This is a genomic window from Citrobacter sp. RHB35-C21 (genome assembly GCF_013816515.1).
In the GTDB taxonomy this organism is placed as follows: Bacteria; Pseudomonadota; Gammaproteobacteria; order Enterobacterales; family Enterobacteriaceae; genus Citrobacter; species Citrobacter braakii.
This window is the reverse complement of sequence record NZ_CP057147.1, coordinates 4,425,499-4,483,169: the sequence shown is the minus strand read 5'-3', so window position 1 is coordinate 4,483,169 and position 57,671 is coordinate 4,425,499. Positions and strand designations below refer to the sequence as shown.

Genomic DNA, 57,671 nt, shown 5'->3' with positions numbered 1-57,671 from the left:
TCAGCTGGAAATGCATCTCTACAACGGTCGTGAACGCGGCTGGTGTTTGACCCAGAAGCTGGCGCTGCGGGATGCGCAGGGCCAGGTCATCGGCATGGCGGGGATTTCACACGATCTGCAGGAAGCGCAGGCGCGTCATCCGGCGTGGCAGCGGCTGGCGATCGTCGACGATCATATCCGCAATCATTATCACCGTCCCATCGCGATGGAAGAGCTAACTGCCCTGAGCGGCATGTCGGTGGCGCAAATTGAACGCTACTGTAAGCGTATTTTTCATCTCACGCCGCGCCAGATGATCCACAAAGTTCGTCTGGAAAAAGCCACCGAACTACTGGCGGGCAATACGCCGATTACTGATATTGCGTTGCAGTGCGGTTATACCGATCACAGCGCGTTTAGCCGCCAGTTTAAGGCGATGACGGGCTCTACGCCGCGTGATTTTCGCATTACGCTTGCCGGGTAAGACACACTCACTGTGCTAATTTCGTCATCAAAGAGGAAGAAAACTACCAAGCAGTCGGTCGCCTGAAACGTCAATCTGTCAGTGAATATTCACCATTCATTCACTTTAAATTAACAAATTGACGACAAGGAACCGAATATGAGCAAGAAAGCCATTCACTGGAGCGGTGTATTCCCGGCAGTCAGCACCCAGTTTCGTAGCGATTATTCCCTGGATCTGGATGCCACCCACACGGTGATGAAAAACCTGGTCAAGGATGGTGTTTCTGGCCTGGTGGTGTGCGGCAGCGTGGGGGAGAACACCTCTCTGACCACGCAGGAAAAGCTGCAGATCATCGAGGTAGCGAAAGATGCTGCGGGCGGTCAGATCCCGGTCATTGCGGGGGTGGCTGAATTCACCACCGCGTTTGCACAGAAGATGGCGAAAGAGGCAGAGCGCGTGGGCGTCGACGGTATTATGGTGATGCCTGCGCTGGTGTATTCCTCAAAACCGCATGAAACAGCGGCCCACTTCCGCAGTGTGGCTACGGCTACCGACCTGCCTATCATGGTGTACAACAACCCGCCGATTTACAAAAACGACGTGACGCCGGACATCCTGGCGACGCTGGCCGACTGCGACAACATTGTTTGCTTCAAAGACTCCTCCGGCGATACCCGCCGTTTTATCGACTTGCGCAACTCCGTTGGCGACCGCTTTGTGCTATTCGCTGGGCTGGATGATGTGGTGGTCGAGAGCATTGCCGTTGGGGCGGAAGGCTGGATCTCCGGAATGTCGAACGCCTTCCCGCGTGAAGGGGAGACGTTGTTCCGCCTGGCGAAACAACAGCGTTATGAGGAAGCGATGGCGCTTTACCGCTGGTTTATGCCGTTGCTGCATCTGGATGCGCGCCCGGATCTGGTGCAGTGCATCAAGCTCTGTGAAGAATTGCTGGGGCGTGGAAGCGCCATTACCCGTCCACCGCGTCTGGCGCTGGAAGGGGATACCCGTGCGCAAGTGGTGGCGATTGTTGAGAAGGCGCTGGCGACCCGTCCACAGCTGCCGGATGTCGGCCTTTAAGTAAAGGAGTGATGATGACGCTACCTCTCTCTGTTTCGGGTCAGCAGTTTATCGCCGGACGCCGCGTGGCAAGCGGTGAGGTGACGCTGCCAAGCCTGCGTGCCGCTGACGGCAAGCTGACCGGATACCATTTTTACCCGGCCTCTCGTGAGGAGGCCGCCGCCGCGGCGGAGGCGGCTGACCAGGCGTTTCCTGTCTATTCACAGACTGCGCCGGACGTGCGTGCTCGCTTTCTCGACACCCTTGCCGACGAGTTGGATCTGCTCGGTGAGGATTTTTTCGCCATAGCCCACCAGGAAACGGCGCTGCCGCTGGCGCGGTTACAGGGAGAGCGTACTCGTACCAGTAATCAGCTGCGCATGTTTGCCGGGGTGCTACGTCGGGGGGATGCCTTTGGCGTTCGTATTGATACCGCACTCCCTGACCGCCAGCCGCTGCCGCGCCCGGACCTGCGCCAATATCTGACCGCGCTTGGCCCGGTGGCGGTGTTCGGGGCCAGCAATTTTCCTCTGGCCTTTTCTACGGCAGGGGGCGATACCGCATCCGCGCTGGCGGCGGGTTGTCCGGTGGTGGTGAAAGCCCATCCCGGGCATATGGCGACGGCGGAATTGACTGCCCAGGCGATGGTGCGTGCGGTCGCGGCATCTGGCTTGCCTGCGGGCGTTTTTAACATGATTTTCGGTACCGATATTGGCGCGGATCTGGTTCGCCATCCGGCGATTCAGGCGGTGGGTTTTACCGGCTCGCTGCGTGGCGGTAAGGCGCTCTGGCAGCTGGCGCAGCAGCGTCCGCAGCCGATCCCCGTCTTTGCGGAAATGTCGGCTATTAACCCGCTGATTATTCTGCCGCAGGCCGTCGCCACGCGGGCAGAAACGCTGGCTAACGAGCTGGTGTCCTCTTTCACCTTGGGATGTGGGCAGTTTTGTACCAAGCCGGGGCTGATCCTTGTCTTACGCGGCGAGGGTATGTCCCGCTTCACGCAGTCATTGAAGGACGCGGTTGACCAGGCACCGGCACAGATCATGCTGAATGCCCCTACGCTTGCCCATTATGAAGATGGTGTCAGCGCGCTTGAGGCACATCCGCATATTCAGCGTCTGGCAGGATCTGATGAATCGGTCATCGGCCGTGCGCAGGCCCGGTTGTATCAGGCTCCGGCTTCACTGCTGCTGGCACAGGATCCACTGCTGCAGCAGGAGGTGTTTGGCCCGCTGGCAGTGTTGGTCGAGGTGGCCGATGAGGCGGAGTTGCAATCCATTTTGCGCGTGATTCCGGGCCAGCTGACGGCAACCGTGCACGCCGAATCTGATGATGGGCCGCTGGCGCAGCGCCTGCTGCCAGCCCTCACTGAAAAAGCGGGACGTGTTTTGTTTAACGGTTATCCGACCGGCGTTGAGGTCTGTGATGCCATGGTGCACGGCGGTCCGTGGCCTGCCACCACCGATGCTCGCGGTACTTCGGTAGGGACGCAATCCATCGACCGTTTTTTACGCCCGGTATGCCTGCAAAATGTGCCTGCCGCGCTGCTTCCGCCTGCTGTCCAGGATGACAACCCTCTGAACCTGCTGCGCCTGATTAACGGGCAGTGGACCCGGGAAGCCATTTCCCCCTCTGTTGACTGAAGGGCATGACCATGACGATTCACTCTACGCACCAAACACAGGCCCGCGTTGCTGAGGTGGGTAAATTTAAAAAGCAGCTAACGCTAACCGACCTGACGTTTATTGGGCTTGGGGCTATCTTCGGTTCCGGCTGGCTGTTTGCCGCAAGCCATGTGGCATCGATTGCCGGACCTGCGGGCATTGCCTCGTGGGTCATTGGCGGGATTGCCGTTCTGCTGCTGGGGATTGTCTATTGTGAGCTGGGTGCGGCACTGCCTCGTGCCGGGGGGATTATCCGCTATCCGGTCTTTTCCCACGGTGAGTTGATGGGGTATCTGCTTGGATTTATTACACTGATTGCGTTTTCAAGCCTCATCTCCATAGAGATTGTTGCCGCGCGGCAGTATGCGGCAGCATGGTTCCCGATGCTGACTCAAACTGGCTCAAGCGACCCAACGCTGCTGGGATGGATAGTGCAGTTTTTGCTGCTGTGTTTGTTCTTCGGGCTGAATTACTACAGCGTAAAAACATTTGCCCGCTCCAATAACATCATCAGTATTCTGAAGTTTTTGGTGCCGTTGGCGGTCGTTGTGACGCTATTTACTTTTTTCAAACCTGAGAACCTGCACGTTCAGGGAATTGCACCCTTTGGTATGTCGGGCGTTGAGGCTGCGATTAGCGCCGGTGGGATCATCTTCGCCTACCTGGGGTTGACGCCAATTATTTCGGTGGCGAGTGAAGTAAAGAATCCACAGCGTACCATCCCGGTGGCGCTGATTTTATCCGTGGTGCTGTCGACGATTATTTACGTGCTGTTGCAGTTGGCATTTCTTGGCAGTATTCCGACCGATATGCTGGGTGGCGGCTGGGCGGAGATCAGCAAGCAATTTTCGCTGCCGTACCGAGATATCGCCATTACGCTCGGTATGGGCTGGCTGGCGTTTATGGTGGTGTGCGACGCGATTGTCTCCCCAAGTGGTACCGGCAATATCTACATGAACGCCACGCCGCGCGTGATTTATGGCTGGGCCAAAGCAGGTACCTTCTTTAAGACGTTTACCCACATCGATAAAGAGTCTGGCATTCCCCGTCCGGCGCTGTGGCTGACCTTTGCATTGTCTATCTTCTGGACATTGCCGTTCCCGTCATGGGAACAGCTGATAAGTGTGGTGTCGGCGGCGCTGGTATTGAGCTACGCCATTGCCCCGGTCACGGCGGCGGGGCTACGCCGTAATGCACCGGATTTGCCACGTCCATTCCGCGTGCGAGCCTTCGGGATTATCGGTCCGGTGTCGTTTGTGATTTCGGCGCTGATTGTATTCTGGTCTGGCTGGGGCACGCTGTCATGGCTGCTGGGGCTGCAGATTGTGATGTTTGTCGTCTATGTACTTTGCAAATCAAAAGTGCCGGTGCATACCGTGAGTCTGGCACAGCAGGTGAAGTCGTCTCTGTGGCTTATCGCCTTCTACGCACTGATTATGCTCTTCTCCTGGCTGGGCAGTTTTGGGGGCTCAGGGGTGATTGGTCATCCGTGGGATACGGTGGTGGTGGCGGCGATGTCGCTGGGAATTTACTACTGGGGCGAGCGAACCTGTCTGCCGCAGGCTAACTTTACCGGTGATGAAGAAGAGTAAAGGAGTCGGTCATGGAGATGGTAAACCTCTCGTTAACAGAGGCTTATGCGCTGGCATATAAGGTGCTGCGCGGGAATGGATTCAGTGAAGCGCATGCCGTGGTGGTCGCGACAAACGTGACCCACGGTGAGCGTGATGGCTGTGCCTCGCATGGTTTGTGGCGGTTGCTGGGGATTGTGGAGACGCGACGTAAAGGAAAGGTGTCACCTGACGCTGAGCCGGTTATCACCGATACCGCGCCGGCCATTGTGAAGGTGGATGCTGGTGGGGCATTTTCCCTGCTGGCATTCGAGCGCGCACTTCCACTGCTGATAGAAAAGGCGCGCCACAGCGGTATTGCAGCCCTGGCGATTAACCGCTGTGTGCACTTTTCGGCGCTGTTTGCCGACGTTGAGCCGCTCACCGAGGCGGGGCTGGTGGCGTTGGCGACGACGCCCAGCCATGCGTGGGTTGCTCCCGCAGGCGGGACGCAGCCGCTTTTTGGCACTAACCCGATAGCATTTGGCTGGCCGCGTGAAGAAAAAAAACCGTTTATCTTTGATATGGCCACCAGTGCGGCGGCACGGGGTGAGATCCAGCTCCATCAACGGGCAGGAAAAGCGGTGCCGGAAGGGTGGGGGATTGACGGTGACGGTCAGGCCACCACCGACGCGCAGGCGATCCTCGACGGTGCGATGTTGACGTTTGGCGGGCATAAAGGGTCGGCACTGGCGGCGATGGTGGAACTGCTTGCCGGACCGCTCATCGGCGATATGACCAGCGCGGAATCGCTGGCGTGGGATAAGGGGGCTGGCGGGTTGCCCTATGGTGGCGAGCTGATTCTGGCCCTGGACCCGGCCCGCTTTCTGGGACGGGAGGCTCCGCAGCATTTGGCTCGTGCCGAGAGACTCTTTGCCGATATGCAGCGGCAAGGGGCGCGTTTGCCAGGCGAGCGTCGCTATCATTCCCGTATGCGTACAACTCGTGACGGTGTAGAAATAGCCCATTCGCTGTTCAAGGATATATCCGCGTTAGTGAAATAATTATCGCGAGAACAGGAGGGATGATGTCCCTCCTGTTATACGTGTATTGAAACGCTTTTCTTTTCCATACCGAATTTTGCGCGTAATGTCACCCAACCGTGAGCAATGTACAGAGGAAGATCGCGTATGGTGACTGATAACGAGGTATTGTAATCGCTGCGTGCACACTAGTTCCTGTCAGTCTACCTGTATTCCCATTACTGGGAAGCGATTTGCATTGGTTAACCACAGATAGGCTGGGTTTGACATGATTAGTCCTTATCTATATTTATATGGGAAGGGAAAAAACATGATGAAAATCCAAATAAACGTTCCAATAATTTTTATGGGCCAAGGTTCAAGAAAAGCAAAACAAGCTAAAACCCCTGCGATCAGTAATGGTCCGGCTAATAGTTCAAGTATTCCACCCAACAGGCGTATCATTGTTGGTAAAAACCTATTGGCTATAAAGGCGATAACATAAGCACTTCCACCAGTGATAATAGCGGCAAGTAATTTATTTTGCCATGAATCGAACTCAAATAAATAAATTAAACATACAGTAACTACATAGCCACTAACAACTATATTTATTATCGGAATAGTAAACTTATTCATATCACTATGCCTCGGTAGTTTTATTTACATTATTGTTATGAATATTTTCCTTACCAGATATAGCACTCAATCACTACATTATGTCTGCCTGGTACATTACTACTAACGGCATGATATTTATTTTATCTGAAAATAGACTTTATGCGGTAGTCATCTTTATTCTTCGTGATTCCCCAGGAGTACGATAAGCAAGCAAATCATTGAGGGAAGAAGGGGTACTGATGGATACAGTAGAGGAACTTAACGGAACATACTTTTATAAAGGGGTCTGCAACATTTCTGCAAGTGAGCTATTTTTCTGGATTTTCCTCGATAAGATTGATGAACAATTTGGGGGAATTAAAGATGTGGTAACAATGTCATGTATCATTCTTGGGTTACCATTGTTGAAAACACGGGGTAAGCCATATGGGGCAACACAAGGTACATCAATTGCCTCCAAATATTCTCGTGAGTTTCTTAACGTAAGATTGCCCGTCAGGCTTCCTACCATCACCAATGCCAGCATCAGATATTTAAAACCAATGATGACTAACAATCTGGGGGCATTCGTTGGACGAACAATTCCTGTGATTGGTTGGGCATTACTCGCAAGTGATGTCGCCCAAATTGTCTATAAAACGGTGAATACCTACAACACCATTGCCAGAGAGGAAGATCGCGTATGGTGACGGATAACGAGGTATTAGAATTTTTTCGGGGAGAGTTATCTCTCGCGGTAACGTTTACTTTCAAGCCTATCCCGATTGAACTTGATACGCCGCTGCAAGGTTACGCTGAATGGGATGAATTACCGTATGCCATTGATGATTTTGGAGAGAAATATAACGTTGATGTTTCTGTGATTGATTTCGAGGCCTATTACCCGTGGGAAAGAGAATCGGTCTATCGAAAATGGTTTACCAAAGAACCCATCAAGCAAGTGTCAAAACCGCTTACTGTGCGTATGTTCGCAGAATCAGCCAGAGCAGGCCGCTGGTTATATGATTGATTACAAGGAGGGTTGAAAATGGCTGTACCCGTTCATTTATTTTTAAAAGACGATGGTGGCGCGATGATTCGTGGAGGCTCGGATGTCCAGGGACGTGAAGGCAGTATTGAGTTACGTGGTTTAACACATAACCTTAGCATTCCAACCGATGGTGCCACTGGAAAGCTAACCGGCACACGCCAACATGGCCCATTTCTTTTTGACAAAGAGATCGATTCCTCCAGCCCATACCTTTACAAAGCAGTTGCGACAGGTAGACACTTCAAAGTGCGGAACTTAAGTTCTATCACATAAACGACGCAGGCCAGGAAGTGGAATACTTTAATACCCTGCTTGAAGGTGTAAAAGTTGTATCAGTGACACCAATCGTGCATGACACACGTACGGTAACGGGAACCGGATATTTGGAAAGCGTACAACTGCGCTATGAAAAAATCACCTGGTGTATTGTAGATGGCAATATTCAATATACCGACGCCTGGAACGAACGCACTACGGCATAAAGCAAAAGTGGCGTAATACCCCAAAAAAGGCGCCCTTCGGCGCCTTAATTACCATCACACTCTCACCCCTTCACCGCTTTCCCCGCAATCACCCCGATAAACTCCAGCACCTGCTTTTGCTTACGCGCGGAGAGCTTTTCCACGGCGCGCAGGGATTTCATCAGTTCTGACTCTTCGGGTTCGGGCGTGCGGGCGGTTAACACAATGCAGCCTTGCATTACGCGCACATCGACGCGGGTGCCGGTGTCGAATCCGGCGGCTTTAAGCCACTGGCCCTTCATCACGATGGACGGAAACTGGACATACTTCACCGGCAAACGGCTGTAATCAGGATAACCGCTCGCATAACCCACCTTCAGGCAACGGTTATCTGCGACGTACACTTCTGGATCAAATGAAACTGCAATACAATGCGTATCAGTCATGATGGCTATTCTCGTGAAATAGTTACTGTGATTAGCGATGCGGAGGTGTTGGCGCACCTTCGCATCGCGCTAATAAAACCCCTGTAAATTACCCCAGTAATTGGCGGGAAGTCCAGATGTAAATAAGATGAAATAAGCGCGATTAGCACGCTTTCGGAATAAATAGAAATCCTCTCTATCCCAATAAACATAGTATTATTCACCGTATAAATTCATTCCTGTCCCATCCTCCTGATACCTGCCATTTCCAGAAAATAACGCCCATCTGTATCAGGCCAAAAATGCGATCTAACTCACTGAATCAAATATCAAACTCTGAAACAACACCGTTTTGTACACTTTGCTTTACACTTTTAGTGATGTAAATCACAAATATAAACCCGTGAAGTGATCCGACTCTCACAAAATGGGGTGTACTCATTCAGCAATACAGTATGAGCACAGCCTGGAAAGTTAAGTTTTCAGTATTTCCCCTCTCCACGGGGGCACCATCGCAAATGGCAAATCAACACGCAAAAAAAAACTTGTTGAATATGAACGGGTAAAAAAATGACGTGTGATTTGCATCACCTACATTTACAGCTTTTTAAATTATTGCCAGTGATTAATGTTGACCAGGCTATTTCCATAATCAATTAAATCTTGCATAGTGCCTCCACATTATTTCTCCCCCTGACTCAGGAGGTGAATAGTTATATTTCATCAGACTTTATTGATGAACCAGGTATGCTTTACTTCACATTAATACGTACATGACCACTGTTACTGGAGAAACAAAATGAATTATCCGGCAGAACCCTTCCGTATTAAAAGCGTTGAAACTGTATCTATGATCCCGCGTGATGAACGCCTTAAGAAAATGCAGGAAGCGGGATACAATACTTTCCTGTTAAATTCGAAAGATATTTATATTGACCTGCTGACAGACAGTGGCACCAACGCAATGAGTGACAAGCAGTGGGCCGGAATGATGATGGGTGATGAAGCCTACGCGGGCAGCGAAAACTTCTATCATCTGGAAAGAACCGTGCAGGAACTGTTTGGCTTTAAACATATTGTTCCTACTCACCAGGGGCGCGGCGCAGAAAACCTGTTATCGCAGCTGGCAATTAAACCGGGGCAATATGTTGCCGGGAATATGTATTTCACTACTACCCGTTATCACCAGGAAAAAAATGGTGCGGTGTTTGTCGATATCGTTCGTGACGAAGCGCACGATGCCGGTCTGAATATTGCTTTTAAAGGTGATATCGATCTTAAAAAATTACAAAAGCTGATTGATGAAAAAGGCGCCGAGAATATTGCCTATATTTGCCTGGCAGTCACGGTTAACCTCGCAGGCGGGCAGCCGGTCTCCATGGCTAACATGCGCGCGGTGCGTGAACTGACTGCAGCACACGGCATTAAAGTGTTCTACGACGCAACCCGCTGCGTAGAAAACGCCTACTTCATCAAAGAGCAAGAGCAGGGCTTTGAGAACAAGAGCATCGCAGAGATCGTGCATGAGATGTTCAGCTACGCCGACGGTTGTACCATGAGTGGTAAAAAAGACTGTCTGGTGAACATCGGCGGCTTCCTGTGCATGAACGATGACGAAATGTTCTCTTCTGCCAAAGAGTTAGTCGTTGTCTACGAAGGCATGCCATCTTACGGCGGCCTGGCCGGACGCGACATGGAAGCCATGGCGATTGGTCTGCGCGAAGCCATGCAGTATGAGTACATCGAGCACCGCGTGAAGCAGGTTCGCTATCTGGGCGACAAGCTGAAAGCCGCGGGTGTACCGATTGTTGAACCGGTGGGCGGTCACGCGGTATTCCTTGATGCGCGTCGCTTCTGCGAGCATCTGACGCAGGACGAGTTCCCGGCGCAAAGCCTGGCTGCCAGTATCTATGTGGAAACCGGCGTACGTAGTATGGAGCGCGGAATTATCTCTGCGGGCCGTAATAACGTGACCGGTGAACACCACAGGCCGAAACTGGAAACCGTGCGTCTGACTATTCCACGCCGCGTTTATACTTACGCGCATATGGATGTAGTGGCTGACGGTATTATTAAACTTTACCAGCACAAAGAAGATATTCGCGGGCTGAAGTTTATTTACGAGCCGAAGCAGCTCCGTTTCTTTACTGCACGCTTTGACTATATCTAAATAATAATTATGGCCCCATCTCAGGATGGGGCTTTTTTGTATTTCTTTTCCATGAACAGGAAGCCTTTGCGGTGCCCGTTACCGTGACATAACTACAAAAGTAAACCCTGACTCCGACATTTTTATTATCCGCATGATGTACAAATGACAGCTGTAATTATAACGAATAGTCTACAGGAACATTTATCATGGATATTAATGCCATTGAGCGACAGAGTAGTACCCCCGGACTGATTAGCGGAACCATGTTGGTTATCGCGACCGTAGTGGGTGGAGGGATGTTTTCCCTGCCGATTGCGATGGCTGGCGTATGGTTCCCCGGTGCGTCAGTTATTCTTCTGTTTATCGCCATCATGATGTTATTAACCGGTCTGATGCTGGTCGAAGTTAATCTGCATTATGGCGCCGGTGCCAGTTTTAATACCTTTACTCAGGATTTATTAGGCCGAAAGTGGAATATTGTGGTCGGTATCGCTTTCGGCTTTGTGCTGTATATTCTGACCTATGCCTATATCTCTGGTTCGTCGGCGGTGATGGCGCAAACCGTGTTCAAATACAGCGGCGTGCGCTTTCCGGCGAATATCTCGGTGGTGATCGTCAGTATGCTGGTCGGGGCGATTGCCTGGTACAGCTCCTTGTTGGTTGGACGTATTACTACCGTGTTGATTATCGGTAAGTTTATTGCGTTCTTTGCCACCTTCTCTGGCCTGGTGGGGCATATCGAAGTGGCGAAACTTGTCGACAGCGTGGCGGTGGCGCTGCCCAATTCGCAGTACCTGCCGTATATCCTGATGACGCTGCCGTTCTGCATTATCTCGTTTGGTTTTCACGGTAACGTGCCGAGCCTGGTTAAGCTGTATGGCACGAGCGGGATCTCAAATATTACGCGTTCGATTATCATCGGCACGCTGTTTGCCCTGCTGCTGTATATTTTCTGGCTGGGCGTCACGATGGGCAACATCAGCCGTTCCTCATTCCCACCTATTATCGCCAAAGGCGGCAATATCGATGTGTTTGTCGAGGCCATCAGCGGGCTGTTCACCAGCCGTTATATGGATCTGATCCTGACCTTCTTCGGCAACTTCGCGGTAGCCAGTTCCCTGCTGGCGGCGACGCTTGGCCTGTTCGATTACATCGCCGACCTGTTTCACTTCCCGGATGACGGCATGGGTCGCCTGAAAACCGCGCTGGTGACCTACTTCCCGCCAGCCGCCGTGTGCTTCTTCTTCCCGAACGGGTTTGTCCACGCCATTGGTTACGCCGGTCTGGCCTTTACCATCTGGAGCGTGATCCTGCCGCCGTTCCTGGTGAAAGCGGCGCGGAAACGTTTTCCGACCGCCAGCTATACCGCGCCGTGTAATAACACCGTGCTCAATCTGGTCATTGTCTGTGGGGCGGTTGTCTATCTGACGGTTGTTCTGGACGTATTTGGTCTGCTGCCAACGTTTCGCTAGACGGAGTCAAAATGAAAAACGTGTTGTCTGTTCAGTCGTCAGTCGTTTATGGCTATGCCGGAAATAAAGCCGCCGTGTTGCCGATGCAGCTCTCGGGGATCGATGTCTGGCCGTTTTACACCGTACAGTTTTCCAACCACACCCAGTACGGGATGTGGCAGGGCATGGCGATGCCGCACGGCGAGCTGAGCGCCATCATCAGCGGGCTGGATGACCTGCAAAAACTGGCGCAATGCGATGCCGTGCTGTCCGGGTATCTCGGGGACAAACGCCATTGCGAAGAGGTGAAGCTCGCGGTCACCACCATTCGCCAGCGTAATCCCCAGGCGCTCTATTTTTGCGATCCGGTGATGGGCGACCCGCAAAAAGGCTGCATCGTCGCGCAGGGCGTGGAGTCCTTTTTTGTCGATGACGCCATTCAACTGGCCGATGTGATGGGGCCGAATCTCTATGAGCTGGGCGTGCTGACGGGCAGACAACTACGTAGTTTTGACGAGGTGGTGGAAGCGGCGCAGCAGCTGGTGGCGTGGGGTGTGAAGAAGGTGCTGGTGAAACATCTCGGCGACTGCTCGCGCGACAAACAGGCGTTTGAAATGCTGCTGGTGACGGCGGAACAGACGTTACACATCGCCCGGCCGCTGTATACCTTTGCCAAAATGCCGGTGGGCGTTGGGGATCTGATTTGCAGCGTGATGCTGGCTTCACTGCTCAACGGTTATGAGGACAAGCAGGCGCTGGAGCGGACCACCAGTGTCGTCGATGCGGTGATGCGGCTGACGAAAGAGCACGACTCGTATGAACTGCGGCTGATAGACGCGCGTCACCAGATAATGGAGCCGCAAATTCGCTATCTGGCAACGGTGCTGTAGCGCCGCAAGGAGGCTCTATGTTTCTGACACTGCTACGATTTCAGCATCCGCTGATCTACCGTTTTGCATGGCTTCGTCTGTGGGTCAGGGTGTTAAGAGCGTGCGGGCTGCGTAAGTGAAAGGGGAGAACATTTTTCTCTGCTGCCGGATGCGGCGCTTGCGCCTTATCCGGCCTACAAATGAGCGTGAAACGTAGGCCCGATAAGCGAAGCGCCATCAGGCATTAGCGCCAGGCATTACACGCGGAAGTAGCGTGGTGGGATCAACGCGGAAAAGGCGTCGAACTTCTTCACCATCTTTTTCCAGAACAACATAACAACAATCCTCGATTTGAAACATCGGCGCTATTTTAGTCAGCGCCGACAAATCGTAAAGCCAGTCGCTTCGTTTCGATCCTGAAGCGGTGTAAACCTTTTTGGTCACCGCGTCGTCAAATACGGTTGCCGTAAATTTGACGGGGTTGACAAGGGATTACGCCATAAACCAGTAATAAAAGAGACCGACTTTCAGGCCGAGGATCACAATGTAGGCGCAGCAGTATTTCATGGTGCCAGACATTATCTGGTTGGCCTGTCCGTCCATTTTGGTGGCTGAAACCGCAATGGCGATACTCTGCGGCGAAATCATTTTCCCCCCCGTTGCACCAGAAGTATTCGCCGCCGCGAGCCAGTTGGGATCGATATGCAGTTTACTGGCGGCAATGGTTTGCAGTTTGCCGAACAAAATATTCGAGTTGGTATCGCTGCCGGTAACAAACGTGCCCAGCGCGCCAATCACCGGGGCGAGGAAGACGTAGGAACTGCCGGTCAGATCGACAATCGACTGGGCCAGCGTGGAGATAATCCCGCTGAGATCCATCACCGTGGCCAGCGCGACAATCGCCATAATCGCCACAATGGAATTTTTAAGCTGGAAAATGGTTTTGATAAATACTTCCAGCATCCCGCGTGCGGACGCTCCCTGAATAAAACCGCCGATAAGGGTCGCAAAGATGATCAGCATCCCCGGCGTGGTCACCCATTCAACTTTCAGTGCCAGCGTGTTGCCGTCGGCGAGCGTGAAATGCAGCACCGAGGCCAGTTGGGACGCCGCGCCTTTGATCGTCGGGAACAGCGGTGAGCACAGCAGGATAAAAACAAAAATAAACAGATAGATAGAGCCTACGCGGAACAACACTTTTGCCGAGCGCGGCGTGGTTTCGCGGGTATGGCTGACCTCAATGCGCCACTCGGGATCGGTTTTCCCTTTGCGCAGGCGGCTGACCATCGCCACGGCAAACAGGCTGACCAGGCTACCGGCAAAGGCGGGCAATTCCGCGCCAAGATGAATGGCGACAAAATATTGCGGAACCAGCGTGGTGATGCCGCAAATCAGCGTGATCAGAAATACGCCACGAATGGCTTTCAGGCCGCCGCCAATAATGCAGACAATGACAAACGGCAGCAGGATATTAAACAGCGCGAGCTGCAGAATAATGGTTCCGCCTAAGGTATACACCGGCAGATTAACCTGTTCCGCCAGAATAGAAACCGGGATCCCGACCGCGCCGAACGCGGTGGGAACGGTATTCGCCACGAGAGAAGCGATCGCCGCCTTCAGCGGGTTGAATCCCAGCGCAATAAGAATGCCGATCGGAATGGCGACCGCAGTGCCATAACCTGCCGCGGCTTCAAGGAATCCGCCGAAGCACCATGAAATCAGTAGCACCTGAATACGCTTATCTTCGCTAATGCTGGCGAGAATATCGCGCAGAATATCCAGCGCCTTGGTCGCCTGCATGACGTTATAACTGAAGATGGCGCCGAGGATCACAATCACAATCGGCCATAACCCCTTCAGGGCGCCATAGCCTATCGCGGCTTTCAGATTCTGTACGGGCATTTCCCAGAATATGGCCGACAGCGCGGCAGTGAATACCAAAGAGATCAACACGGAATAATGGATGGGCATTTTCAATTTCAATATTAAAAATACCATCAGTAGTAAAGGAGAGAGTGCCAGGGCAAACATAAAATATTCGTTCATTGCTATTCCTGATTGGTTCATTAAACCTGATTTATATTTATGGTGGGGAGGCTACATTGCTGGGTTAATAAAGTATGTAAACTGAATCGCTTCAGTGAATAAAGTAATTATGATTTGTAGTTTTGTAACTATTGTAATCTTTTAATTAAAATATAATGCCAGGTAAATATACTTAAGAGTAAGCTGAATACCTATAAATAGTTATTTGATAACCTTTTTAATAATGCTGGTGATGAGAATAGTAAGCACCTGAAACTGTTTTTAAGGTGTTCATAACGCTGTGGTTTTAAATATAAAAATGTGAGCGAGACCGAAAGAAATAAACCTGGTTGTTGCATATGGGGGTTGATTAGGGGATTATTTGGTTTTGTCATACAAATGAAAATACAGACATATGCGACTGTCCTGACTTAAGAAGCGGAGAGTTGGTATCAAAGGAAAACGACCCGAGCATCACCATGAACCCAGGTATTAGTAAAAACAGCAAACAGAAAACTGGGCGTGAAATACGGCTGAACCTTTGCTTGATATCGCGATATCAAGCGCAATAAACAGAAATGAAGCAATGGAGTAGTTATTGTGAATGTAAATTTCTTTGTTACCTGCATTGGTGACGCACTGAAATCACGGATGGCACGAGACTCCGTATTGCTGCTGGAAAAACTGGGTTGTCGCGTTAATTTCCCCGAGAAGCAAGGGTGTTGCGGTCAGCCAGCCATCAACAGCGGTTACATCAAAGAGGCGATCCCTGGGATGAAAAACCTGATCGCCGCCCTGGAAGACAACGACGATCCGATTATCTCGCCAGCAGGCTCCTGTACCTACGCGGTAAAAAGTTATCCGACGTATCTGGCCGATGAGCCGGAATGGGCGCTGCGTGCTGAAAAGGTTGCCGCGCGTATGCAGGATCTCACCTCCTTTATCGTCAACAAGCTGGGCGTGGTGGACGTCGGCGCCAGCCTGCAGGGCCGCGCTGTCTATCATCCCTCTTGTAGCCTGACTCGAAAGCTGGGGGTGAAGGAAGAGCCGCTCACGCTGCTGAAAAACGTGCGCGGGCTGGAGCTGCTGACGTTTGCCGATCAGGATACCTGCTGCGGCTTTGGCGGGACGTTTTCGGTCAAAATGGCCGAGATATCCGGCGAGATGGTGAAAGAGAAAGTCTTACATTTGATGGATGCGCAGCCGGAATATTTGATTGGCGCAGACGTCAGTTGCCTGCTGAACATTGGCGGTCGACTGCAACGGGAAGGCCAGCCGGTCAAAGTGATGCATATTGCTGAAGTGCTGATGAGCCGCTGAGGGGAAAGAGATGTCGATAAAAACCAGCGATGTAGAATTTAAACTGCGCATTCGTCAGCAGATAGAAGATCCGATCATGCGCAAAGCCGTGGCCAATGCGCAGGAGCGTATTGGCGCAAATCGACAAAAAATGGTCGATGAGTTAGGCCACTGGGAAGACTGGCGCGATCGTGCCAGCCAGATCCGCGATCACGTGCTGAGCAACCTCGACGCTTATCTGTATCAACTCTCCGAGAAAGTGACGCAAAACGGCGGCCACGTCTATTTCGCCAAAACCAAAGAAGAGGCCACCGCCTACATTCTGCAGGTCGCGCGCAGCAAAAACGCGAAGAAGGTGGTGAAGTCCAAGTCGATGGTGACCGAGGAGATCGGCGTCAACCATGTCCTGCAGGATGCGGGAATCCAGGTGATCGAAACCGATCTCGGTGAATACATCCTGCAATTGGATCAGGATCCACCTTCGCACGTCGTGGTCCCGGCTATTCATAAAGATCGCTATCAGATCCGCCGCGTGCTGAACGAGCGTCTGGGATATGACGGCCCGGAAACCCCGGAAGCCATGACCTTGTTCATTCGCCAGAAGATCCGCGAGGATTTCCTGAGTGCCGAAATCGGTATTACCGGCTGTAACTTTGCCGTGGCGGAAACCGGTTCAGTATGCCTGGTGACCAACGAAGGCAACGCGCGCATGTGCACCACGCTGCCGAAAACGCACATTGCGGTGATGGGCATGGAGCGTATCGCGCCAACCTTTGCTGATGTGGATGTGCTGATCACCATGCTGGCGCGCAGCGCCGTGGGCGCTCGTCTGACGGGCTATAACACCTGGCTGACCGGCCCGCGTGAGGCGGATAACGTGGACGGACCGGAAGAGTTCCATCTGGTGATTGTCGATAACGGTCGCTCGCAGGTGCTGGGCTCTGAGTTTCGCGATGTGCTGCGCTGCATCCGCTGCGGGGCCTGTATGAACACCTGCCCGGCGTATCGCCACATCGGCGGACACGGCTATGGCTCGATCTATCCCGGCCCTATTGGCGCGGTGATTTCTCCACTGCTCGGCGGCTATAAAGATTTTAAAGATCTGCCGTACGCCTGTTCCTTATGCACGGCCTGCGACAGCGTCTGCCCGGTGCGTATTCCGCTGTCAAAACTGATCCTGCGTCATCGTCGGGTGATGGCCGAGGAGGGCATTACCCCGAAAGCCGAGCGACGGGCGATCAAAATGTTCGCTTATGCCAATAGCCATCCGGGGCTGTGGAAAGTCGGGATGATGGCGGGCGCGCATGCGGCAAGCTGGTTTATCAATGGCGGGAAAACCCCGCTCAAGGTTGGCGCGATTGGTGACTGGATGGAGGCGCGCGATCTGCCTGATGCTGACGGCGAGAGCTTCCGCAGCTGGTTTAAGAAACATCAGGCGCAGGAGAAAAAGAATGGATAACCGTACCGCGTTTTTAAACACCATCGCCCAGGCGCTGGGTCGCCCGCCGCGTTTCGAACCACAAGCGGATGCCGCGCCGGTTAACAATTATGCCAACGAGCGCCTGACCGAACTTAGCCCGCAGCAGCGCTGCGATGCGTTTATCCAGTTCGCCAGCGAAGTGATGCTGGCCCGCTGTGAACTGACTCGCGAGGACCTGGCCGCAGAAGCAGCGCTACGCCTGTGTGAAGAATTGGGTCAGCCGGTAGTGCTGAGCGGCGACAGCCGACTGGTGGCGCTGGGCATCACCGAACGTTTGCAGCAGGAATGCAACGCCGTGGTCTGGGATCCGGCGCGAGGCAGCGAAAATATTACCGAGGCCGAGCAGGCGAAAGTCGGCGTGGTGTATGCTGAGTATGGCCTGACTGAGTCCGGCGGCGTGGTGCTGTTTTCCGCGCCGGAGCGCGGGCGTTCTTTGAGCCTGTTGCCGGAGTCCTCGATTTTCGTGCTGCGTAAAAGCACCATCCTGCCGCGCGTGGCGCAACTGGCAGAAAAACTGCATCAGAAAGCGCAGGCCGGTGAGCGTATGCCGTCGTGCATTAACATTATCAGCGGACCCAGCTCGACGGCGGATATTGAGCTTATCAAGGTGGTTGGGGTGCATGGCCCGGTGAAGGCGGTGTATCTGATTATTGAGGATTGTTAAGGCAGGAGAAGAACCGCTCTGGCGCTGGGGGCCAGAGCGGTATCGATGTTATGCAATCATGCTGATGATCAACACGATAATCAGACCAACCACGGAGTTCACCAGCTCCAGCAGACCCCAGGTTTTCAGCGTATCCTTCACCGACAGGTCAAAGTAGCCTTTGAACAGCCAGAACGAGGCATCGTTGATATGGGTCAGGGTGTTGGAGCCAGCCGCCGTCGCCAGTACCAGCAACGCCGGATCGACGCCCACCAGTTGACCGGTTGCCGGGTCGAGAATGGCTGCGCTGATAATCCCCGCCGCCGTCATGGCTGAGACCACGCCCTGACCGGTTGCCAGACGAATAAGCACGGTTATCAACCACGCCATGATGTATGGAGAAATATTGCCGTGCGACATCAGCATGCCGATGGTATCGCCGATGCCGGTATCGATAATGGTCTGCTTCAGTACGCCGCCCGCGCCGATGATCAGGATCACCATGGCGATGCTTTTCACCGCGTTTTCAAAGGCGTTCATCACCCACTGCATGTCGTGACCACGCGCGGTACCAAACAGCACGAAGGCGACAATCATGGCGATAAACATCGCAATTGGCGAGGAGCCTAAGAAGTTGACCACTTCCCACGCCTGCGTTCCTTTCACCAGCCAGATGTTGGCGATGGTGGTGGAGATCATGATGATCGCCGGGATCAGCGGAACCAGAATAGAGATGCCGAAAGACGGTAGATTGTTCTGGTCAACCGGTACGTCGGCCTTCATGAATGACGGCGTCGGGCGATCGAGGTTGCCGAGGAACTTCGGCAGGATAAGCCCGGCGCAGATCACGCTCGGAATAGTCACCAGAATACCGTAGATGTAGACCATACCCATGTCAGCGCCGTAGGCGTTAACCAGCGCGACCGGACCTGGCTGCGGTGGGAACAGAGAGTGGGCGGTGGTGGCGGCGGCAACGGCAGGAATCGCCAGCTTGAGGAACGGGATCTTCGCTTCTGCGGCAATGACGATCACCAGCGGCGCCAGCATAATAAACGCCACTTCATAGAACATCGCCAGGCCAAAAATCAGACCAATAATGATCACCGACAGCTGTACATAGCGCAGCCCGAGTCGAGCCAGCAGCGTATGAGCAATCTGATGCGCCGCTCCGGAATCGACCATCAGCTTACCGATGACTGCCCCGAATACCACGATAATCGCCAACTCACCCAGCGTGCTGCCAAAGCCGGATTTCATGGTGTGCAGCAGCGCCATTAAGTCCATACCCGCCAGCATGCCGACCGAGAGCGCCGCCAGCAGCAAGGCGACCATCGAGTTTATTTTGAATCTTAGATTGAGCACCAGCATCAGACCGATGCCGAATACGACCCACAGAATATTGAGAACATGCATATAACGTCTACCTTTATTGGTTGAACTATTATGATTTTGGTTGAGATGTTATCCGTATTGGTTAACCATTGATGCGATGAATGTCACATTGCGTTACATGTTTACATCTTTACTGCGCTTCCTGGCCGCAAAATGGCGATCTAATCAGCAAAAATCGTGATTTGGTTAACCAATTAATCCCTTCAGGTTGACATGTCATACCAAAAGGAGGAATTTATGTGCCATATCGTCGAGTCCATAACGTAAATGAGGAATAAAAGATGGAACAGACATGGCGCTGGTATGGTCCTAACGATCCGGTCACCTTAGCGGATGTACGTCAGGCGGGTGCCACGGGCGTGGTCACCGCCTTGCACCATATCCCGAACGGGGAAGTGTGGACGGTTGATGAGATCCTAAAACGCAAAGCCATTATTGAGCAGGCGGGCCTGGTCTGGTCGGTCGTCGAAAGCGTACCGATCCACGAAGACATTAAAACCCGTTCTGGTAACTATCAGCAGTGGATCGCCAACTACCAGCAAAGCCTGCGTAACCTGGCCCAGTGCGGCATTCGTACCGTGTGCTACAACTTCATGCCGGTTCTCGACTGGACCCGTACCGACCTGGAATACGTCCTGCCGGACGGCTCCAAAGCGCTGCGTTTTGACCAGATTGAATTTGCCGCCTTTGAGCTGCACATCCTCAAACGTTCGGGCGCGGAAGCGGATTACACCGCCGAAGAGATTGCTCAGGCGAATGAACGCTTCGCCACCATGAGCGATGAAGACAAAGCGCGTCTGACCCGCAATATCATCGCCGGTCTGCCGGGCGCGGAAGAGGGCTATACGCTTGACCAGTTCCGCCAGCATCTTGCGCGTTATAAAGATATCGATAAAGCCGCACTGCGCGAGAACTTTGCCGTCTTCCTGAAAGCAATTATTCCTGTGGCGGAAGAAGCGGGCGTGCGGATGGCGGTACACCCGGACGATCCGCCGCGCCCAATCCTCGGCCTGCCGCGCATTGTTTCCACCGTGGAAGATATGCAATGGATGGTCGATACGGTCAACAGCATGGCGAACGGTTTTACCATGTGCACCGGCTCCTACGGCGTCCGGGCGGACAACGATCTGGTCAACATGATCAAACAGTTTGGCCCACGTATTTACTTCACCCACCTGCGCTCCACGCTGCGTGAAGATAACCCGAAAACCTTCCATGAAGCGGCGCATCTTAACGGCGACGTCGATATGTACGAAGTCGTGAAAGCGATCGTTGAGGAAGAGCAGCGCCGTAAAGCCGAGGGTAAAGAGGACCTGATCCCAATGCGTCCGGACCACGGCCACCAGATGCTTGACGATCTGAAAAAGAAAACCAACCCAGGCTACTCCGCGATTGGTCGCCTGAAAGGGCTGGCGGAAGTGCGTGGCGTTGAGATGGCTATCCAGCGCGCTTTCTTTAGCCGCTAAAGCGAGTTGCCGGTCACCTGTCTGGCCGGCTTTTTCTTTTCTCTTCCGTTGGTCATTCAACGGGTTCTGGAGTTCACGATGACAACGACAATTGCCAATAGCAACCTGCCGGTTGCTCGCCCTGCATGGGACAGCTCGCGCCTGCAATCCCGCATTGTTCACCTGGGATGCGGCGCATTTCACCGCGCGCACCAGGCGCTGTACACCCATCATCTGCTGGAAACCACCGACAGCGACTGGGGGATCTGTGAAGTTAACCTGATGCCGGGTAACGACCGCGTCCTGATTGAAAACCTGCGCAAACAGCAACTGCTGTATACCGTGGCGGAAAAAGGCGCGGACAACACCGTGCTGAAAGTGATTGGCTCGATGAAAGAAGCGTTGCACCCGGAGCTTGACGGCTGTGATGGTATTTTACAGGCTATGGCGCGCCCGCAGACGGCAATTGTCTCGCTGACGGTCACGGAAAAAGGCTACTGCACTGATGCTGCCAGCGGTCAGTTAGATCTCAATAACCCGCTGATTAAACACGATCTGGCGAATCCAGGCACGCCGAAATCGGCGATTGGTTACATCGTGCAGGCGCTGCATCTGCGTCGTGAGCAAGGGCTTGCAGCCTTTACCGTGATGTCTTGCGATAACGTGCGTGAAAATGGTCATGTGGCGAAAGTCGCGGTGCTGGGTCTGGCGCAGGCGCGCGACCCGCAGCTGGCGCAGTGGATTGAGGCTAACGCCACTTTCCCGTGCACCATGGTAGACCGCATTGTTCCGGCGGCGACGCCAGAAACGTTGCAAGAGATTGCCGACCAGTTGGGGGTGTACGATCCGTGTGCTATCGCCTGTGAGCCGTTCCGTCAGTGGGTTATCGAAGATAACTTTGTCAACGGTCGCCCTGACTGGGATAATGTTGGTGCGCAGTTCGTTGCCGATGTGGTGCCGTTTGAAATGATGAAACTGCGTATGCTCAACGGCAGCCACTCTTTCCTCGCGTATTTGGGCTATCTCGGCGGCTATGAAACTATCGCTGATACCATGACAAATCCGGCGTACCGCAAAGCGGCGTTCGCGCTGATGATGCAGGAGCAAGCGCCGACGCTGTCGATGCCGGAAGGCACCGATCTTAACGCCTATGCGACGCTGCTCATTGAGCGTTTCAGCAACCCATCACTGCGTCACCGCACCTGGCAGATTGCGATGGACGGCAGCCAGAAATTGCCGCAGCGCCTGCTGGATCCGGTGCGTCTGCATCTGCAAAACGCCAGCGACTGGCGTCACCTGGCGCTGGGCGTGGCGGGCTGGATGCGCTACACCCGTGGCGTGGATGAACAGGGGCAGGCCATTGATGTTGTCGACCCCTTGCTGGCTGAGTTCCAGCGCATTAACCAACAGTTCCAGGGGGCCGAACGCGTGACGGCGCTGCTGGGGCTGAGCGGCATTTTTGGCCATGATCTGGCGGAAAACGCTGATTTTGTGGAGACAATTATCGCGACGTATCAACAGCTGTGTGAACACGGCGCACGCGAGTGCGTTGCGGCGTTAGGCGCTGACGCATAATCCCCGAAGTATGACGGGTCAATCAAAATGCTGATTTGGTTGACCCGTTTTCTGTTTTTGGCTTCCCGCAAATGCTATAGTTCAGGCGAAAAAACGTTTTTTGTAGGCTTGATAAGATGCGTCAGCGTCGCCATCAGCCAACGGCACAGGTGCCGGATGGCAGCGCATGTGCCTTATCCGGCCTACGGATCTGAATTGACGCATCTGACGGACATAACACGATGAAATCGAACACTTCTCAACAAAGACCCTACCAGGAAGTGGGTGCAATGATCCGCGATCTGATTGTCCAGACGCCGTACCTGCCCGGGGAGCGTTTGCCGCCGGAACGTGAAATTGCTGAGATGCTCAACGTCACTCGCACGGTGGTTCGCGAAGCGTTAATTATGCTGGAAATTAAAGGTCTGGTGGACGTGCGTCGCGGCGCCGGGATCTACGTACTCGACAATGCAGATGCGCAGACCATCGACAGTACGGATGTCAATCATTGCAATGACGCGGGCCCGTTTGAGCTGCTGCAGGCGCGACAGCTGCTGGAAAGCAATATCGCCGAATTCGCCGCGCTGCAGGCTACGCGTGAAGATATCGTTAAAATGCGCCAGGCGTTACAGCTGGAAGAGCGGGAGCTGGCCTCCAGCGAAGCGAACGGTTCTGAAAGCGGCGACATGCAGTTCCATCTCGCCATAGCCGAAGCCACGCATAACAGCATGCTGGTGGAGCTGTTTCGCCAGTCATGGCAGTGGCGTGAAAACAACCCGATGTGGATCCAGCTCCATAGCCACCTTGACGATACCCATTACCGTAAAGAGTGGATGGGCGACCACAAACAGATCCTGGCGGCATTAATCAAAAAGGATGCCCGCGCAGCCAAGCTGGCAATGTGGCAGCATCTGGAAAACGTCAAACAGCGCCTGCTGGAGTTTTCAAATGTTGATGACATCGACTTTGATGGTTATCTGTTTGATTCCTGGCCGCTGGATAAAGTTAACGCCTGATTTTCCTTCCTCTCCCATGCGGGCTGTTGCAGCCCGCGCGACACTTTTCAGCACAAAAGTTTATTGCATAACAACGCTTTTTTCTCGTCATGAACGTCACGTAAAAAAAGGTTTCCATCACCTCAGATGATGATTTTTCCTCCGTCGTTACGCGGTGAAAATTGATTTATATCAATTAAAAACAACTTATTTTCGCATGCGAAAAAATGCATTGTTTACCTTATTTTTACCTTTCCGTGCTTATTTTTAGACAAAACGGGCCTGTGTTAAGTGAGAATCAAACTGATTTCCGCGGTGGTCAGAGCGAGGCTGCCCGGAATAACAGTGCATAAAAACAGGCGCTTCACGGAAATGTAGACATTAATAACGGCACGTAACTTATTGGCTGTAATGATGTTTTGATTTGATGTCATGTTTATTGTCAATAGTTCTGGCTTTTTTAATCAAATGAATAAAAGTGAATATATGTAAAGTTAAAATTACACATTATTCTATAATCAAGTTATCTTTCATTTGAAATGCTGTTCCAGTTTTTTGTCCGTTATTAACAGTTTCATTACTATTGTCACTGTATTTTGCCGTTGACATGTTTTTACACTGACTGCATATTTCATCGCCATAAGCGTGTTTGCGTTCAGGAGATGATAATGCCCTCTCGAGATTACCCCGATATTAGAAAGGCCAGGGGTACCCGTTCAAAAGATATGGTTCTTTTAAGTGCCCGTGTCGATACCTCTCTGTGGGAATATGTTCGTACGCTGGCATTTGAAACCCGTAAAAGTAAACAAGATATTATTGCCGAAGCAATAATGTTATATCGCTCTGTTAATGAGAGCGTAAACGAAGAATCCAAGTAATTACTCTCTGTTCGGGTTTTATTAAACCCAAAATGATATGTGTCTTGCCACTTTATTATTACCTTCATTGGTGTGTTAGAGGTTTTCCCCTTTTCCATAGGGGGCTTTTTTATGCGGGTATTCTGCCTTCATAACAAAGTTGATAGCAAAATTCACAATTAAAAGTGAGTAATAACATGAAAAAGTCAGCAGTGGCATTAGCTGTAATGGTATTAGGGGTAACCTCCGTTCATGCAGCGGAAATTTATAATAAAGATGGCAACAAACTGGATCTGTACGGCAAAGTAAAAGCGGTCCATTCCTGGACTGGCGGCACCGATGCCGACGGTACATACGCGCGTCTGGGTTTTCGCGGTGAGACACAAATCAACGATCAACTGACCGGTTATGGCCAATTTGAAAGTCAGTTTGATGCCTCTAAAGCAGAAGGTTCTCAGAATGGCGTCAATACACGTCTGGCGTTTGCTGGCCTGGATTATGGCCATGACGTTAGCTTTGACTACGGTCGTAACTACGGTATTGCTTATGACGTGGGAGCTTACACTGACACTCTTTCAGAGTTCGGCGGCGACTCCTTTGAAGATACTGACCGCTTCCTTACTACACGTACTGCTGGCGTTGCAACACTCCGCACCAAAAATCTGTTTGGAGCCGTTGATGGTCTGAACATTGGCGCGCAATACCAGGGCCAGGATGACACTAACATTAGCCCGGCAAAACAGCATGGCAATGGTTATGGTTTCTCCCTGGGTTATGACAATATTGCGGATTCCGGCGTATCTGCGATTGCGGCCTACACCACCAGTGCGGTGACTGCTCTGCAGAAACGAAGCGGCTGGGATGGCGAAAACGCAGAGTTCTGGGGCGCGGGTCTGAAATATGATGCTAATGCCATCTACGTCGCGACCATGTACGGCGAGTCCCACAACCTGATTCAGGATGCGGATAAAGCTGAGCACTTTGAAGCAATGGCTGCGTATGTGTTTGATTTTGGTCTGCGTCCGAACGTGGGTTACGTTCACGCGCGTGACAACAACAATAATGACCTGACTGAATACGTAGCGTTGGGCACGGATTACTACTTCAACAAAAACATCGTGGCTGATGTGGGTTACAAAATTAACCTGCTCGACGGCAAAGACGACGACAACCAGGTTGTTGCGGGTCTGACCTATCAGTTCTAAGTTTTTGTTCTGATATGCAAAAGGCGTCTTAGTTAAGACGCCTTTTTTACCTCTGCCGTGTTTAAACCGGCTGACTCTCTTTCACCTGTCCACCGCTAAACAGCCATTGCCAGATGCCCACTTTTACCCATGCGACCACGCAGAGAATCAGGTAAAAAAGTGGATTATGCGTAATGGTAACGTACATGACCTCCATTAAATCCACATGCAAATTTCCGGCAATTGCCATATTGATAACAAAAATTGAGGCTACTGCGCTGGCCAGTAAAATAAATACGGCCTGAAGCTGGGTTATCTCTGGTAACCTGCCAGAGGCCCATTGCCATAAAAATGTTGTTGTTAACAGGAATATAAGAAACAATCCTAACGCGCCAAACAGGCCAAAGTCTTTATAATCCTTTAGCGTGCCAATTAAACCCACCAAAATAATTAACCCCAGTAGTATTTTTTTAAACCATGACATGTACTTTTCCCGAAGATAGTGTTGATGCTGAGTTAATATGTCCATTTTTACGCATTTTAAATTGAGTTTATAAATGAACAGCCGGGGATTATAAATTGTCTGACGGGTAATTGCCGATTATTTGTGGTTTATTAAATGTTGACATTTGATTGCTGACTAATCCTAAGATACCTGTTTATAAGGTTGTCGATTATACCCTTTTGGGGGAGGCGAAACGCTGTTTGTATAATTGTGTGAGGCTAATCAGTGCCGCAATAAACAAGGCGACGGCACCGCATAGCGTGGCATTAACGATCGCTTGAGCGCCGCTTCCCAGCAGGCTGGTTAAGAGCGGCCCGAGTATTTGACCAATGCCGTAAGTCAGGGTGACCAGGCCCAGCAGATTAATATTGCGCGGTACGCTAAGTTGACGGGCGAGCGGCATGACCAGCGAAGTGGTCCCCATAAACGTTGCGCCAAAACCCACGCTGCTTATCACCAGCAGCGGCAAGGAGTCGCTGGCGAGCGTCATGACCACGCAAGCGCTTTGGATCAGTAAATTCGCCGTCAGGCATTGCAATACCCCCTGCGTCGGGCAGCCCACAGCCAGGCGAAACAACCCGGAATAATCGATATGCCGACCAACGACCAGAGATGGGCCGTCAGCAGCGGCGACCCGGCACTTTTCGCCATCAGTGGCAGGTATGTAGCGACAATGATGTAGCCAAATCCGGCTAACCCATACAGTAGCGCCAGCAGCCACCAGGACATAGGCTGATGCTCTGTTTTTACCGGTGCTGCGGCGGGGAGCGCATGGTCGCGAGATGGCAGGAGCATAACGAGTAGCACAAAGAATACAGCGGAAGCTGCCGCTGCCCCCAGCCAGAGCGTGTGCGATGACAGCGCAAAATGCAGACCGCTGATGACATATTCATTGCCCAGCAAAATGCCTGCGCCAACGCCGGAGAACAACGCCGCGATCACGAAGGGATGCCGGGTATGATGCAGGACGATCATCGAACCAAAGATCATCATACCGGCACTGGCGACGCCTGCCAGAAAACGGATCATCATCACCAGCGCGGGCTGCTTAACGCTTGCCATTGCCAGAATCAACCCTGCGGTAGCGAGCGCAGAAGTTAACAACATCGGGCGTAAACGTGAGGGAAGATGGAAGAGCCCGAAGGAGAAGAGCAGGCTTCCCGCCAGATATCCGGCGTAGTTGGCGCTGGCAATCCAGGAGAGCTGGTCAAACGTAAACTGACCTTCCGACAGCAGTACCGGGAGCATCGGCGTATACAGAAAGCGTCCAATTCCCATGCCCAGCGTTAAGACCAGCATGCCAAAGAGCGCGACGCTGATGGCATGACGATTTGAATCGGGGCTTCCCTCGGACATACGGACTCTCATTTCACGCTGTTAGTTTGATAATTGTTATATTACATGTGCAAATGATAATGAAAAGTAAAATAAAAATGGGCGTTTTACTTTCTCCTTAAAAATTCGCCAGCGTCAGCAGGGAAGGAATTTGCGACAACAGATATAACACCAGTCCAATAGAACCGCCGACCAGCGTGCCGTTGATGCGGATAAACTGTAAATCTTTGCCGATGTTTAGCTCAATTTGCTGCGACATATCGCGCGCATCCCAGCTTTTCACCGTGTCGCTGATGTGGCGCGTCAGGAAGGTGGCGAACTCCGGCGCAACTTTATACGCGGCCTGCTCCAGATGCCCATTCAGTGAGGCGCGCAGGGCGCTGTCGGCAACCAGTGTTTCGCCGAACCACTGTCCGGCGCTGGCGATGCGCTGCTTCACGCGCGAATCGTCAGCGTTAATGTCGGTTTTCACCCACTGGCGCAGGTCTGCCCACAGTTCGCCAAGATAACGGTTGAAAGCTTCGTCTTCCTTCAGATAGTTTTTCATGCTTTCGGCCCGCACGGCCATCTCCGGATCGTGTTTGAGCTTATCGATTAGCTTAAACGTGGCGCGATCGAAGGCGTGGCGGATCTGATGCGCCCGATCGTGGCTGATGTCATCCAGTAAGGAATTAACGGCATCAGACACCAGTTCGGCGCTGTGCTCGCCCAGCCATTCAGTCGGCAAGATCTTCGCTTTCAGCGGATGCTCGATCTCCAGCCAGTGCACGATCTGTCGGGCGATAAACGCCCGCGAACTGTCGCGCTGGAGCAGGGCGATAAGTTGGGCGATCAATGTGTCGAGCAACACCTGATGGCGATTGTTTTTGGTCATGCTTTCCAGCATCAGCGCGCTGGTACCGGAGAGATCGACCTTGTCGATGGCTTTGTGCACCGCCCGCTTGATCAGCCGCTGAATGCGGGCGTCGTCGGTGAGTTCGAGAAAACCGCTCATGATCTGCAGCAGATGCTGGCCAATTCGCTGGGCGTTTTCCGGCTGGCTGAACCAGTTACCGATCAACAATGCCGGTTCATGGCGGCGGATCAGGGCGATCAGGGACTGGGTGTCGAGAAATTTTTCCTGCACAAACTGACCGAGATTCTCCCCGATCCGATCCTTATTGCGTGGGATAATCGCCGTATGTTGCGAGATAAACGGGATTGGTACCCGTCGAAAAAGCGCCACCACGGCGAACCAGTCCGCCAGCGCGCCGACCATCGCCGCTTCGGCGATCGCTTTGATCCCGAGCACCCAAAAGTTAGGCGGCAGAAACAGCGTGATGACGAAGGTAGCGGCGGCCATCAGCAGCAATGAGAGCGCCAGTCGCTTGGCGCGTTTGAGTTCAGCAATTTTATTCATAGGCTTAAGGATAGAGCCAGACGGGGGGATCGCGCAAAAAATGTGGAGCGCCTCCCATTTTCAGACGTGCAAAGCTTACTCTGGGATCCAGTTGTCCCAGGCGGGTAAGGGGCCGAGTTCCGCCACCAGAAAATCGATAAACGATCGCACCTTCGGATTGCTGTACTTACTGGGAAAATAGAGCGCATACAGGGCGTGGGTTTCGCAGGTGATGGTGCCGTCGAGCATCAGCGGCGTTATCTCTTCTTTTTGAATATGATCGCCAATCAGATAGGTGGGCAAATACGCCACTCCCTGATCTTCTAACACCGATTTCAGCAATACCAGACTGCTGTTGGCCTGGATAGGCATATGCAGTTTTAACTGATGCAGACGATCCTGTTCATCCGCCACCTTCAGCACCGGCGTGAGACCTGGGTAAACCAGGCAATCATGATTGACCAGATCGCTACGACGCTGGGGCATGCCTTTTTTGGCAAGGTAGCCGGGTGAGGCGCAGTACGCCCAGCGGACAGGCACCAGCTTGCGCATTGCGTAGTTCTGCGGTGGTGCGGTGGAGATTCGCAGGGCGATGTCGAAATCTGTTTCGTTCAGATTCACGAAGTTATCGTTGAGATCGATATACAGATTCACATCTGGGAACTGGGAACGATATTTATCCACCAGGTTCACCAGCCGGGAATAACCAAACGCAATTGAGCAGGTTATGCGTAATTCACCCTGCGGGCTGTGGTAATAACCGGAGGTGGTATTCAGCGTTTCATCGAATTCTTTCAAAAGCTTATTGGCGCGGTTAAAGAGATATTGCCCGGCATCGGTCAGGGTAATACTGCGGGTGGTACGTTTAATTAATGTCGTGCCTAACGTATCTTCCATTGCCGCCAGGCTTTTGCTGACCGCAGATGGCGAGACGTTGAGCTGCGCCGCGGCTTCTGACAATCCTCCGCAGTCGACGATTTTAATGAAAAACTCCAGATGCTTGAGTGAAATCGGCGTACTCATAGTTTCCTTTTATTCACAAGTGATTTGCAAAAACAGTACGAATAGGCCGTTACATTCGCGTTTTAAACATGTAACTATTGAATCACAGGAAACAACTTGCTGGCAAAATGAAAAAATAACAACTTAGGTGAGTTACGTCACAAAATAAAAGGAGGCGAAACGGAAACTCATCACATTGTGAATTTAATCTCATTAAATATTATTCTAAAGGTACCGATTATGTGGTCACGACTCGAACCCTACAGATCGTCGATTATTTTATTAGTTGCTCTGGTGATTGGCGGCTTATTAGGTATTTATGCCCCCTCGTTTGCAAGTAAACTCCAGCCAATCGGCCAGATATTCTTAAATCTGCTATTTATGATTATTGTGCCGCTGGTGGGGATCAGCGTCATGTCTTCGATCGCCAGTATGACCGACCTGAAAAGGCTGGGGCGCATTATGGCGATTATCTTTATTGTTTCGATCGCAATGGCCTTTATTCCGGCTGCCGGGATCGTTGCGCTGGCGCTATGGTATAACCCGGCGCAGGGCGTCACTATCGATCTTTCGCAGTCGGTGCAGGCGGGCAGCGGTAAGATGGATTTTGTCAGCATGATCACGACCAGCGACTTTATCGGACTGTTTTCTAAGTCCAATATTCTGGCGCTGATTGTGATGGCGATTATTGCTGGTGTGGCGATTGGTCAATCGGATCAGGCCGGTAAGCGTATTGCGTCGTTGCTGGAAGATGCCAATACCGTGATCATGAAGATCGTTTCGATCATTATGAAGGTCGCGCCGATTGGCCTGGGCTGCTATTTCGCTGCCACTATGGCCAGTCAGGACTCTGCACTGCTGCTGACCTTTGCTCGCGCCATCGGTCTGTTCATGGTGGCCACGCTGGTCTACTTTGTTTTTGGCTCAATTCTCTATTCGTATATTGGCGGCGGTATTCCGGCGGTCAAAGCCTTCTGGCGTAATGCGATTGAACCGTCTGCGACTGCGCTGGGGACTTGCTCTTCGCTGGGGACTCTCCCGGTGACGCTGCGTGCCGGTAAGGCGATGGGGATTAACCCGGAAATCGTTGATGTCTCCATTCCGCTACTGGTTAACCTGAACAAAGGTGGCGTGGCGATGATTGCCGCGCTGAAAATTGTCTTTATCTATTCCGTGCTGGGCATGGAGTTCACCACCGAGACCTTCTTCCTGACCATGCTGATTGCGGTGCTCTCCGCCATTATCGTCGGCGGCGTACCGGGCGGGGCATTCCTCGGTGAAATCTTTATCGTCACTACGCTGGGCCTGCCAATGGAAGCGATCCCGATGTTAGTAGTGCTGGGCACGATTACCGATGCGCCTGCCACACTGATTAACGTTATCCATGATTTGAATGCGGCGCAGATTGTTGAACGGTTCGCTGGAAAAAAGCAGACCAACACTGAAATAAACTCTACTGCTGCGGTGGTATAGGTTTCACACGGATTAAGAACAGGAGATGTTATGAAAGACGCAATGAAGCTTGAGACGCAATTGGTTGTTGCGGGTCGCGACAAACGCTACACCCAGGGAGCGGTGAATCCGGTTATCCAGCGCGCTTCTTCGCTGGTGTTTGATACCGTGAAAGACAAAAAATTCGCCACCGCCAATCGCGCAAATGGCGAGCTGTTTTACGGCCGTCGCGGAACCTACACCCACTTTGCCTTCCAGAAGGCAATGAGCGAACTGGAAGGCGGCGTTGGCTGCGCGCTTTACCCGTGCGGCGCTGCGGCGGTGACCAATGCGATTCTGGCGTTTGTTCAGGGTGGCGATCATATTTTGATGACGGGCGCGGCCTACGAGCCAACCCAGGATTTTTGCAATAAGATCCTGAGTAAATTCAATGTGGAAACAACGTATTACGATCCGTTGATTGGTGCTGGTATCGTTGATCTTCTGCGTCCGGAAACGAAAGTTGTATTCCTCGAATCGCCAAGTTCGATCACCATGGAAGTCCAGGATGTACCGGGGATGGTGAAAGCTATCCGCGCGGTTAATCCGGAGATTGTCATTATGATCGACAACACCTGGGCGGCGGGTGTGCTGTTCAAAGCGCTGGAATATGGCGTGGATATTTCCATTCAGGCGGGAACGAAGTACACCATCGGTCATTCGGACGGCATGCTGGGCACGGCGGTGTCCAACGCGCGTTGTTGGGATCGTCTGCGCGAGAACTCCTATTTGATGGGACAAACTCTGGATGCTGATACGGCCTACAACGGCAGCCGTGGATTGCGCACCCTGGCGGTACGTCTTAAGCAGCATCAGGAGAGCAGTATCCATATTGCCCGCTGGCTGTCGGCAAGGCCGGAAGTGGCGCGGGTGAATCATCCGGCATTACCGGAATGCCCGGGGCACGAGTATTTTCAGCGTGACTTTGCCGGAAGCTCAGGCCTGTTCTCGTTTGTGCTGAAAAAGAGACTGACCGACGAGCAGATGGCGAATTTCCTCGATAACTTCTCGCTGTTCCATATGGCCTATTCGTGGGGTGGATTTGAGTCGCTTATTCTGGCGAATCAGCCGGAAGAGCTGAACAGCATTCGCCCAGCCGGAGAGGTGGATTTCAGCGGCACCCTGGTCAGGGTGCATATTGGCCTTGAGGATATTGGCGACCTGATTGCCGATCTGGAAGCAGGGTTTGCGCGCATTGCTTAAGATAATGTGATGGTTGCCGGATGCGGCGCAGGCGCCTTATCCGGCCTATCACTACGACATAGGCCGGATAAGCGTCAGTGCCATCCGGCAGGTTAGTTTTCAGTGGCTAACGTTGTTGTTTCATGCTGGCGAACCCGTTTCAGTAAGCCTGCCAGGGTAAAGACGACAGCAATACCCGCCGCAACCGCCAGCAGATGAAACGAAATCCTGCCGCCGTTAAACCACAGCCAACGTCCGATTTCGACAGAAACCGCCATCACCGTCAGGATGACCATATTCAGCGACGCCGAGACCGTACCCTTCGGTAAGTTGTTGGAAAACAGCGTAAAGCGGAACAGCGTCGGAAAGATCATACCAATGCCAAACGCATACAGGCTGGTTCCCAGCACCGACCACAGCCAGACGTGTGGCCACAGCAAATTGCCGGCAATCAGCACCGCCAGTCCGCTCAGTTGAATGGGTGCCGCCCGCCAGATAAAGCGTGGCTGGGTTGGATCCTTCACAAAACGAACAACCACCATATTGGCGACGATCACCGCGCCAAAGACCGGTGCCTGCGCCCAGGCGAACTCTGATGTGCTCATACCGCCAGCGTCGATCAGGATCACTGGCGAGACCGCCACCCAGCTCATCATCGGGATATAGCTTAACGACAGCGTGGCTGCGCCAAACAAGAACACCCGGTTACGGAAAACGTCGCGGAAATCACGCAGTACGCCGCGTGCACTGAACGGCACCGCGCCGCGCTTAACGGTTTCCGGCATTGCTAACGCTAGCCCTATCAGGGCGATAAGCCCCATGGCGGCGATAATGGCGAACAGGATTTTCCAGTGTACAAAGTGCATCAGCGCTGCGCCGGAGAGCGGGCCGATAACCGGCGCAACCAGCACAATGGAGGTGATTATCGCCATTAACTTTATGGCCTTCGTTTGCCCAAACGCTTCCTGCACCGTGACATAGCCAACGGTAGCGATAAAGCAGATGCTGGTGCCCTGTACAAATCGGGCGACCAGAAATTGCGTCATTGAGGTGGTCAATAGCGTGGCAGCGCAGGCGAGCGTAAAAATTAACGCCCCCGCAATCAGCACCGGTCGACGGCCAATCCGGTCGGAGAGCGGTCCCAGCAACCATTGCAGCGCCATACCGCCAGCCAGATAGAGGCTCACCGCAGCGGGGGCCAGGCTGACGTCGGCGTTGAAATCACGCACCACATTGATGATGCCTGGCTGGATCAGGTCCGTCGACAGATAGGCGGCGAAGTCATATAAAATCAACGCGACAGGAAAAAATAGCGTCGTGGTGCGTTGGGAGAAAAACGCGAGAATCCGTTGCATAAAACAGCTCCTTTTCGGGAGAAAACCCTCAACGGGAATAGCGAAATTCAATACCGTCTTTGAAACGTCAGACCGATGACAGAAAAAAGCAGACTGCAAATGTACTGAATTTCATGTAATCAAAAACGCTGCCTGCGCGAGGCGCAAACAGGAGAAACGTTTTCAGACTCGGGTCAGAAAACGTAACGATTACAGGTAACAATCAGCACATCGCACCTCGGGAAGAATTTGTTGAATGGATAATAGCCACCCAAAGTGTAATGCGGATTGGATATTAATTAAACGAGTTTATCCGCTTTATTTGCAGAAAATCGTCACGCTTATCAGAAAGTGACGCTCTGCAGAAAACGCAGCGCGATTGCACAACCGAAGACGATCAATACGCCGCCGGCGATACGCTCGATCCACAATATCCCTCTGGTTAACCGTCGCTGGATCTGCGGTAAGCCGATGAACATCACGATCAGCAGATCCCAGAACAACACCACGCTGGTCATCCAGATCCCGCTCATGGTTTGTTGCAGCAGCGTCACCGACGGGCCGAGCAGGGCGGTCATTAGCGCCAGATAGAACAGCGCATTTTTTGGGTTGAGCAGCGACGAACCTAATCCCAGCAGCAGCTGTTTGCCAAATCCTGGACAGGTAGACTGGGCGTCTGCTCCGGTCAGGGTTTGCGGGCGGCTGCGTATCAGTAGGCTGCCAATCCATAATAAATAGAGCGCGCCCAGCAGCTCAATAACCGTAAACAGCAGGGGAAGCTGGCGCAGGATCCCCCAACCAATAATCGCCAGCAGGATATACAGCCCGTTGCCGATGGCGATCCCCACGCACAGCCCAGCGCTGCCGCGCATCCGGTAACGTACGGCGTAACCGACCAGTAAAAAGAAGTCCGGCCCTGGGCTGAGTAGTGCAACAAAATGCGCCAGCGCCAGCGCGGGAAAAGCAGACGGAAAAAGTTCAGCAAGCAGCGACATAGCGACCTCAGAAAATGAAACAGAGATCAGCGTACGCCTGACGCAACGCTAATTATTGTCTGATATTGATCGTCCCAGTGCGTACTGGCGCGGTGTGGCTGCTGTGTAGCGAACAAAGGTGCGATGGAAATGGCTCTGGTCGGCAAACCCGCTCTGGTAGCTGACATCGACAATCTCGTCCCCGGCCCGTAGCCGCTGACGGGCATAGTCAATCCTCACGATGTTCAGATAATTTCCCGGCGTCAGCCCGGTGTCCTGCTTAAAGGTCCGAATCAGGGTCTCTTTACGCATGTGACACTCATCTGCCAGCTCATCCAGCGAGGGTGGGGAGAGCAGACTGGACTGCAACCGCTCGCGCAGATACTGGCTGGTGACGCTTAGGTTTTCCGGTGTTACCGACTGCAATGGCAGCGAGCGCAGCAATGCTTGTGCAGCATCAGTTATCTGCGTCGTTTGCCGTTGCGGCATGAGCGCCACAAGGTGCATGTAGCACTGGAATAATTGCGGATCGCGGATAACAGGAGTGCGCGTGCAAAGCCGTTGATTGCTGTTCAGCGCTGGCAGATGGGCAAGGCACCACCGGGCATCAAGATAAAGCATGTGATAGCTGCGAAATTGCCCGTTGACGGGATTACAGCTGTGAGGTGCCAGTGGTGGGATCACAATGAGATCGCCCACCTCCAGATGGTATTCCTTGTCATCGCACAGGCAGCAGGTTCCTCCCTCGAGAATTGCCCCAATCGAGAGCTGAGAGTGGTGATGGCGCTTATAGGCCTGCTGACTTTGCCAGGTGCTGCGAAGCTCCAGCCACGGCAGTTGCTCATCACGCCAGAACGATTGTGGAATATCTCGGGTATGCGTCACATCGTGTCCTCCATGAAAGTGATGATTTGTTATAGCACAGGCCCTGCGGTGAAAAAGCGGGAATGTGCATTGAGGTCGTGATTCTGCGTGATACGTTCCAGACAAATGCAGACGTTACAAAGGGGCGTTTTTATCCCGGAAATCGCCTCGCAAAGAGAGAAAGTTACAGGTGAGAGTGTGGTTTACCAGCGCTACAGTCACGGCATCTTATTTCCAGGTGATGGATCGCCATGAACAAAGCACCGACTTCCACCCCGCATGATGCGGTCTTTAAAACGTTTTTGCGCCACCCTGAGACAGTTCGGGATTTTCTACATATACATCTTCCCGCTTCGCTGCGCGACCTTATGGGGCTGGTCGAGCAAATTGTTTCCCTGCTACTTACCGGACTGACTAATGACAGCCAGATAAAGACGCTGTTTAATTATATTTTACGAACTGGCGATGCACCTCGATTCAGTGAGTTTATTCGTGAGGTTGCCGAACGTTCACCGCAGCATAAGGAGCATTTGATGACGATCGCCGACAGATTGCATGAGGCAGGGCTACAAAAAGGCAGGCTGGAAGGGTTACAGGAAGGACGACAAGAAGGGCTTATAGAAGGGCGACGTGATGAGGCGCTCCGTATTGCCCACACTATGCTGACAGACGGTATTGATATCTGCACGGTACAAAAAATTACCCGGCTTTCCGCAGAAGATATTCAGGGTTTAAGTCATTAGATATGAGTTACATCGCATAATCGTCTGGCCGAAATCACCGGGCGGTCCGGTTTACTCTATCGCCATCTTTACCGCCTCGCCGAGCTTTTGCATCACTTCCTGATGCTTCTCGTTTGGCGGCAACGCGCAGTTGATGCGTACGCAGTTGCGATACTTTCCGGATGCGGAGAACAGCGATCCCGGTGCGACCTGGATTTTCAGGCGACAGAGCTGCTTAGCGACGCAGACCATATCGACCTGGAGCGGCAGCTCGACCCACAGCATAAAGCCGCCTTTCGGTCGGGTGACGCAGATCCCGCAGGGAAAATATTCCCGTACCCAGCAGGTGTAGATCTCCATATTACGCTGATAAATCTGGCGCATACGCCGGATATGCCGATGGTAATGACCTTCGCGCACAAAGGAGGCTGCTGCCAGCTGCGTAGCGGGAACGTTAGTACCAATGACGGCGTACTTCATGTGTAGCAGTTTGTTGTAATAGCGACCGGGAACCACCCAACCCACGCGCAGTCCGGGGGCTACGGATTTGGTAAACGAACTGCAGAGTATTACCCGGCCGTCACTGTCCCAGGAGTGGATCGTACGCGGTCGCGGATACTCTGTGGCCAGTTCGCCATACACATCATCTTCAAAAATGACGATGTCGTGACGCTGGGCGAGGGCGAGCACCGCCCGCTTACGCGCATCCGGCATAATGAACCCGAGAGGGTTGTTGCAGTTGGGAACCAGCAGCACGCCTTTGATCGGCCACTGATCCAGCGCCAGCTCCAGCGCTTCAATGCTGATCCCGGTATCCGGATCGGTTGGGATCTCAATCACCTTGATCCCCAGGCCGCGCAGTAGCTGCATTGTGCCGTAGTAGGTGGGGGATTCAACGGCGACAATGTCTCCTGGCTGACAAACCGCCAGCAACGCCAGCGACATTCCGCTCTGGCTCCCGTTGGTTATCACAATATCATCGGCGTTGAGGACTGAACCGCTATCCAGCATCAGACGGGCGATCTGCTGGCGCAGATCCTGGCTGCCGGGAAGCTTGTCGTACCCCAGCACCGCCTTCAGATTATGCTGCACTACGCGGCTGAGCTCGCGCCAGAGCGGTTTCAGGCTCGGTTGACTGACATCTGGCGCGCCGCTGCTGAAGGGGATTACAGATTTATCGCTATGCCCTTTTAGCATATCCAGCACCAGATCCCACTGCGTTATCTCGACCGGACGCTGCACCGGGCGTGACATCGGCGGCACGGGCGGCTGTGCCTTTTGCGGCGCGACAAAATAACCGGAACGCGGCTGCGGGGTGATCAGCTGTCGCTGTTCCAGCATCTGATACGCCTGCTGGACGGTGCTGATACTGACCCCGTGCTCCTGACTCAGGTTACGTACCGAAGGCAGTTTTTCGCCATGGCGATACAACCCCTGCTCAATGCGTTCGGCCAGCAGATTGGCCAGATGTTGATAACGCGTCATGCTGTATCCCTCATGGGTACCATACAGATTAAAAAACCAGTACAGATTGGCGTGAAAAAAGCGATGCAGAACTCTTTTTAACCAATCTGTATGTTAAATAAAAGTACTTTGTGAGTCTGTATTGCTTAGGGCCAAATCCGTGAAGATAAAGCCTCAGACAAGGCGGGGAGGCAAGGTATGGAATTTCACGAGAATAAAGCAAAGCAGCCATTTATTGGATTTGTTCTGATCTGGCGGGCATATAAGGGGTGGCGGTTACGGGCGCAAACGCGGCGCGTATTGCAACAGATGAGTAATGAGCGGCTGCGGGACGTCGGGCTGCGACGCGATCAGATAGAGTGATTTTCTTCCATCGACAGAGGCTGGAGGGTTATCACCCGGCCTCTTTTGTATTCACATTATTTATCAATTCATGCTTCTGGATAGCCTGTTTCTTGATACTTATCCTGATAAGCATTATTTTCTTCTCAGCGATGAGGGGAAAGTAAGATGACGGAAGATGAACTGTTTGCCCGCCGTCCGATGGGGATGCGCATGGCAATGGTGGTGCGCCAGTGGCGGGCCATTATTGATGCTGCCATCACCGATACTGGCCTGACGCAGTCAAGCTGGACGGTACTGATGCAACTGTATCAACTGGGAGACAACGTCTCGGTCAGTGAACTGGCACAAATGCAGGGCATTGAACTGCCGCCGCTGATGCGCACCCTTTCGCAGTTGGAAAAGCAGGGCTATCTGCTGCGTTCCACATCGCCTTATGACAAACGCATCCGTCTGCTAACGCTGACCGCGCAAGGCCGCTCAAGGCTTGAAGAACTTAACCGGGTGATTGAGACATATCAACATCGCGTCACCTGCACCATTCCCGAAGCGGAGCTTGCCTCATTCAGCGCGACCTTAAATCAACTCGCCTGCAATTTGCGGACAATCCGCGAAGAAGACAATCAACACTAAAAACTATGATGACCCCAGAACAAAAATTTGCCCGTTGGGTAAGGGTGAGTATTGCCGCTTTCTTGGTAATATTCGCCTGGTTTATCGTTGCCGATATCTGGATCCCGCTGACGCCGGACTCCACGGTGATGCGCGTGGTAACGCCCGTTTCCTCACGCGTATCCGGTTACGTCTCGCAGGTGCATGTACACAATAATAGCCTGGTGAAGAAGGGCGATTTGCTGTACGAACTGGATCCGACGCCGTTTATCAATAAGGTCGAGGCTGCGCAAATCGCCCTTGAGCAGGCGAAGTTGAGCAATCAACAGTTGGATGCGCAGATAGCCTCCGCGCGCGCCAACCTGCGTACCGCGCAATTCAGCGCCCGTAACGATAAGACCACCTTTGACCGCTATCAGCGCCTGGCCACCATGCAGAACGTGTCGCAATCCGATCTCGACAAGGTGCGTACCGCCTGGCAAACCAGCGAGCAGTCGGTGGCGGCGCTTAATGCCAGCATTCAGAACCTGCTGATCCAGCGCGGCGAGCTCGATGACAAGCGTAACGTGACGCTGCAAAAATACCGTAATGCGCTGGAAGAGGCGCAACTGAACGTCAGCTGGAGCAAAGTGTATGCACAGACCGACGGTATGGTGAGTAACCTTCAGCTTAGTCCCGGACTTTACGCTACCGCGGCCACGCCGCTGCTGGCGCTGGTCAGCCATCAGACCGATATCGTGGCCGACTTTCGCGAGAAAAGCCTGCGCCACACTCGGGTAGATACCGATGCCGCCGTGGTGTTCGACGCCTTGCCGGGCAAAGTTTTCTCTGCCCGCGTCACCAGCAGCGATGCCGGTATTCTGGCGGGTCAGGAACAGGTTAACGGTCTGCTGTCGCAACCGGAACAGTCCACCCGCTGGGTGCGCGATGCCCAGCGTATGCGCATTCACGTAGCACTGAATGAACCGCTCGACACGCCGTTACCGACCGGGGCGCGCGCCACGGTGCAGCTGTATAACAGCGAGGGGATGTTCGCCCGTACCTTTGCCGGGGCGCAGATCCACCTCGTCAGCTGGCTGCATTATGTCTATTAACACTCTGGCCCACGTCTTTACGCCGCACGGGAACATTGTCTACACCGCCAATGATTTTCGCCAGACCTTGCGTATCTCCGTTGCCGGGACGATAGCACTGAGTATCTCGACCTTCTACAACGTACAGTACGGCGTATTTTTTGTGGTTTATCCGCTGATGCTGCTGTCACTGGTGCCGGTGTTCAACCGCCATGTGGCAAAACAGTTCGTGTTCAGCGCGGCGGTGAACTGTGTCGAAATGGTGCTAATCGTCGGCTATCTCTCACAGTGGCCGCTGATTATGACGCTGGTGGTGTTTGGCCTGTATGTGATGCGTTTTCGCTTGATGAGCAAAGGACCGCTGTTTCTGCTTGGTTCGATGGGCGTGGTGTGCCAGAGCACGATGCTCAACTTTATGAGCTATCCCACCACCAACTGGCACACGCTGATGTTCTCCAATATGGAAGCCTGCATCATGGCGGTGGCGCTGAGTGCGCTGCTGCATTATCTGATCCCGGACGTGGAACCCCGCCAGCTACCGCCGCGCATTGAGAAAGATGCCACCCGGGTGCGCCACGAGTCGCTGCTTTCCGGTACGGTGGCGACGATGATTTTTGTTATCTTCCAGATCTGTGATTTGAGCGATTCGCTGTCGGCACTGATGGCGGGCATTTTGATCCTGTTTCCTATGCACTATCGCGGCGCGGTGTTGAGCTCGCTCTGGCGCGTGGTCGGCGTGGTGCAGGCCTGCCTGTATATTCTGTTGGTGCAACTGCTTATCTATGATTTCAGCAACCATATGCTGCTGATGATGCCGCTGATCGGCCTCGGGCTGGCGTTCAGCGCCCGCCTGCACGTAATGGAAAAAGTCGGCGCGGGGGTGGGTTTTGCCAGTATCACCACCATCGGGATTATGTTCGGCCAGAACCTGCATCCGGACAGCGATCTGGTGTTCAGCGATTTATACCGCATCACCTCTGTTACCGTCGCGCTGGTGGCAACGCTAACGATGGTATTTCTGGTACACCGGGTTTTGAACTGCTTTACCGCGACGCGGTTTGTGATTACCGAGTGAGTGGGGAGTGAATGCCGGATGGCGGCTGCGCCTTATCCGGCCTATGAGACGCAGAATTTGTAGACCCGGTAAGCGTCGTGCCACCGGGTGTTTTCAGATTGCCTGCTGCTTCCCCGTTATCTAATTATTCAGAATACGAGTTATTTGTTCGAGAAATAAAGATGTATGAATTATAAATATTTTGAATTTTAATAATTGTGACTTTATGAACATATTTAATTTTACAATTAAATATGATAAGCATAATTATTATATTTTAAAGGATGTAAATCATATGACATGGGAATATAAAGTATCGACAGGTATACTGAGCCATAACGGTAAATTAATTGCTTATTGCTACAGTGGTGCTGGTGAATCAAAGGATAAACCGAACTGTGAACACATACGTAACAAGGGCCCCATTCCACGAGGCGTTTATTTTATTGCTGGATGGAATAATCATAAAAATCCCTCCGCTATTATCCTCGAACCTATTGCAGGGACAAATACTTTTGGCAGAGATCATTTCGAAATTCATGGTGATAAAAAAGGGCAGCCACCGGGAACGGCATCTGCAGGATGTATCATTATGAATGGACAAGATAAGCGCCAAACCATTTACGATTCGGGTGACACAATTTTGGTGGTAAGATAATGAAATTTATTTTTATCTCCTTTCTATTTATTCTTTCGGGTGCTCCCTGTGCTGCAGTGCATACTGCAGCACAGCTTCTGCAGATGATAAATGAAAAAGGAGCAAATACCGTTGTACACGAACTTTATGATGACAGTGAGTCAGAATGGTGGAACCATATTATTCCTGAAATTAGCAAAGGTAATAATGACTGGTTAACGGTAGCAAGTGCTCTTGAATTCGGAGTGGATGCCAGTACGGCGGAAGATTTACAGGGGGCGGTCTCTGAAGCCATTCCACATAACCCAGTCGGTGTTCTGGCTATCCTCAACGATAACAGACCATTGCTGAATATTGAGCAGATATGCGCATTTACCTCTTACCCTGAGTCAGAAGAAGAAATGAATAAGCTATTTGTTAATTCCATCAGGGAAATGTATAAGGTCAAAACGACAGAAGGGAAGCGGTGTATTGCGGTTATGATCAATAGTGTTGAGAATTCTATTCCATTTAACAAGGATTTATAAATGGCTATCCCCGGGTATATGTCATTAATCGATGATGCTGGAAATATTATCAAAGGTAGTGTAATGGTAAAAGACCGTGAAAATCAGATCGAGATTTTAGGTCTGTATCATAATGTGAGCTACAACTCTGATTTGCATAATGGGAGGGTGTTGAATAAACGCCAACATCGTCCATTTTTAATTGAAAAGGAAATTGATGCTTCTAGTGTGCTTTTGTAAAAAACATTAAGTACCGGAGAAACATTAAGGAAAGCGGTTATTGACCTCTATCGAATAAATTATGCTGGTCAGGAAGAGGTCTATTTTACGATAACCCTGGAAAATGTGAAAGTCGTTACGCTTTTTTCACTGATGCACGATGTTAAAGATCCTTATTACGAAAAACAGACCCATCTTGAACTTGCTCAGCTCCGTTACAAGAAGATTACCTGGCACTATCATGATGGGAATATAGTCCACTATGATGATTGGGATTATCGCTTAGGGTCTTGAGTAAACGGCTCCGGATAAAATGATGTTACCCAGAGCTGTAATGCAATCAATACACGGCGCTTATACTCATGAGCGCTGTCTGGCATCCGGGCGGTTATTTCTGCCTGACAGGTTTCGCCGAAATTACGTCGATAAACTCCTGCACCTACTGTTGCTTAGTTGCTTACGTGCGGACAGCTTGCACACCCGACGCAGCGAATGTAATAACGCTAGTTCTTCCGGCTCCGGCAGCTTGGCCGTCAGCACAATGCAGCCGGGTATCACTCTGGCATCGAATTTGCAGCCGGTGGTGAAACCGGCTGCCTCCAGCCACTGGCCTTTCATAATAATTGTCGGAACATGCGTGTAATCCGGATAACGCGACTTTGCCGCGTACGATGACCTTGCCGTCCCGGAGTTTGACCTCTTGTCTGATTTGCGTTGTGTCGTTCCAGCCAGCGTCAAGGATGGCGGGCATTACGCGTTTGGTGATGATGTCTGCTTCCGTCAGGGTACTCAGGTTCAGGTCAGCCATGTCCGTTCTCTACCGATAATGGGATTGCTCTGATTTTACACAATATTGTTATGCAAGCCATGAACAGAAATGGCTGTGCTACAGCGTCTGGCACGTTATTCAATCTCCAGCTCATCAAACAGCTGTAAATCCACATCCAGCAATTCCACTGCGTTGCTGCGTCGAATGCCGACGTTGTTTTCAATCAACAGCTCCAGCAGGCGATCGCCGTCGATTAAGGTAATCGGCGCGGCGCCTGGGAACAGCGCTGCTTCCGCGCATTTGGCGGCAAACTTGCCGGTAGTGATCAGCGTGCCGCGAATGGCTTTGTGGTAAGGCAGTGCGCCGCGTAGCTGGTCGATATACGGGCGCGTGATGGTGTTCTGCATCCGTTTTACCTGCACCACTTCGGTAATGGTGGTGATGCCCACCTGAACCTTACCAATCACATCCACGCCTTTATCGCCGGAGGCTTTGGTCACTTCAACCTGCTCGTAGCCCATTGTTTCAAGTAGCTGAGCCACCAGATGTTCAAATTTGTACGGATTCATAGTGGAGAGCTGGTCGCGCAATAGCTCTTTTTGCTGCTGGTTATAGCGTTTTACCGCATCCAGCAACTCCTTACGTGGATCGGTTCGACGTTCAGGCAGTGCCTTACCGAGCCATTTTCGGCCAGCCTCGGTAATTTTGTAGCTCATCCCTTCACGGGCTACCAGATCGCGCTCGACCAGGTTGTACAGCCGGGCGTAGAGCGTAGTTTTGACTGAACTGGGGGAGGCAAATTTTGAGTGCTGATGTAAGAATGCCTGCCACTCGGGTAGCAGATCAGCGCGTCTGGCCTGCTCCCGGCCGGCGAGCAGTTCCAGTAGTTGCAACATGCCTTCTGTATCGTCGAGTTTACGCAGTGTGGCTTCATCGTTATCCAGAAATAATCGCCCCTGTTCGCTGGGGTACCAGCCGCCGTCTTCGTGGGTCTGCATAAGATCGAACAAAGGGTTATTGATAAACATGTAGCAGCCATAGCTGTGGCGAGGGTTGAGAATATGGTTATCCATCTTCCAGATCTGCCAGGCTATTTTGGCATCTTCGCCGCTGAGCCGTTCTTTAATCCAGTTATCCGGCTCTGACCAGTCAACCGGGTTTTGTGGCGTACCCGTTTGCTCCTGAATGGCGGTGATCATATTACGCACCGCTTTGACTGAACATCCAGCCACGGCATTCATCATGGCTCGGGTCTGATCATAAGTTGGAAAAAGCGGGGTAATCACTTTGTACTTTTTCACGTTGGTCCCTTAACGAGTGCAATGGCAATAGCTTGCCATACCAGATGAAAAATTCCATGGGATGAATCACTTATCGGAATGAAAACTGCCAGTGCCGGATGGCGGCTGCGCCTTATCGGGCCTACTAACTTCACTCTATTAAAAGCAAAATGTGATGTTATTTCCAACAATTTCGCTATAATCATAAGATAATTGTAGATACATTTTTGTATATACAATTAGGGATGAAATACATGCCAATGGAGTTTGAGTGGGATGCAAACAAGGCACAAAGTAACCACCGTAAACATGGTGTTCGCTTTGAGGACGCTATATTGGTTTTCGACGATCCCCAACACCTGTCGCGGCAGGATAGGTATGAGAACGGTGAGTATCGCTGGCAGACCATCGGTCTTGTTCATGGCATTGTGGTTATTCTGGTTGCCCATAGCGTTAGGTTTGAAAGTGGCTTTGAAGTCATTCGTATCATCAGCGCCAGAAAGGCAGATCGTAAAGAGAGGAGTCGTTATGAACATAGTTAAACATAAACGCGGCAGCGTATCCGCGCTGAGTGCTCAGCATGAGGCTGAACTGAAGGCGCTGGCGAATAAACCGGACGATGATATTGATTACAGCGACATTCCCGTGACCGAGGATGAGCTGTGGTCAGAAGCTCATCGCGGTAAGTTTTTCCGTCCGTTGAAAACGCAGGCGTCGGTACGCATTGATGCCGATGTGATGGAATGGCTGAAGCGCCCCGGGAAGGGTTACCAGACGCGTCTCAATGCCATTTTGCGCGAAGCTATGCTGCGCGAGCAAAACAAGAAATAGTCAGAATATGCAGGGACTGTGAGTGCCGGATAGCGGCTGTGCCTGATCCGGTCTACGGGAAGCAGAATTTCCAGGCCCCATAAGTGTAGCGCCACCGGGCATCTGCGAGGTTATTTCTGCTGCGGTTCTCCGCTAAAATAACCGCAGCTGTCAAATTAGTGGAACACCTGCGGCATCATGCCGAGATGACAAACCGATTACCACCAGTGAACAGTGGGTTGTAACGCAGCAGGGCGTGTTGAAATAGGATTCGCCCCTCTCCGCTGTAGGGAGAGGGGAATGTTTACGGATTCCTGGCGTGGCTCCGTTAGATCACCTTTGCGCTATTTTCGTAGGTGTTGATAAGATGGTCGCGCAAGCTCCCTGTTCCGTGCATTGTCACCAAAAGATTCTGGCGCGCGCGGGTAAATCCGACATACAGACGCTTGATGTCGTCACTCATATCTTCCTCATCCCTTTCCTTTGCGGCATCCATAATAGCCACTGAGTGAAATTCAAGCCCCTTACTGCTTGGTAAAGGCATTACACAAAGGAGATCATTTTGCGGCGACCAGTGCTTTTTGTCATCGCTGGTCACAATCATTTGGTAGGGGATGCTACGCGCCGCGAGACGTGGCCCCAGCATCCCCGAAATGCTGTATGTTGAAGGGCAAAGTATGGCGATCTCTGACCATGCAATACCTTGTTGTCGCTGCTTTGTCACCCAATCGAGCACGTGAGTAATCTCCTCGTCCTGATTATCAAAGCTGGCCAGTGCCGGGTAAGTGCCGGACAAGCCTCCAGCATCGGGTTGCTGGTATTTGAGCGCCTCTTCAATGTGATTATTGAGATAATTAAAGGCAATGTTGCTGGCAAAATGGAGTATTTGCCGGGTATTACGATAGTTGGTATTCAGGATCGTAGTGCGGCCGAGGGCCTTAATATTGACACTAGAGAGTGTGAAGTCGAGGGCTTTCTTTTTCTGGTAGATAGACTGGGCGTCATCGTAGAGGAAAAGAAGGGAGTTATCTTTGTTGTCTGGCATACGTGCGAGTATTCTCAGCCACTCCGGTTTAAAATCGTGTCCCTCGTCTATTAGGACTGCGCTGTATTGCTCCGGTTTTATAATCCCCTCTTCAAATGTCACCGTCAGTGCATTTTCCATCAGCTCAATAAAGTTTTTGCTTTTCGGCGGAAGACAATGATGTGCATTTAACTGTTGATAACACCAGGCATGAAAATGGATGACTTCGACGGGAAGTCTTAAAGTGTGCTGCTCAAGCTGTGATTTGAGTTTTTTGGCCAGCGTGATGTTGTAGCAAATCACCAGGATCGGCTTGGTGTTTTCAATATTGTTGGCAAGCTCAATACAACGGTGGTGCAAAATGAGCGTTTTACCGGATCCTGCCACGCCATGAATAACACGGTGTCCTGCACCCATGCTTCTGGCGAGTTGTTCCTGGTTCCTGTCCATCATGCAAACCACATCGGGGGTGTGGAACGTAAAATTGTTCAGATCAACCTGCGTAACGGATGCGTTAATGCGTACATCGGGATATAGATGCCATCGGATACGGTCGAGTTGCTGTGGTGTAGTGTGATGAGCGTAGTTATGTCTGAGAAGGGATTCGAGCCGGGCAGAGATTTGTTCCTTGGTCATAAACTCGCTGAGTTCGTCTTTGCAAATAACCTGGCTGGCTGGGAATAGTTCATTTATCGCTTCGGGTGGAAAACTCTTTTCTAGCTGTGCTCGGGTGATATTGCTCAAATAAACACCAAATCCATACGGCATAATAAAGCTGCCTTCATAATCTCCTTGTTGCTGGCGAAGCAGCGGATCTTTTTTTAGGCTATTGATAGTGTGAAAGGTATATTGACGAACCTGTTCGAGTGGATTCTTGAACGGTTGAATGCCGTCTTTAGTTTCATAATGAATATGTGATTTGTTGGCAGATTTAATTTTTGTAATAAACCAGTCTTTTACTTCTATAAATAACAAACCTTTTTCGGGGGTTAGAATTACAAAATCCGGATGCTCTTGCTTGTCTCCCATTCGGGTGTCATACCAGCAGGTACACTGTTCGCTGAGTCCCCCCTCAAGAAGTCTTGCCAGTCTTTTTTCGCCGGCAGTAATTTTCTCGCTACAACTGCTTATTGTGGGAATAATGATTGCCATGTTACGCCTACCAATTCATGAAAATTATATAAATATGTTAAATTAATATTCCGAGAGATATTAATAAAAACATGAATTCATCATGGGTAATGACATTAACAGACAATATTACAAACAGAAAGCGTGATGCGAGATATTTGTTTCAGAGATATTTGCTCCCTTTCACAAATAAAAGGGAGCGGCTGTTTACTTCTTCAATCCCGCAAACGCGGCTCTGATCTCGTCTTCCGGCAGGTTAATGCCGATAAACACCAGCAGGCTGTGCGGTTGTTCATCGCCCCACGGTCGGTCCCAGTCGGCGCTGTACAGACGCTGAACGCCCTGGAACAGCAGGCGGTTTGGCTCGCCGTCAATCCACAGCATGCCTTTGTAGCGCAGCAGCTTCTCGGCGGATTCCAGCAGCAGATTTTCCATTACCCGCGACACGTCACTGATGTTTACCGGGTAATCCAGCTCGACGACGATCGAGGAGATATCATTTTGCTTGTCGGCGATAAAGTGGAAGCGTGGTTTGGCGCTGACCACGTTCTCCTCGAGCATGAAACCGTTGGTATCGAACAGCAAGGAGAGGTCGATATCACCATGCGTGACGGTATACACCGGGGCGCGGGCGTTGATGCGCGCCAGGCGCTCACGCAGTTTCTCGCTTTCACCCGCCACGTCGGTTTTGGTCAGCAGGATGCGGTCAGCGTAGCCCACCTGCGACTGGGCGATGGTGAACTGGTTCATCTGCTCGTCGGCATGTACCGCGTCAACCAGCGCAATCACACCGTCCAACAGGTAGCGTTCGCAAATCACTTCATGGGAGAAAAAGGTCTGGATAATCGGGCCGGGGTCGGCCATGCCGGTGCACTCGATCACCAAACGGTCGAAATGGATGGCGCCTTTGTCGAGGTTGTCGAGCAGATCTAACAGTGCGTCTTCCAGCTCACTGGAGCGTGTACAGCAAATGCAGCCGTTGGTCAGGGTTTTGATCTGCGTGGCGCGGTCGCCAATCAGCTGATCGTCCACCGAGACTTCGCCGAATTCGTTTTCGATAACGGCAATCTTATAGCCGTGCTGCTCGTTGAGAATATGGCGCAGCAGGGTGGTTTTACCCGCGCCAAGAAAACCGGTGAGTAGGGTAACTGCAATCGGGGTCATTCATTTCTCCTTCTAACAGCAACTGCTTCCGCCGCTACCGTAGCGGGCTTCCTGGCGCTCGCGGAAGAATTCTTCGTAGGTCATGTACGGCTTATCGGGATGGTTGGTCTTCATGTGCTCGACGTAGTTGTCGTAGTCCGGAATGCCAATCAGCATCTTTGCCGCCTGACCGAGGTATTTTTTTGCCTGACCTAAAGTACCAAACATAAACAATCCTGATAAGCGAAAAGCCCCGCCGAAGCGGGGCTGAATACGGTTAGTGATGTGAAGAGGTCTTCACGCCGCCTTCCGGCACCGGTACATACGGCGTCTCTTTATCAGAGCGACCGTTGATGGCGCGGGCTTTCTGCCAGGTACGGAACCCGTAGAAAATGATGCTGTACACCACCACCAGGAACAGAATACTCAGGCCTGCGTTGGTGTAGTTGTTGATGACGATGTGGTTCATGTTGGCAATCTGCTGAGCGGTCAGTTCGCCGCCGTTAGCAATCTTCTCTTTGTACTGATTCGCCATGAAGAAGAAGCCTTCCATCTGCGGGTTGGTGCTGAACAGTTTCAGACCCAGCGCCCAGGTGGTGCAGATAAGCAGCCATACTGCCGGAACAACGGTAACCCAGATGTATTTGGTGCGCTGCATTTTAACCAGTACCACGGTGCCCAGAACCAGCGCCACGGCAGCCAGCATCTGGTTAGAGATACCGAACAGCGGCCACAGGCTCTTAACGCCGCCCAGCGGGTCAACAACGCCTTGATACAACAGGTAACCCCACAGGCCAACGCAGCCCGCAGTACCGATGATACCCGCAACCAGAGAGTCGGTTTTCTTCAGGAACGGAACGAAGTTCCCCAGTAAATCCTGCAGCATAAAGCGGCCAGAACGGGTACCGGCATCCAGCGCGGTCAGGATGAACAGCGCTTCAAACAGAATACCGAAGTGGTACCAGAAGCCCATATCAGCCATTGGCAGCACTTTGTGGAACACGTGAGCGATACCAACGGCCAGCGTCGGCGCGCCACCTGCGCGGTTCAGAACGGACGGTTCACCGATGTCTTTCGCGGTCTGCAGGATCTGCTCAGGCGAAATGACGAAGCCCCAGGAGCTGACGGTCGCCGCCGCATGTGCGGTTACGTCTTTCAACTGCGCCATAATCAGCGGGGCGTTCTCGCCGCTCATTTCATGCAGGTTCGGCATGGTGATGCCAAGGCCTGCTGGCGGGGTGTTCATTGCGAAGTACAGACCCGGTTCGATGATGGACGCGGCAACCAGCGCCATAATCGCCACGAAGGATTCCATCAGCATGGCGCCGTAACCGATAAAGCGCGCGTCGGTTTCACAGGCCAGCAGCTTCGGTGTGGTACCAGAAGCGATCAGCGCGTGGAAGCCAGAGACCGCACCACACGCGATGGTGATGAACAGGAACGGGAACAGAGCGCCTTTCCACAGCGGGCCAGTACCATCAACGTACTGAGTCATCGCCGGCATTTTCAGTTCCGGGTTGAGGATAACAATCCCCACCGCCAGACCGACGATAACGCCGATTTTCAGGAAGGTAGCCAGATAGTCGCGCGGCGCGAGGATCAGCCATACTGGCAGCAGCGCAGAGATAAACGCGTAGCCGATCAGGGTAAAGGTAATGGTGGTGTCTTTAAAGGTCAGCGCCGGGCCCCAGTACGGGTCGTGAGCAATCACGCCGCCGAAGTAGATAGACGCAACCAGCAGCACAATACCAATCACCGACACTTCGCCCACACGACCCGGTCGCAGGAATCGCATGTAGATCCCCATGAATAGCGCGATAGGTACGGTTGAGCAGACGGTGAACACCCCCCACGGGCTTTCAGCCAGCGCTTTCACCACGATCAGCGCCAGTACCGCAAGGATGATGATCATGATTAAGAAGCAGCCGAACAGCGCAATGGTTCCCGGGATCGGGCCCATCTCTTCTTTGATCATCTCACCCAGCGATGCGCCGTTACGGCGTGAAGAGATAAACAGCACCATGAAGTCCTGCACCGCACCGGCCAGCACGACACCCGCCAGCAGCCACAGCGTACCGGGCAGATAGCCCATCTGCGCGGCCAGTACCGGCCCAACCAGCGGACCCGCACCTGCGATAGCGGCAAAGTGGTGGCCAAACAATACGTTACGGTTGGTTGGAACGTAGTTCAGGCCGTCATTGTTGATGACCGCCGGCGTGGCACGCGTCGGGTCAAGTTTCATCACCTTTTGGGCGATGTACAGACTGTAGTAACGATAGGCCACCAGATAAACAGAAACTGAGGCGACCACGATCCACAGGGCACTGATGTGCTCACCCCGACGTAATGCCACTACCGAGAGGCAGAATGCACCGATGATTCCGAGAATCACCCAGGGTATGTGCTTGAATATCTTTTTCGTATCCATAGTAAAACCTGGTATCTAATTAATAATTGGCCGAAGCCGCGTGGGTTTGATCTTGTGTTTGAGGAGGTAAATTGACTGCTATGTTGGGGGGATCTTGCCAGAGAAATACGCGCGTAAAGTAAGGTAAATAAGTGAGCGGTTGTATGTCAGCTTAAGCGGTCCCAAGTGTCAGTGAGCGGTAAGCAATGGGGGAGAGTGGGGGAATTTATGTGATTGAGATCACGGCATTATAGCGTTCGCCCATCTACATGCCGTGTTTTCCAACTGACGAAGCATCTCACTGAGATACTTAGATCACGATATAACAGTAAGGCGTTTGTTCGATGTCTTTAAGCAACACATGTTTCTTACGTGATTTAGTCAGGTAATATTTTTCATCCAGATAATAGTCAATCAGTTCATCGAGGCGCTCTTTGTCTATGCGGGGCGTTACTCCTAACGTCCAGAAGCTACGCAGCTCTAATTCCGAACGTTTGATTTTTGCGCTTTTAACCAAATCCGCAATCATATTTCTGACGCAGCTTGTCGGATCCTGGTTCTGCTTGAGCTCAAGCGCAATGTAGCTGTCCTGCGTCCAGCCTTTTTTCCGCAATAAGAAATCTGCACGCACAGACAAACGCTGTGGATTTTTCCGCAGATCGCAAGCGAGGGTCTGTTCACGCCACCATTCATGACCCGTCGAAGCCAACAGATTGGCAAATTCTATTTGCATCCATACTTCCCAACCGGAGATGTTGTACTGATCGATGATATTGAGCTTTTGACGAACATCTTCACGTTCAAAAAAGTGGTGTGCGAGAGTGGATAGGTGATCAAAATCGCGATTCAACATAGAAGCATCCTTTTCTTAAAAAACGGGAATCCTACACCTAAGGCGCAACAGAACGACAAATTTTTTGCGTAATTTGTCATAGGGAACGGGATTTAATGTGAAAACGATAATTCTGTGGCAATTGCTGACACCATAAAGTTTTCTCTTTCCAGGCCGAAAACCAGAGTATCTGTCTAGCGGAAAGAGAAAACATGTTAAAACGAATGAAGATTGTTACCAGCTTACTGCTGGTATTGGCGCTATTTGGCCTTTTACAGCTCGCCTCCGGCGGCTTGTTTTTTAACTCACTTAAGAATGACAAAGAGAACTTTACCGTTCTGCAAACCATTCGCCAGCAACAGTCTGCGCTGAACGCCACCTGGGTTGAGCTGCTGCAAACGCGTAATACCCTGAACCGGGCGGGTATTCGCTACATGATGGATCAGAGCAATATCGGCAGCGGTGCGACCGTTGCTGAGCTGATGCAGGTAGCCAGCACGGCGCTGAAACTGACGGAAAAAAACTGGGCGATTTACGAGTCGCTCCCGCGCGATCCGCGTCAAAGTGAAGCCGCGTTCCAGGAGATCAACCGCACCTATGACATCTATCACGGCGCGCTGGCGGAGCTGATCCAGTTACTGGGTGACGGGAAGATCAACGCGTTCTTTGATCAACCCACGCAGAGCTATCAGGATGGTTTTGAGAAGACATACATCAACTACATGCAGCAGAACGATCGCCTGTATGACATTGCGGTAGCAGATAACAACAGCTCTTACAGTCAGGCGATGTGGGTACTGGTCTGTGTGCTGATTACCGTACTGGCGGCAATTATTGCGGTCTGGTTCGGCATCAAACTGACTCTTATCTCCCCAATGAACCGTCTGATCGACAGCATTCGTCATATCGCCAGCGGCGACCTGGTGAAGCGTATTGAGGTGGAAGGTTCCAACGAGATTGGCCAACTGGCGGAAAGCCTGCGTCATATGCAGGGTGAGCTGATGAACACCGTGGGTGATGTGCGTAACGGTGCCAACGCGATTTACAGCGGGGCCAGCGAGATTGCGATGGGCAATAACGATCTCTCCTCGCGTACCGAGCAGCAGGCTGCATCTCTGGAAGAAACCGCAGCCAGCATGGAACAGCTGACGGCGACCGTGAAGCAGAACGCCGAAAACGCGCGTCAGGCCAGCCATCTGGCCCTAAGTGCTTCTGAAACCGCGCAAAAAGGCGGCAAAGTGGTGGATAACGTGGTGCAAACCATGCGCGACATCGCTTCCAGTTCGCAGAAAATCGCCGACATTATCAGCGTCATCGACGGCATTGCCTTCCAGACCAATATTCTGGCGCTCAACGCCGCGGTAGAAGCCGCGCGTGCGGGCGAGCAGGGCCGTGGTTTTGCTGTGGTTGCGGGTGAAGTTCGTAACCTGGCCCAGCGTAGTGCGCAGGCCGCGCGCGAGATCAAGAGCCTGATTGAAGACTCGGTCAGCCGTGTGGATGTGGGTTCAACGCTGGTAGAAAGCGCTGGTGAAACCATGGATGAGATCGTCAATGCGGTAACCCGCGTGACCGATATCATGGGTGAAATTGCCTCTGCTTCTGATGAACAGAGCCGCGGTATCGACCAGGTCGGTCTGGCCGTTGCAGAGATGGATCGTGTGACGCAGCAGAACGCCTCGCTGGTGGAAGAATCCGCCGCCGCCGCTGCGGCGCTGGAAGAGCAGGCTAGTCGTCTGACCCAGGCCGTTGCCGTGTTCCGTATTCAGCATGACCAACAGCGCGCGCGTGACGTTGCTGCCGCTAAACCGGTTTCAACAGTCCATCCGCGTAAAGCTGCGGTAACGGATGCCGGGGATAACTGGGAAACGTTCTAAGTTGGTAATGTCCGATAAGGCGTAGCCGCCCGCGGGCAATTAACGCAGCATCAGGCGCATGGCGCAGCGTAGTTCGTACGTCTGCCCGTGCGCCGCTTCGTCTTCTCTTTTCTGGCGCAGCAGTGCAGGAAGCGTCTCGTCAGCCAGCATTTCAAACCCCAATCGTGCGTACAATGGCGCATTCCACGGCACATCGCGAAAGGTGGTCAGCGTGAGCGATGTATAACCTTTCTCGCGCGCCTGTTCGGCAACATAGCCAATCAATCTGCGACCAATACCTTTTCCCTGCCACTCCAGATGCAGTGAAAGTTCAGCAATAAACAGCGATGACCCCAGTGTTTCGGCAACTAAAAAACCGACCGGATGCTCGTCGACCTGCGCCAGCCAGCTCATGCCAGCAGCGGCAAATGCCCGATGCTGGTCAACCGATATAGTCTGGTCGTCAGCAATCCACGCCAGTTCGGGGATGAGTAAAAAACGTTGCCCCGCAGATCGTTCGATGGCGGGAAGAGCGGCAGTTTCTGCCAGAGTGGTGGAGCGTAAGGTGATGTTCATTTGTCGAGCATAACATGCCCGATAAGCGCGGTGTTATCGGGCATCATGAGGATTAATCTTTACGCGGATCGCTGATGGGTTGGCGCACCAGGAAGATGTAGGCGAGGGCTCCCACCATGGTGACGCAGCCACAGATGATCAGCGCCAGACGGAAAGAGTTGGTGGTATCAACAATAAATCCGGTGACGATTGGTGCAAACGACGCGCAGATAAAGCTGGCAAAGTTCTGGATACTGCCCACGGAGGCGGTCATGCGTGAGGCGACGGCTACGTGGATCAGGCCCCAGCACGAGGTGCCGGCGAAGTGGATACAGAACAGCGCCATACCGATCAGTAATACGGCGGCCATCGACGTTGTGGCCTGCGGCACGATGAAAGTGAAGGCCGCAGAACAGAACATCCCGGCGATAATACAAATCTTACGGCTCTTAATCGGTGCCATACCGCCTTTCACCAGCCAGTCGGTGACAAAACCGTTAATTAACATGCCGGCTGCGCCAAACAAGAATGGGATCGCCGCCATTAATCCGGTGCTTTTTAAATCCAGGTTGTAGGAGGTTTGCAGGTAGCCTGGCAGCCACGCCAGATATAACCACGCGGTGTAGTTGATGCCGCTAAAGCCCAGCATCATGCCCCACATAGTGCGGTTGCGGAACAGGCTGCGCCATTCGGCAAAGCTCAGCGGATCGCGGCGGGCATTGACGCTACCGGCGTTCAGATATGCTTGTTCAGTAGCGCTCAGCGCAATCTGCTCGCGGTTGCGATACAGCATGTACCAGCCGATGGCGAGGAAAATACCCAGCACGCCGATGGTAATAAACATCCAACGCCAGCCCATCACCAGCATCATGGCAGCCAGAATCGGCGGGCTAATGGCAACACCGATGGTGGAAGCGGCGTTGAATAACCCCATTGGGCGACCGCGCTCTTTGATGTTAAACCAGTCGTTGATGACCTTTACGCCGCACGGGTTCATGGGCGCTTCGCCTATCCCCATCCCGATACGCACAAGCACAAACTGAGTGAAGCTGTGAACCATGCCAGACATCGCCTGAAACAGCGACCAGAAGAACATCCCCAGCCCCAGCATAATGCGCGGACCTTTGCGATCCAGCAGCGGGCCGCAGGGCAGCTGTGCAATACCGTAAGCGAGAGAAAACACTGACAGCAGTACGCCGATTTGCGTGGCGCTCAGCCCCAGTTCTTCACGAATCGTTAAGTTGGCGACCGACAGTGAACTGCGGTCGAGATAATTAATCACCGCAGCAAAAAATAATAAAATCATTGCTGTGGTCTGAATACGTTTTATTCGGCTACTGCGTTGCACCATGCCCTCAGGCGGAAGGTTAATATCCGCAGATGACGATGTGCCAAACGAAGAACTCGGGTCGAGGGTAATATTATTTTTTTCCACGCCGGACTCCTGAACCTCAATAATTTATTTTCACACAGCCGGGCTGTGCAGTATTGAAAAATACCAGTGATGAATCAATTTGCTCATCACCGCTCACAAAAGTTTTTAATGCAGTCGACTTAGCGTGAGCATAGGCAAGCGGTATTTTTCCGGCGTTTTTATTTTTATAAAATCGTGCTCCCGGTAATGGTTTGCTGTTTTTTATCGGTACTTAATGTGCGGCGCTATGGCTTTGGTTGATGGAGCGAATCATCGATTGTTTGGCTGAATTCAAATGGTTACAGAGCGCCAGGGTGGCATCCAGGTCGCTGCGGCAAATCAGTGCGCTGAGGATGGTCATATGCTCATCAATGGCAATGATATTGCGCTGCTTGAGGTCGCTTTCATCCCACTGATAATGAAAGTGGAAAATCACGGAGATGATTTCAAGTGATTGATTAAAAAATATATTATCTGCTGCGGAGAGCAGTAAAGCATGAAACTCACGGTCTAACTGCGAGAACATACGAAAGCTGCTGCCGATGCTGTCGCGCAGGACCCGGTGGCGCTCCAGCAGTGTTTTAGCCTGCAGCCAGCGCGGGTCATCGTCGGGCAGATTGAGAAAATGCTGCAGGGAATGGGTTTCCAGCATCTCTCTGAGTTCAAACAGCTGTTCCGCATAGGCCTGATCGAACTGCTTCATGCTCCAATGGCCGCGTTTTTCGTTTTTGATCAGATTGTAACGTTCGAATTTTAAAAGATATTCTCTCACCACCACCGGGCTGACCCCTGCAGCTCTGGCAAGCTGTAGTTCAGAGAAACTCTCGCCTGCGCGTAGCTGACGCTGGTTGATCATGGTGAAAAAAGCCTGCTCAAAAACCCGGTTTTGCTCAGTCATGGAGGCGGTGGTACAGGCAAAACCGTCGTCATGGTCGGGTTTACGTACGATGACATAGTGGCTGCCGACCTGGGTCAGCACGCCGCATTCGCCTAAGTGGCTCAGCATATGGCGCACGGTGGTGCGGCTGATGTTGTACATCTCCGCCAGCGCGCTCTGCGACGGGAGAGGGGAAGGGATATGACCACGCGCCATATCATCGATTATCTGGTTAATCACATTGTGGCGTAAGTTCTGTGAACGGCTCATGGCTTCTCCTTTTTGCGTATTAAAACCCGATTTAAAACATTTTTATGCGCTGGGATTCACAGATTGTGTTTCTGCTTTCTCCGGCTTTTTTATTTTCGTTGATATCTGAGGCAACAAAAAACAGGAGAGCAGAATCATGTCTACGATGAATACGTTGATTTGCCAGGAACCTAAAAAATTAGTCTGGAAAGAGCGTGAAATACCTATTCCGGGTGAGGGTGAAGCATTAATAAAAATTAAATCAGTCGGGATTTGCGGTACCGATATTCATGCCTGGGGCGGCAATCAACCATTTTTCAGCTATCCACGTGTACTGGGTCATGAAATATGTGGGGAAATTGTTGGGCTGGGCAAAAATATACAGAATTTGAAAAATGGTCAGCAGGTGGCGGTTATTCCTTACGTGGCCTGCCAGCAGTGTCCGGCTTGTCTGAGCGGGCGCACTAACTGCTGCGAGAAGATTTCGGTGATTGGCGTGCATCAGGATGGCGGCTTCAGCGAATACCTGTCCGTACCGGTCACCAACCTGTTGGATGCGCAGGGAATTGATCCGCAGGCGGCGGCGCTGATTGAGCCTTATGCCATTAGCGCGCATGCGGTACGCCGGGCGGCGGTGGCTCCGGGTGAGCAGGTGCTGGTGGTCGGTGCCGGTCCGATTGGTCTGGGCGCGGCGGCGATTGCCAAAGCCGATGGCGCACAGGTGGTGGTCGCCGATACCAGTCCGGCTCGCCGGGAGCATGTGGTTTCCCGGTTGGGGCTCCCGGTTATCGATCCGTCTGCTGAAGATTTTGATGCGCAACTGCGTGACCAGTTTGGCGGTTCGCTGGCGCAAAAGGTCATTGATGCCACGGGCAATCAGCATGCGATGAACAACACGGTGAATTTGATTCGCCATGGCGGCAGCATTGTTTTCGTTGGGCTATTCAAAGGCGATTTGCAGTTCTCCGATCCTGAGTTCCACAAGAAAGAGACCACCATGATGGGCAGTCGCA

Annotated in this window: 52 protein-coding genes and 5 pseudogenes (2 of these 57 only partly in view); 33 read left to right on the top strand and 24 right to left on the bottom strand. The window is 52.2% G+C overall.

Going from position 1 to position 57,671, the window contains the following annotated elements; all coding sequences use genetic code 11:
- From HVZ39_RS21735 to HVZ39_RS21715, 5 genes are all read left to right on the top strand, one after another.
- Positions 1–463: the 3' portion of an AraC family transcriptional regulator gene (locus HVZ39_RS21735; protein WP_181632952.1), read on the top strand. It extends 353 nt beyond the left edge of the window; only the last 463 of its 816 coding nucleotides appear in the window; its start codon lies beyond the left edge, outside the window; it ends in the stop codon at positions 461–463.
- 138 nt (positions 464–601) lie between these two features.
- Positions 602–1,522 carry a dihydrodipicolinate synthase family protein gene (locus HVZ39_RS21730; RefSeq protein ID WP_003830108.1) on the top strand — a complete coding sequence of 307 codons (921 nt, stop codon included), beginning with the start codon at positions 602–604 and terminating at the stop codon, positions 1,520–1,522.
- A gap of 14 nt (positions 1,523–1,536) precedes the next feature.
- On the top strand, positions 1,537–3,144 hold the full coding sequence (locus HVZ39_RS21725) for an aldehyde dehydrogenase (NADP(+)) (RefSeq protein WP_181633717.1): 1,608 nt from the start codon (positions 1,537–1,539) through the stop codon (positions 3,142–3,144).
- Positions 3,145–3,155: 11 nt separating this feature from the next.
- Positions 3,156–4,757 carry an APC family permease gene (locus tag HVZ39_RS21720; protein WP_109017762.1) on the top strand — a complete coding sequence of 534 codons (1,602 nt, stop codon included), beginning with the start codon at positions 3,156–3,158 and terminating at the stop codon, positions 4,755–4,757.
- Positions 4,758–4,768: 11 nt separating this feature from the next.
- Positions 4,769–5,779, top strand: a complete 1,011-nt coding sequence (locus HVZ39_RS21715) for an Ldh family oxidoreductase (protein ID WP_181632951.1) — start codon at positions 4,769–4,771, stop codon at positions 5,777–5,779.
- Positions 5,780–6,037: 258 nt separating this feature from the next.
- Here the strand turns inward: HVZ39_RS21715 and HVZ39_RS21710 are convergent, their stop codons facing one another.
- On the bottom strand, positions 6,038–6,376 hold the full coding sequence (locus HVZ39_RS21710; protein ID WP_249419263.1) for a hypothetical protein: 339 nt from the start codon (positions 6,374–6,376) through the stop codon (positions 6,038–6,040).
- A gap of 221 nt (positions 6,377–6,597) precedes the next feature.
- Here HVZ39_RS21710 and HVZ39_RS21705 point away from each other — a divergent pair, with 221 nt between their 5' ends.
- From HVZ39_RS21705 to tssD (HVZ39_RS21695), 3 genes and pseudogenes are all read left to right on the top strand, one after another.
- Complete coding sequence (locus tag HVZ39_RS21705) at positions 6,598–7,047, top strand: STM2901 family protein (RefSeq protein ID WP_181632950.1); 450 nt, start codon at positions 6,598–6,600, stop codon at positions 7,045–7,047.
- A complete protein-coding gene (locus tag HVZ39_RS21700) occupies positions 7,041–7,367 on the top strand; it encodes a DUF1493 family protein (RefSeq protein ID WP_016155588.1) in 327 nt (108 codons plus the stop codon). Before HVZ39_RS21705 ends, HVZ39_RS21700 begins: the two co-directional genes overlap by 7 nt.
- Before the next feature lie 18 nt (positions 7,368–7,385).
- A pseudogene (gene tssD / locus HVZ39_RS21695) lies at positions 7,386–7,870 on the top strand (type VI secretion system tube protein TssD).
- Positions 7,871–7,932: 62 nt separating this feature from the next.
- On the opposite strand, the gene symE reads toward tssD (HVZ39_RS21695), so the two are convergent.
- Entirely contained in the window at positions 7,933–8,295 is a 363-nt protein-coding gene (symE, locus tag HVZ39_RS21690) for an endoribonuclease SymE (protein WP_181632949.1), read from the bottom strand.
- Positions 8,296–9,073: 778 nt separating this feature from the next.
- Here symE and HVZ39_RS21685 point away from each other — a divergent pair.
- The 3 genes from HVZ39_RS21685 to pdxY all read left to right on the top strand — a co-directional run bounded on the left by HVZ39_RS21685 (position 9,074) and on the right by pdxY (position 12,767).
- Positions 9,074–10,444 carry a tyrosine phenol-lyase gene (locus HVZ39_RS21685; protein WP_016155590.1) on the top strand — a complete coding sequence of 457 codons (1,371 nt, stop codon included), beginning with the start codon at positions 9,074–9,076 and terminating at the stop codon, positions 10,442–10,444.
- Positions 10,445–10,632: 188 nt separating this feature from the next.
- Complete coding sequence (locus HVZ39_RS21680) at positions 10,633–11,898, top strand: aromatic amino acid transporter (RefSeq protein WP_016151548.1); 1,266 nt, start codon at positions 10,633–10,635, stop codon at positions 11,896–11,898.
- Positions 11,899–11,909: 11 nt separating this feature from the next.
- Complete coding sequence (gene pdxY, locus HVZ39_RS21675) at positions 11,910–12,767, top strand: pyridoxal kinase PdxY (protein WP_016155591.1); 858 nt, start codon at positions 11,910–11,912, stop codon at positions 12,765–12,767.
- A 216-nt stretch (positions 12,768–12,983) separates the two neighbouring features.
- Here the strand turns inward: pdxY and HVZ39_RS26465 are convergent, their stop codons facing one another.
- Both HVZ39_RS26465 and HVZ39_RS21670 read right to left on the bottom strand, forming a co-directional pair.
- The gene (locus HVZ39_RS26465; protein ID WP_176443277.1) at positions 12,984–13,190 is read right to left on the bottom strand and encodes a hypothetical protein; all 207 of its coding nucleotides are present in this window, start codon (positions 13,188–13,190) and stop codon (positions 12,984–12,986) included.
- 48 nt (positions 13,191–13,238) lie between these two features.
- On the bottom strand, positions 13,239–14,792 hold the full coding sequence (locus HVZ39_RS21670; RefSeq protein WP_016151550.1) for an L-lactate permease: 1,554 nt from the start codon (positions 14,790–14,792) through the stop codon (positions 13,239–13,241).
- Positions 14,793–15,371: 579 nt separating this feature from the next.
- Here HVZ39_RS21670 and HVZ39_RS21665 point away from each other — a divergent pair.
- Genes HVZ39_RS21665 through HVZ39_RS21655 form a run of 3 tightly spaced genes read left to right on the top strand, consistent with a single transcriptional unit; the run spans position 15,372 to position 18,214 of the window.
- On the top strand, positions 15,372–16,091 hold the full coding sequence (locus HVZ39_RS21665; protein WP_016155592.1) for a (Fe-S)-binding protein: 720 nt from the start codon (positions 15,372–15,374) through the stop codon (positions 16,089–16,091).
- A gap of 10 nt (positions 16,092–16,101) precedes the next feature.
- The gene (locus HVZ39_RS21660; RefSeq protein ID WP_016151552.1) at positions 16,102–17,529 is read left to right on the top strand and encodes a LutB/LldF family L-lactate oxidation iron-sulfur protein; all 1,428 of its coding nucleotides are present in this window, start codon (positions 16,102–16,104) and stop codon (positions 17,527–17,529) included.
- Positions 17,522–18,214, top strand: coding sequence for a lactate utilization protein C (locus HVZ39_RS21655; protein ID WP_181632948.1), 693 nt, complete (start codon positions 17,522–17,524; stop codon positions 18,212–18,214). The genes HVZ39_RS21660 and HVZ39_RS21655 overlap by 8 nt, the downstream gene beginning before the upstream one ends.
- 48 nt (positions 18,215–18,262) lie before the next feature.
- Here the strand turns inward: HVZ39_RS21655 and gntP are convergent, their stop codons facing one another.
- Entirely contained in the window at positions 18,263–19,606 is a 1,344-nt protein-coding gene (gene gntP / locus HVZ39_RS21650; RefSeq protein ID WP_019078289.1) for a gluconate permease GntP, read from the bottom strand.
- A 260-nt stretch (positions 19,607–19,866) separates the two neighbouring features.
- Here gntP and uxuA point away from each other — a divergent pair, with 260 nt between their 5' ends.
- From uxuA to HVZ39_RS21625, 5 genes are all read left to right on the top strand, one after another.
- A complete protein-coding gene (gene uxuA, locus HVZ39_RS21645; protein ID WP_047414556.1) occupies positions 19,867–21,051 on the top strand; it encodes a mannonate dehydratase in 1,185 nt (394 codons plus the stop codon).
- A gap of 78 nt (positions 21,052–21,129) precedes the next feature.
- Positions 21,130–22,605: a fructuronate reductase gene (locus HVZ39_RS21640; RefSeq protein WP_181221168.1), complete on the top strand. Its 1,476-nt coding sequence runs from the start codon at positions 21,130–21,132 to the stop codon at positions 22,603–22,605.
- Between the two features lie 221 nt (positions 22,606–22,826).
- A complete protein-coding gene (uxuR, locus tag HVZ39_RS21635) occupies positions 22,827–23,600 on the top strand; it encodes a Uxu operon transcriptional regulator (protein ID WP_065554582.1) in 774 nt (257 codons plus the stop codon).
- 647 nt (positions 23,601–24,247) lie between these two features.
- Positions 24,248–24,457 (top strand): hypothetical protein, encoded by a 210-nt coding sequence (locus HVZ39_RS21630; RefSeq protein WP_016151558.1) that lies wholly within the window; start codon positions 24,248–24,250, stop codon positions 24,455–24,457.
- A 176-nt stretch (positions 24,458–24,633) separates the two neighbouring features.
- A complete protein-coding gene (locus HVZ39_RS21625) occupies positions 24,634–25,641 on the top strand; it encodes a porin (RefSeq protein ID WP_016155597.1) in 1,008 nt (335 codons plus the stop codon).
- Positions 25,642–25,702: 61 nt separating this feature from the next.
- Here HVZ39_RS21625 and HVZ39_RS21620 read toward each other — a convergent pair whose 3' ends face one another.
- The 4 genes and pseudogenes from HVZ39_RS21620 to HVZ39_RS21605 form a co-directional block, all read right to left on the bottom strand.
- Positions 25,703–26,104 (bottom strand): hypothetical protein, encoded by a 402-nt coding sequence (locus HVZ39_RS21620; RefSeq protein ID WP_016155598.1) that lies wholly within the window; start codon positions 26,102–26,104, stop codon positions 25,703–25,705.
- Positions 26,105–26,294: 190 nt separating this feature from the next.
- Positions 26,295–27,481: pseudogene (locus tag HVZ39_RS21615) on the bottom strand (MFS transporter).
- Positions 27,482–27,578: 97 nt separating this feature from the next.
- Positions 27,579–28,859: a DUF445 domain-containing protein gene (locus HVZ39_RS21610; protein WP_181632947.1), complete on the bottom strand. Its 1,281-nt coding sequence runs from the start codon at positions 28,857–28,859 to the stop codon at positions 27,579–27,581.
- A 75-nt stretch (positions 28,860–28,934) separates the two neighbouring features.
- Positions 28,935–29,861 carry a LysR family transcriptional regulator gene (locus HVZ39_RS21605; protein ID WP_016151563.1) on the bottom strand — a complete coding sequence of 309 codons (927 nt, stop codon included), beginning with the start codon at positions 29,859–29,861 and terminating at the stop codon, positions 28,935–28,937.
- Between the two features lie 219 nt (positions 29,862–30,080).
- Between HVZ39_RS21605 and HVZ39_RS21600 the strand changes: the two genes are divergently transcribed.
- Positions 30,081–31,313, top strand: coding sequence for a dicarboxylate/amino acid:cation symporter (locus HVZ39_RS21600; protein WP_003019196.1), 1,233 nt, complete (start codon positions 30,081–30,083; stop codon positions 31,311–31,313).
- A gap of 30 nt (positions 31,314–31,343) precedes the next feature.
- The gene (metC, locus tag HVZ39_RS21595) at positions 31,344–32,534 is read left to right on the top strand and encodes a cystathionine beta-lyase (RefSeq protein WP_016155600.1); all 1,191 of its coding nucleotides are present in this window, start codon (positions 31,344–31,346) and stop codon (positions 32,532–32,534) included.
- Between the two features lie 92 nt (positions 32,535–32,626).
- Here the strand turns inward: metC and mdtM are convergent, their stop codons facing one another.
- The 3 genes from mdtM to HVZ39_RS21580 form a co-directional block, all read right to left on the bottom strand.
- Positions 32,627–33,868 carry a multidrug efflux MFS transporter MdtM gene (gene mdtM, locus HVZ39_RS21590; protein ID WP_019078297.1) on the bottom strand — a complete coding sequence of 414 codons (1,242 nt, stop codon included), beginning with the start codon at positions 33,866–33,868 and terminating at the stop codon, positions 32,627–32,629.
- A 323-nt stretch (positions 33,869–34,191) separates the two neighbouring features.
- The gene (locus HVZ39_RS21585) at positions 34,192–34,842 is read right to left on the bottom strand and encodes a LysE family translocator (protein ID WP_047358393.1); all 651 of its coding nucleotides are present in this window, start codon (positions 34,840–34,842) and stop codon (positions 34,192–34,194) included.
- Positions 34,843–34,890: 48 nt separating this feature from the next.
- Positions 34,891–35,706 (bottom strand): AraC family transcriptional regulator, encoded by an 816-nt coding sequence (locus HVZ39_RS21580; RefSeq protein ID WP_181632946.1) that lies wholly within the window; start codon positions 35,704–35,706, stop codon positions 34,891–34,893.
- A gap of 230 nt (positions 35,707–35,936) precedes the next feature.
- Here HVZ39_RS21580 and HVZ39_RS21575 point away from each other — a divergent pair, with 230 nt between their 5' ends.
- The gene (locus HVZ39_RS21575) at positions 35,937–36,428 is read left to right on the top strand and encodes an Rpn family recombination-promoting nuclease/putative transposase (protein ID WP_181632945.1); all 492 of its coding nucleotides are present in this window, start codon (positions 35,937–35,939) and stop codon (positions 36,426–36,428) included.
- A gap of 51 nt (positions 36,429–36,479) precedes the next feature.
- On the opposite strand, the gene HVZ39_RS21570 is transcribed toward HVZ39_RS21575, so the two are convergent.
- Positions 36,480–37,892 carry a PLP-dependent aminotransferase family protein gene (locus HVZ39_RS21570; protein ID WP_172860613.1) on the bottom strand — a complete coding sequence of 471 codons (1,413 nt, stop codon included), beginning with the start codon at positions 37,890–37,892 and terminating at the stop codon, positions 36,480–36,482.
- Between the two features lie 177 nt (positions 37,893–38,069).
- On the opposite strand from HVZ39_RS21570, the gene HVZ39_RS21565 reads away from it, so the two are divergent.
- The 7 genes and pseudogenes from HVZ39_RS21565 (at position 38,070) to tssD (HVZ39_RS21535) (ending at position 42,608) form a co-directional block, all read left to right on the top strand.
- Positions 38,070–38,234 (top strand): DUF1127 domain-containing protein, encoded by a 165-nt coding sequence (locus tag HVZ39_RS21565; protein ID WP_181546378.1) that lies wholly within the window; start codon positions 38,070–38,072, stop codon positions 38,232–38,234.
- A gap of 147 nt (positions 38,235–38,381) precedes the next feature.
- Positions 38,382–38,846 (top strand): MarR family transcriptional regulator, encoded by a 465-nt coding sequence (locus tag HVZ39_RS21560; RefSeq protein WP_049041985.1) that lies wholly within the window; start codon positions 38,382–38,384, stop codon positions 38,844–38,846.
- A gap of 5 nt (positions 38,847–38,851) precedes the next feature.
- Complete coding sequence (locus HVZ39_RS21555) at positions 38,852–39,919, top strand: HlyD family secretion protein (protein WP_181632944.1); 1,068 nt, start codon at positions 38,852–38,854, stop codon at positions 39,917–39,919.
- Positions 39,909–40,973, top strand: coding sequence for a DUF2955 domain-containing protein (locus HVZ39_RS21550; RefSeq protein ID WP_049041982.1), 1,065 nt, complete (start codon positions 39,909–39,911; stop codon positions 40,971–40,973). Before HVZ39_RS21555 ends, HVZ39_RS21550 begins: the two co-directional genes overlap by 11 nt.
- 274 nt (positions 40,974–41,247) lie before the next feature.
- Positions 41,248–41,610 (top strand): tlde1 domain-containing protein, encoded by a 363-nt coding sequence (locus HVZ39_RS21545; RefSeq protein WP_181633716.1) that lies wholly within the window; start codon positions 41,248–41,250, stop codon positions 41,608–41,610.
- Positions 41,610–42,116 carry a hypothetical protein gene (locus tag HVZ39_RS21540; RefSeq protein WP_046275904.1) on the top strand — a complete coding sequence of 169 codons (507 nt, stop codon included), beginning with the start codon at positions 41,610–41,612 and terminating at the stop codon, positions 42,114–42,116. The genes HVZ39_RS21545 and HVZ39_RS21540 overlap by 1 nt, the downstream gene beginning before the upstream one ends.
- Positions 42,117–42,608 (top strand): annotated as a pseudogene (gene tssD, locus HVZ39_RS21535) (type VI secretion system tube protein TssD).
- 145 nt (positions 42,609–42,753) lie between these two features.
- On the opposite strand, the pseudogene HVZ39_RS21530 reads toward tssD (HVZ39_RS21535), so the two are convergent.
- From HVZ39_RS21530 to HVZ39_RS21520, 3 genes and pseudogenes are all read right to left on the bottom strand, one after another.
- Positions 42,754–42,986 (bottom strand): annotated as a pseudogene (locus HVZ39_RS21530) (SymE family type I addiction module toxin); the annotation flags it as partial.
- Positions 42,967–43,122, bottom strand: a pseudogene (locus tag HVZ39_RS26720) (type I restriction endonuclease subunit R); the annotation flags it as partial. The pseudogenes HVZ39_RS26720 and HVZ39_RS21530, both read right to left, overlap by 20 nt.
- Before the next feature lie 95 nt (positions 43,123–43,217).
- Positions 43,218–44,384, bottom strand: coding sequence for a restriction endonuclease (locus HVZ39_RS21520; protein ID WP_019078303.1), 1,167 nt, complete (start codon positions 44,382–44,384; stop codon positions 43,218–43,220).
- Between the two features lie 233 nt (positions 44,385–44,617).
- On the opposite strand from HVZ39_RS21520, the gene HVZ39_RS21515 reads away from it, so the two are divergent.
- Both HVZ39_RS21515 and HVZ39_RS21510 read left to right on the top strand, forming a co-directional pair.
- The gene (locus HVZ39_RS21515) at positions 44,618–44,905 is read left to right on the top strand and encodes a BrnT family toxin (RefSeq protein ID WP_049040418.1); all 288 of its coding nucleotides are present in this window, start codon (positions 44,618–44,620) and stop codon (positions 44,903–44,905) included.
- Positions 44,892–45,194, top strand: a complete 303-nt coding sequence (locus tag HVZ39_RS21510) for a BrnA antitoxin family protein (RefSeq protein WP_046275900.1) — start codon at positions 44,892–44,894, stop codon at positions 45,192–45,194. The genes HVZ39_RS21515 and HVZ39_RS21510 overlap by 14 nt, the downstream gene beginning before the upstream one ends.
- A 307-nt stretch (positions 45,195–45,501) precedes the next feature.
- Here the strand turns inward: HVZ39_RS21510 and HVZ39_RS21505 are convergent, their stop codons facing one another.
- From HVZ39_RS21505 to HVZ39_RS21485, 5 genes are all read right to left on the bottom strand, one after another.
- Positions 45,502–47,349 carry an NERD domain-containing protein/DEAD/DEAH box helicase gene (locus HVZ39_RS21505; RefSeq protein WP_181632943.1) on the bottom strand — a complete coding sequence of 616 codons (1,848 nt, stop codon included), beginning with the start codon at positions 47,347–47,349 and terminating at the stop codon, positions 45,502–45,504.
- 186 nt (positions 47,350–47,535) lie between these two features.
- Positions 47,536–48,492 carry a GTPase gene (gene yjiA / locus HVZ39_RS21500; protein WP_115191028.1) on the bottom strand — a complete coding sequence of 319 codons (957 nt, stop codon included), beginning with the start codon at positions 48,490–48,492 and terminating at the stop codon, positions 47,536–47,538.
- Between the two features lie 12 nt (positions 48,493–48,504).
- Positions 48,505–48,699: a YbdD/YjiX family protein gene (locus HVZ39_RS21495; RefSeq protein ID WP_003830038.1), complete on the bottom strand. Its 195-nt coding sequence runs from the start codon at positions 48,697–48,699 to the stop codon at positions 48,505–48,507.
- 49 nt (positions 48,700–48,748) lie between these two features.
- Complete coding sequence (btsT, locus tag HVZ39_RS21490) at positions 48,749–50,899, bottom strand: pyruvate/proton symporter BtsT (RefSeq protein ID WP_137361753.1); 2,151 nt, start codon at positions 50,897–50,899, stop codon at positions 48,749–48,751.
- A 289-nt stretch (positions 50,900–51,188) separates the two neighbouring features.
- Positions 51,189–51,731, bottom strand: coding sequence for a hypothetical protein (locus HVZ39_RS21485; RefSeq protein ID WP_016151578.1), 543 nt, complete (start codon positions 51,729–51,731; stop codon positions 51,189–51,191).
- 191 nt (positions 51,732–51,922) lie between these two features.
- Between HVZ39_RS21485 and tsr the strand changes: the two genes are divergently transcribed.
- Positions 51,923–53,584 (top strand): methyl-accepting chemotaxis protein, encoded by a 1,662-nt coding sequence (gene tsr, locus HVZ39_RS21480; RefSeq protein WP_181632942.1) that lies wholly within the window; start codon positions 51,923–51,925, stop codon positions 53,582–53,584.
- A gap of 39 nt (positions 53,585–53,623) precedes the next feature.
- Here tsr and HVZ39_RS21475 read toward each other — a convergent pair whose 3' ends face one another.
- The 3 genes from HVZ39_RS21475 to HVZ39_RS21465 all read right to left on the bottom strand — a co-directional run bounded on the left by HVZ39_RS21475 (position 53,624) and on the right by HVZ39_RS21465 (position 56,679).
- Positions 53,624–54,139 carry a GNAT family N-acetyltransferase gene (locus HVZ39_RS21475; RefSeq protein ID WP_109017583.1) on the bottom strand — a complete coding sequence of 172 codons (516 nt, stop codon included), beginning with the start codon at positions 54,137–54,139 and terminating at the stop codon, positions 53,624–53,626.
- Positions 54,140–54,191: 52 nt separating this feature from the next.
- Entirely contained in the window at positions 54,192–55,553 is a 1,362-nt protein-coding gene (locus HVZ39_RS21470) for an MFS transporter (RefSeq protein WP_181632941.1), read from the bottom strand.
- A gap of 211 nt (positions 55,554–55,764) precedes the next feature.
- Complete coding sequence (locus tag HVZ39_RS21465) at positions 55,765–56,679, bottom strand: GntR family transcriptional regulator (protein WP_181632940.1); 915 nt, start codon at positions 56,677–56,679, stop codon at positions 55,765–55,767.
- Positions 56,680–56,815: 136 nt separating this feature from the next.
- Between HVZ39_RS21465 and HVZ39_RS21460 the strand changes: the two genes are divergently transcribed.
- On the top strand, positions 56,816–57,671 hold the 5' portion of the coding sequence (locus HVZ39_RS21460; protein WP_019078308.1) for a zinc-binding alcohol dehydrogenase family protein. 167 nt of this gene lie beyond the right edge of the window; only the first 856 of its 1,023 coding nucleotides appear in the window; the start codon lies at positions 56,816–56,818; its stop codon lies off the right edge, out of view.

Coding starts and splice junctions, on each gene's coding strand:
- HVZ39_RS21485 (WP_016151578.1), bottom strand. CDS start 51,731: ATGTTGAATCGCGATTTTGATCACCTATCCACTCTCGCACACCACTTT.
- HVZ39_RS21540 (WP_046275904.1), top strand. CDS start 41,610: ATGAAATTTATTTTTATCTCCTTTCTATTTATTCTTTCGGGTGCTCCC.
- HVZ39_RS21465 (WP_181632940.1), bottom strand. CDS start 56,679: ATGAGCCGTTCACAGAACTTACGCCACAATGTGATTAACCAGATAATC.
- HVZ39_RS21680 (WP_016151548.1), top strand. CDS start 10,633: ATGGATATTAATGCCATTGAGCGACAGAGTAGTACCCCCGGACTGATT.
- mdtM (WP_019078297.1), bottom strand. CDS start 33,868: ATGCAACGGATTCTCGCGTTTTTCTCCCAACGCACCACGACGCTATTT.
- HVZ39_RS21640 (WP_181221168.1), top strand. CDS start 21,130: ATGACAACGACAATTGCCAATAGCAACCTGCCGGTTGCTCGCCCTGCA.
- gntP (WP_019078289.1), bottom strand. CDS start 19,606: ATGCATGTTCTCAATATTCTGTGGGTCGTATTCGGCATCGGTCTGATG.
- HVZ39_RS21600 (WP_003019196.1), top strand. CDS start 30,081: ATGTGGTCACGACTCGAACCCTACAGATCGTCGATTATTTTATTAGTT.
- yjiA (WP_115191028.1), bottom strand. CDS start 48,492: ATGACCCCGATTGCAGTTACCCTACTCACCGGTTTTCTTGGCGCGGGT.
- HVZ39_RS21725 (WP_181633717.1), top strand. CDS start 1,537: ATGACGCTACCTCTCTCTGTTTCGGGTCAGCAGTTTATCGCCGGACGC.
- metC (WP_016155600.1), top strand. CDS start 31,344: ATGAAAGACGCAATGAAGCTTGAGACGCAATTGGTTGTTGCGGGTCGC.
- HVZ39_RS21715 (WP_181632951.1), top strand. CDS start 4,769: ATGGAGATGGTAAACCTCTCGTTAACAGAGGCTTATGCGCTGGCATAT.
- HVZ39_RS21510 (WP_046275900.1), top strand. CDS start 44,892: ATGAACATAGTTAAACATAAACGCGGCAGCGTATCCGCGCTGAGTGCT.
- HVZ39_RS21505 (WP_181632943.1), bottom strand. CDS start 47,349: ATGGCAATCATTATTCCCACAATAAGCAGTTGTAGCGAGAAAATTACT.
- HVZ39_RS21555 (WP_181632944.1), top strand. CDS start 38,852: ATGATGACCCCAGAACAAAAATTTGCCCGTTGGGTAAGGGTGAGTATT.
- HVZ39_RS21610 (WP_181632947.1), bottom strand. CDS start 28,859: ATGAATAAAATTGCTGAACTCAAACGCGCCAAGCGACTGGCGCTCTCA.
- HVZ39_RS21630 (WP_016151558.1), top strand. CDS start 24,248: ATGCCCTCTCGAGATTACCCCGATATTAGAAAGGCCAGGGGTACCCGT.
- HVZ39_RS21670 (WP_016151550.1), bottom strand. CDS start 14,792: ATGAACGAATATTTTATGTTTGCCCTGGCACTCTCTCCTTTACTACTG.
- HVZ39_RS21550 (WP_049041982.1), top strand. CDS start 39,909: ATGTCTATTAACACTCTGGCCCACGTCTTTACGCCGCACGGGAACATT.
- HVZ39_RS21515 (WP_049040418.1), top strand. CDS start 44,618: ATGCCAATGGAGTTTGAGTGGGATGCAAACAAGGCACAAAGTAACCAC.
- HVZ39_RS21620 (WP_016155598.1), bottom strand. CDS start 26,104: ATGTCATGGTTTAAAAAAATACTACTGGGGTTAATTATTTTGGTGGGT.
- uxuR (WP_065554582.1), top strand. CDS start 22,827: ATGAAATCGAACACTTCTCAACAAAGACCCTACCAGGAAGTGGGTGCA.
- HVZ39_RS21570 (WP_172860613.1), bottom strand. CDS start 37,892: ATGACGCGTTATCAACATCTGGCCAATCTGCTGGCCGAACGCATTGAG.
- HVZ39_RS21475 (WP_109017583.1), bottom strand. CDS start 54,139: ATGAACATCACCTTACGCTCCACCACTCTGGCAGAAACTGCCGCTCTT.
- symE (WP_181632949.1), bottom strand. CDS start 8,295: ATGACTGATACGCATTGTATTGCAGTTTCATTTGATCCAGAAGTGTAC.
- tsr (WP_181632942.1), top strand. CDS start 51,923: ATGTTAAAACGAATGAAGATTGTTACCAGCTTACTGCTGGTATTGGCG.
- HVZ39_RS21495 (WP_003830038.1), bottom strand. CDS start 48,699: ATGTTTGGTACTTTAGGTCAGGCAAAAAAATACCTCGGTCAGGCGGCA.
- uxuA (WP_047414556.1), top strand. CDS start 19,867: ATGGAACAGACATGGCGCTGGTATGGTCCTAACGATCCGGTCACCTTA.
- HVZ39_RS21605 (WP_016151563.1), bottom strand. CDS start 29,861: ATGAGTACGCCGATTTCACTCAAGCATCTGGAGTTTTTCATTAAAATC.
- HVZ39_RS21575 (WP_181632945.1), top strand. CDS start 35,937: ATGAACAAAGCACCGACTTCCACCCCGCATGATGCGGTCTTTAAAACG.
- btsT (WP_137361753.1), bottom strand. CDS start 50,899: ATGGATACGAAAAAGATATTCAAGCACATACCCTGGGTGATTCTCGGA.
- HVZ39_RS21660 (WP_016151552.1), top strand. CDS start 16,102: ATGTCGATAAAAACCAGCGATGTAGAATTTAAACTGCGCATTCGTCAG.
- HVZ39_RS21730 (WP_003830108.1), top strand. CDS start 602: ATGAGCAAGAAAGCCATTCACTGGAGCGGTGTATTCCCGGCAGTCAGC.
- HVZ39_RS21710 (WP_249419263.1), bottom strand. CDS start 6,376: ATGAATAAGTTTACTATTCCGATAATAAATATAGTTGTTAGTGGCTAT.
- HVZ39_RS21720 (WP_109017762.1), top strand. CDS start 3,156: ATGACGATTCACTCTACGCACCAAACACAGGCCCGCGTTGCTGAGGTG.
- HVZ39_RS21545 (WP_181633716.1), top strand. CDS start 41,248: ATGACATGGGAATATAAAGTATCGACAGGTATACTGAGCCATAACGGT.
- HVZ39_RS21705 (WP_181632950.1), top strand. CDS start 6,598: ATGGATACAGTAGAGGAACTTAACGGAACATACTTTTATAAAGGGGTC.
- HVZ39_RS21655 (WP_181632948.1), top strand. CDS start 17,522: ATGGATAACCGTACCGCGTTTTTAAACACCATCGCCCAGGCGCTGGGT.
- HVZ39_RS21560 (WP_049041985.1), top strand. CDS start 38,382: ATGACGGAAGATGAACTGTTTGCCCGCCGTCCGATGGGGATGCGCATG.
- HVZ39_RS21585 (WP_047358393.1), bottom strand. CDS start 34,842: ATGTCGCTGCTTGCTGAACTTTTTCCGTCTGCTTTTCCCGCGCTGGCG.
- HVZ39_RS21625 (WP_016155597.1), top strand. CDS start 24,634: ATGAAAAAGTCAGCAGTGGCATTAGCTGTAATGGTATTAGGGGTAACC.
- HVZ39_RS21700 (WP_016155588.1), top strand. CDS start 7,041: ATGGTGACGGATAACGAGGTATTAGAATTTTTTCGGGGAGAGTTATCT.
- pdxY (WP_016155591.1), top strand. CDS start 11,910: ATGAAAAACGTGTTGTCTGTTCAGTCGTCAGTCGTTTATGGCTATGCC.
- HVZ39_RS21685 (WP_016155590.1), top strand. CDS start 9,074: ATGAATTATCCGGCAGAACCCTTCCGTATTAAAAGCGTTGAAACTGTA.
- HVZ39_RS21565 (WP_181546378.1), top strand. CDS start 38,070: ATGGAATTTCACGAGAATAAAGCAAAGCAGCCATTTATTGGATTTGTT.